The sequence below is a fragment of the Chloroflexota bacterium genome (assembly GCA_026706485.1).
GTDB lineage: Bacteria > Chloroflexota > UBA11872 > UBA11872 > UBA11872 > JAJECS01.
The window spans coordinates 115,343-173,013 of the sequence record JAPOYR010000008.1; the positions used below are offsets into that span (position 1 = coordinate 115,343).

Annotated in this window: 42 protein-coding genes (2 of these 42 running past the window's edge); 23 read left to right on the plus strand and 19 right to left on the minus strand. The window is 67.8% G+C overall.

What is annotated here, in order from left to right; all coding sequences use genetic code 11:
• The 6 genes from truB to OXG79_06575 form a co-directional block, all read left to right on the plus strand.
• Positions 1-599 carry the 3' portion of a tRNA pseudouridine(55) synthase TruB gene (gene truB / locus OXG79_06550; protein MCY3783429.1) on the plus strand. Its footprint begins 358 nt before the window's first position, so 599 of the gene's 957 nt are visible here — the last part of the coding sequence; its start codon lies beyond the left edge, outside the window; it ends in the stop codon at positions 597-599.
• Positions 596-1,600 carry a bifunctional riboflavin kinase/FMN adenylyltransferase gene (locus tag OXG79_06555; protein MCY3783430.1) on the plus strand — a complete coding sequence of 335 codons (1,005 nt, stop codon included), beginning with the start codon at positions 596-598 and terminating at the stop codon, positions 1,598-1,600. The genes truB and OXG79_06555 overlap by 4 nt, the downstream gene beginning before the upstream one ends.
• Before the next feature lie 145 nt (positions 1,601-1,745).
• The gene (locus tag OXG79_06560) at positions 1,746-2,012 is read left to right on the plus strand and encodes a hypothetical protein (GenBank protein MCY3783431.1); all 267 of its coding nucleotides are present in this window, start codon (positions 1,746-1,748) and stop codon (positions 2,010-2,012) included.
• On the plus strand, positions 2,002-2,733 hold the full coding sequence (locus OXG79_06565; GenBank protein MCY3783432.1) for a Crp/Fnr family transcriptional regulator: 732 nt from the start codon (positions 2,002-2,004) through the stop codon (positions 2,731-2,733). The genes OXG79_06560 and OXG79_06565 overlap by 11 nt, the downstream gene beginning before the upstream one ends.
• Positions 2,734-3,285: 552 nt before the next feature.
• Positions 3,286-4,875, plus strand: coding sequence for a gamma-glutamyltransferase (locus tag OXG79_06570; protein MCY3783433.1), 1,590 nt, complete (start codon positions 3,286-3,288; stop codon positions 4,873-4,875).
• A 283-nt stretch (positions 4,876-5,158) separates the two neighbouring features.
• Positions 5,159-5,926: a hypothetical protein gene (locus OXG79_06575; GenBank protein MCY3783434.1), complete on the plus strand. Its 768-nt coding sequence runs from the start codon at positions 5,159-5,161 to the stop codon at positions 5,924-5,926.
• A 27-nt stretch (positions 5,927-5,953) separates the two neighbouring features.
• Here OXG79_06575 and OXG79_06580 read toward each other — a convergent pair whose 3' ends face one another.
• Positions 5,954-6,865, minus strand: a complete 912-nt coding sequence (locus OXG79_06580; GenBank protein MCY3783435.1) for a homocysteine S-methyltransferase family protein — start codon at positions 6,863-6,865, stop codon at positions 5,954-5,956.
• Between the two features lie 510 nt (positions 6,866-7,375).
• Between OXG79_06580 and OXG79_06585 the strand changes: the two genes are divergently transcribed.
• On the plus strand, positions 7,376-7,969 hold the full coding sequence (locus tag OXG79_06585; protein MCY3783436.1) for a hypothetical protein: 594 nt from the start codon (positions 7,376-7,378) through the stop codon (positions 7,967-7,969).
• A gap of 53 nt (positions 7,970-8,022) precedes the next feature.
• Here the strand turns inward: OXG79_06585 and OXG79_06590 are convergent, their stop codons facing one another.
• Complete coding sequence (locus tag OXG79_06590; GenBank protein ID MCY3783437.1) at positions 8,023-9,264, minus strand: MFS transporter; 1,242 nt, start codon at positions 9,262-9,264, stop codon at positions 8,023-8,025.
• 48 nt (positions 9,265-9,312) lie between these two features.
• On the minus strand, positions 9,313-10,467 hold the full coding sequence (locus OXG79_06595; protein ID MCY3783438.1) for a KamA family radical SAM protein: 1,155 nt from the start codon (positions 10,465-10,467) through the stop codon (positions 9,313-9,315).
• Positions 10,468-10,948: 481 nt separating this feature from the next.
• Here OXG79_06595 and sufC point away from each other — a divergent pair, with 481 nt between their 5' ends.
• The 8 genes from sufC (at position 10,949) to OXG79_06635 (ending at position 19,786) form a co-directional block, all read left to right on the plus strand.
• Positions 10,949-11,713, plus strand: a complete 765-nt coding sequence (gene sufC, locus OXG79_06600) for a Fe-S cluster assembly ATPase SufC (protein MCY3783439.1) — start codon at positions 10,949-10,951, stop codon at positions 11,711-11,713.
• 3 nt (positions 11,714-11,716) lie between these two features.
• A complete protein-coding gene (gene sufB, locus OXG79_06605; GenBank protein MCY3783440.1) occupies positions 11,717-13,120 on the plus strand; it encodes a Fe-S cluster assembly protein SufB in 1,404 nt (467 codons plus the stop codon).
• Between the two features lie 60 nt (positions 13,121-13,180).
• Positions 13,181-14,506, plus strand: coding sequence for a Fe-S cluster assembly protein SufD (gene sufD, locus OXG79_06610; protein MCY3783441.1), 1,326 nt, complete (start codon positions 13,181-13,183; stop codon positions 14,504-14,506).
• A 3-nt stretch (positions 14,507-14,509) separates the two neighbouring features.
• Positions 14,510-14,851: a non-heme iron oxygenase ferredoxin subunit gene (locus tag OXG79_06615; GenBank protein ID MCY3783442.1), complete on the plus strand. Its 342-nt coding sequence runs from the start codon at positions 14,510-14,512 to the stop codon at positions 14,849-14,851.
• Between the two features lie 3 nt (positions 14,852-14,854).
• Positions 14,855-16,132 (plus strand): cysteine desulfurase, encoded by a 1,278-nt coding sequence (locus tag OXG79_06620; GenBank protein MCY3783443.1) that lies wholly within the window; start codon positions 14,855-14,857, stop codon positions 16,130-16,132.
• 1 nt (position 16,133) lies between these two features.
• The gene (locus OXG79_06625) at positions 16,134-16,598 is read left to right on the plus strand and encodes an SUF system NifU family Fe-S cluster assembly protein (protein ID MCY3783444.1); all 465 of its coding nucleotides are present in this window, start codon (positions 16,134-16,136) and stop codon (positions 16,596-16,598) included.
• A 191-nt stretch (positions 16,599-16,789) separates the two neighbouring features.
• On the plus strand, positions 16,790-17,776 hold the full coding sequence (gene glpX / locus OXG79_06630; protein ID MCY3783445.1) for a class II fructose-bisphosphatase: 987 nt from the start codon (positions 16,790-16,792) through the stop codon (positions 17,774-17,776).
• 237 nt (positions 17,777-18,013) lie between these two features.
• Positions 18,014-19,786 carry a family 10 glycosylhydrolase gene (locus tag OXG79_06635; protein ID MCY3783446.1) on the plus strand — a complete coding sequence of 591 codons (1,773 nt, stop codon included), beginning with the start codon at positions 18,014-18,016 and terminating at the stop codon, positions 19,784-19,786.
• Positions 19,787-20,261: 475 nt separating this feature from the next.
• On the opposite strand, the gene OXG79_06640 is transcribed toward OXG79_06635, so the two are convergent.
• Positions 20,262-20,612: a cupin domain-containing protein gene (locus OXG79_06640; protein MCY3783447.1), complete on the minus strand. Its 351-nt coding sequence runs from the start codon at positions 20,610-20,612 to the stop codon at positions 20,262-20,264.
• 260 nt (positions 20,613-20,872) lie between these two features.
• On the opposite strand from OXG79_06640, the gene OXG79_06645 reads away from it, so the two are divergent.
• A complete protein-coding gene (locus tag OXG79_06645; protein ID MCY3783448.1) occupies positions 20,873-22,147 on the plus strand; it encodes a hypothetical protein in 1,275 nt (424 codons plus the stop codon).
• A gap of 303 nt (positions 22,148-22,450) precedes the next feature.
• On the opposite strand, the gene OXG79_06650 is transcribed toward OXG79_06645, so the two are convergent.
• The gene (locus tag OXG79_06650; GenBank protein ID MCY3783449.1) at positions 22,451-23,152 is read right to left on the minus strand and encodes a bifunctional precorrin-2 dehydrogenase/sirohydrochlorin ferrochelatase; all 702 of its coding nucleotides are present in this window, start codon (positions 23,150-23,152) and stop codon (positions 22,451-22,453) included.
• Between the two features lie 266 nt (positions 23,153-23,418).
• Here OXG79_06650 and OXG79_06655 point away from each other — a divergent pair, with 266 nt between their 5' ends.
• Entirely contained in the window at positions 23,419-24,627 is a 1,209-nt protein-coding gene (locus OXG79_06655; GenBank protein ID MCY3783450.1) for an MFS transporter, read from the plus strand.
• Between the two features lie 106 nt (positions 24,628-24,733).
• On the opposite strand, the gene OXG79_06660 is transcribed toward OXG79_06655, so the two are convergent.
• On the minus strand, positions 24,734-26,395 hold the full coding sequence (locus OXG79_06660; protein ID MCY3783451.1) for a hypothetical protein: 1,662 nt from the start codon (positions 26,393-26,395) through the stop codon (positions 24,734-24,736).
• 164 nt (positions 26,396-26,559) lie between these two features.
• On the opposite strand from OXG79_06660, the gene OXG79_06665 reads away from it, so the two are divergent.
• Positions 26,560-26,733: a hypothetical protein gene (locus OXG79_06665; GenBank protein MCY3783452.1), complete on the plus strand. Its 174-nt coding sequence runs from the start codon at positions 26,560-26,562 to the stop codon at positions 26,731-26,733.
• A 583-nt stretch (positions 26,734-27,316) separates the two neighbouring features.
• Here OXG79_06665 and OXG79_06670 read toward each other — a convergent pair.
• The 6 genes from OXG79_06670 to OXG79_06695 all read right to left on the minus strand — a co-directional run bounded on the left by OXG79_06670 (position 27,317) and on the right by OXG79_06695 (position 36,529).
• Complete coding sequence (locus OXG79_06670) at positions 27,317-27,946, minus strand: hypothetical protein (GenBank protein ID MCY3783453.1); 630 nt, start codon at positions 27,944-27,946, stop codon at positions 27,317-27,319.
• 317 nt (positions 27,947-28,263) lie between these two features.
• Positions 28,264-29,094 (minus strand): glucose 1-dehydrogenase, encoded by an 831-nt coding sequence (locus tag OXG79_06675; GenBank protein ID MCY3783454.1) that lies wholly within the window; start codon positions 29,092-29,094, stop codon positions 28,264-28,266.
• A 490-nt stretch (positions 29,095-29,584) separates the two neighbouring features.
• On the minus strand, positions 29,585-32,479 hold the full coding sequence (gene uvrA / locus OXG79_06680; GenBank protein MCY3783455.1) for an excinuclease ABC subunit UvrA: 2,895 nt from the start codon (positions 32,477-32,479) through the stop codon (positions 29,585-29,587).
• Positions 32,480-32,810: 331 nt separating this feature from the next.
• On the minus strand, positions 32,811-33,707 hold the full coding sequence (locus tag OXG79_06685; GenBank protein MCY3783456.1) for an AAC(3) family N-acetyltransferase: 897 nt from the start codon (positions 33,705-33,707) through the stop codon (positions 32,811-32,813).
• A gap of 7 nt (positions 33,708-33,714) precedes the next feature.
• On the minus strand, positions 33,715-34,560 hold the full coding sequence (locus tag OXG79_06690) for a sugar phosphate isomerase/epimerase (protein ID MCY3783457.1): 846 nt from the start codon (positions 34,558-34,560) through the stop codon (positions 33,715-33,717).
• A 193-nt stretch (positions 34,561-34,753) separates the two neighbouring features.
• A complete protein-coding gene (locus OXG79_06695; protein MCY3783458.1) occupies positions 34,754-36,529 on the minus strand; it encodes a thiamine pyrophosphate-binding protein in 1,776 nt (591 codons plus the stop codon).
• Positions 36,530-36,756: 227 nt separating this feature from the next.
• Here OXG79_06695 and OXG79_06700 point away from each other — a divergent pair, with 227 nt between their 5' ends.
• On the plus strand, positions 36,757-38,004 hold the full coding sequence (locus OXG79_06700; protein MCY3783459.1) for a DNA repair exonuclease: 1,248 nt from the start codon (positions 36,757-36,759) through the stop codon (positions 38,002-38,004).
• Entirely contained in the window at positions 38,001-41,003 is a 3,003-nt protein-coding gene (locus OXG79_06705) for an AAA family ATPase (protein MCY3783460.1), read from the plus strand. Before OXG79_06700 ends, OXG79_06705 begins: the two co-directional genes overlap by 4 nt.
• A gap of 73 nt (positions 41,004-41,076) precedes the next feature.
• Here the strand turns inward: OXG79_06705 and OXG79_06710 are convergent, their stop codons facing one another.
• Together OXG79_06710 and OXG79_06715 are read right to left on the minus strand one after the other, a co-directional pair.
• Positions 41,077-41,463, minus strand: coding sequence for a type II toxin-antitoxin system VapC family toxin (locus OXG79_06710; GenBank protein MCY3783461.1), 387 nt, complete (start codon positions 41,461-41,463; stop codon positions 41,077-41,079).
• A complete protein-coding gene (locus OXG79_06715) occupies positions 41,464-41,709 on the minus strand; it encodes a type II toxin-antitoxin system prevent-host-death family antitoxin (GenBank protein ID MCY3783462.1) in 246 nt (81 codons plus the stop codon).
• Positions 41,710-42,242: 533 nt separating this feature from the next.
• Here OXG79_06715 and OXG79_06720 point away from each other — a divergent pair.
• Positions 42,243-43,343: an ABC transporter ATP-binding protein gene (locus OXG79_06720; GenBank protein MCY3783463.1), complete on the plus strand. Its 1,101-nt coding sequence runs from the start codon at positions 42,243-42,245 to the stop codon at positions 43,341-43,343.
• Between the two features lie 163 nt (positions 43,344-43,506).
• Here OXG79_06720 and OXG79_06725 read toward each other — a convergent pair whose 3' ends face one another.
• From OXG79_06725 to OXG79_06735, 3 genes are all read right to left on the minus strand, one after another.
• Positions 43,507-45,834: a hypothetical protein gene (locus OXG79_06725; protein MCY3783464.1), complete on the minus strand. Its 2,328-nt coding sequence runs from the start codon at positions 45,832-45,834 to the stop codon at positions 43,507-43,509.
• A 94-nt stretch (positions 45,835-45,928) separates the two neighbouring features.
• Positions 45,929-49,480: a leucine-rich repeat domain-containing protein gene (locus OXG79_06730; protein MCY3783465.1), complete on the minus strand. Its 3,552-nt coding sequence runs from the start codon at positions 49,478-49,480 to the stop codon at positions 45,929-45,931.
• Between the two features lie 590 nt (positions 49,481-50,070).
• Positions 50,071-53,010: a hypothetical protein gene (locus tag OXG79_06735; protein MCY3783466.1), complete on the minus strand. Its 2,940-nt coding sequence runs from the start codon at positions 53,008-53,010 to the stop codon at positions 50,071-50,073.
• Positions 53,011-53,137: 127 nt separating this feature from the next.
• On the opposite strand from OXG79_06735, the gene OXG79_06740 reads away from it, so the two are divergent.
• A complete protein-coding gene (locus tag OXG79_06740) occupies positions 53,138-54,661 on the plus strand; it encodes a hypothetical protein (protein MCY3783467.1) in 1,524 nt (507 codons plus the stop codon).
• A gap of 94 nt (positions 54,662-54,755) precedes the next feature.
• The gene (locus OXG79_06745) at positions 54,756-55,697 is read left to right on the plus strand and encodes an aldo/keto reductase (protein MCY3783468.1); all 942 of its coding nucleotides are present in this window, start codon (positions 54,756-54,758) and stop codon (positions 55,695-55,697) included.
• A gap of 120 nt (positions 55,698-55,817) precedes the next feature.
• Here OXG79_06745 and OXG79_06750 read toward each other — a convergent pair whose 3' ends face one another.
• Together OXG79_06750 and OXG79_06755 are read right to left on the minus strand one after the other, a co-directional pair.
• On the minus strand, positions 55,818-56,648 hold the full coding sequence (locus OXG79_06750) for a PmoA family protein (GenBank protein MCY3783469.1): 831 nt from the start codon (positions 56,646-56,648) through the stop codon (positions 55,818-55,820).
• 36 nt (positions 56,649-56,684) lie between these two features.
• Positions 56,685-57,671: the 3' portion of a phosphotransferase gene (locus tag OXG79_06755; GenBank protein MCY3783470.1), read on the minus strand. 126 nt of this gene lie beyond the right edge of the window; 987 of the gene's 1,113 nt are visible here — the last part of the coding sequence; its start codon lies off the right edge, out of view; the stop codon is at positions 56,685-56,687.

Consider the following 57,671-nt stretch of genomic DNA (forward strand, 5'->3'; position numbering starts at 1 on the left):
CGCCGGCAGCGTCGGCAGTGCAGGTTGACGGTCGGCGGGCCTATGCGCGCGCTCGAGCGGGAGAGGAATTCACGCTCCCCGAGCGGGAGGTCGAGGTGCACGCGATCACAGCCGTGGCGCAGGCCACGGTCACGACCGCGGTGTGCGGCGACCGGCTGCTGCTGGACGGCGGTGGGCCCGGCCAACCGGCGCTGGTCGTGGCCCTCGACGTGCGGTGCGGCCGCGGGACGTTCATCCGCAGCCTGGCCCGCGATATCGGCGAGGCGCTGGGCTGTGGGGCGTCGTTGCTGGCGCTGGTGCGCACCGCGGTCGGCCCGTTTCGCCTGGCCGACGCCATTGGCCTGGCGGACTTGCGGCGGGCGTCGCCGGCGGAGGTCGCGGAACTGGTGCACGCGCCGGACGCGGTACTGGACGACGTGCCCGCATGCCTGGTCGAGGCGGACGAACGGGACGATTTCGTGAACGGACGCCGCCTCGGCTCCCGGTCCGAGCAGACGGGTCTGCATCGCTTCTACGATGCCGACGGCGCGTTTCTGGGAGTGGCGGAGCATACGGGCGGCGAGTGGCGAAAGCTCCGCGTGATGGTGGCGGCCGCATGAACCTGCCCGCACGGATCGGCGGCTGTCCGGTGCACACGGACCTTGGCGCTCTCGGGGCGGACGAGCCGACGGCGCTCACGCTGGGCCGCTTCGACGGCGTGCACGAGGGTCACCGCGCCCTGCTGCGCGCCACGCTGGACGCGGCGCGAGAGAGGCCGGAAACCCGCGCGGTGGCGGTCACGCTTTGGCCGCCGCCGGAGTGGATGCTGCGCCCGGCGGAACCGCGCGCGTTGCTCACGACGTTGCATGACCGGCTGGCGCTGCTGGCAGCCTCCGGCGTCGACGCCATCGTCGTGCTCACATTCGATCGCGAATTCGCCCAACAGAGCCCGCGCGAGTTCTTGACCCGGCTGCGGGACGAGGCGGGCATGCGTGACCTGGTCTCGGGGCCGAATGCCCGGATCGGCAAGGGCGGCGCCGGCACGCCCCCGGTGCTGCGGTCGCTGAGCCGCGAGCTGGGCTTTCACTTCCGCGAGATTGCGTGGCATGGCCCCGCCGGAACCAATCGCAGCTCGACCATTCGGGCCGCGCTGGCTCGCGGCGACATTGCCGCCGCGAACGGCGGATTGGGCCGGACCTACAGTCTCGAGGGTGTGGTGGTGCGCGGCGCGGGCGAGGGTCGGAAGCTGGGCTTCGCCACGGCGAATGTCTCGCATGACGACTGGCTGTGCGTGCCCGGGGACGGGGTGTATGCGGGCCTGAGCGTGGCCGATGGATCCGAGCCGCTGCGCGCCGCCATCAGCATCGGCACGCGCCCCACGTATGGCGAGCACCCGCGAGTCGTGGAGGCTCACGTGCTGGACGCCGACGGCGACTTCTACGACCGGCCGATGCGGCTGTTCTTCGTCTCGCGGCTGCGCCCGCAGCGCACATTCAGCGACACCGGGGAATTGACGGTGGCAATCTCCGAGGACATTGCGGCGGTGCGCGCCGCTCCGCTGCCCTCAGCGGAGACCCTGGCGCCATTCGTTCGCGACGCGCATGCCAGGAGTGTGGGCTAACTCACTGCCTCCGGACGGGTCTGTCAATCACGCTGCCGCTAGGAAAGGTCTGACTACCTCCACCTGGAACGCCAGCCGTTGACCCCCATCCCAGCCTTCCCCCTTCCAGGGGGAAGGGGTTGAATCGGAGGCCCCTGAGAGTCCAATGCGAACCCTGGATGTCTTCGTAGCCGCCGACTGCGCCGCGAGCGCGACCGCGCGGCGCATCGCCGCCGACGTGGCGCGCGCCGCGCCGGACCTGGCCGTGCAGGTGGTTGACGTGCACGCCGAGTCCGCGTGCGTGCCGGCGGCGGTGGTGGCTGTGCCAACATACGTGCTGGACGGTCGATTGATTCACCTGGGCAATCCGAGCCCGGCGTGGCGCAGCGACCTTCTGTCGCGTCTGGAGAAAGGGGCAGCGCATGGGTCTTGAATCCCAGCCGGCCACCAGTCGCTCGCGCGGGCGGGCGGTAGCTCGAAGCGTCGCCGAACGGAAGCGCCAATACCTCTCGGCAGTCGACATCTTTCGTGACCTGTCGGAGCAGCAGATCAACGATGTCCACCAGGTCTTTCGCATGACGACCGTCCCCAAGGGCCGCATCGTGTTTCAGCCGGACGAAACCGGCGAAGGACTGTTCATCCTCAAGTCCGGCGGGGTGCAGGTCTACCGCATCTCTCCCGAGGGCAAGCGGTTCGTGGTGTCCACCGTCGAGCCGGGGGCGTTCTTCGGCGAGATGGCGTTCCTGGGTCAGTCGATGTACGGGTCGTTTGCCGAAACGACGGAAGCGTCCGTGCTTTGCGCGATGAGCCGCTACGACATCGAGCAGCTCATGCAGCGGTATCCGACGGTGGCGGTGCGCATGATGCAGGCGCTGTCGCAGCGGCTGAGCGAAGCGGAGACGCAACTCGAGGACCTGGCGCTCAAGTCGCTGTCCGCCCGCTTGGCCACGTTCGTCTTGCGCCACACCGGGGATGACGCCCGGCAGATGCTGGGGCTGACGCACAACGACCTGGCCGAGCGCGTGGGCACGTCGCGAGAAACGGCCACCCAGGCGCTGAATGAACTGAAGGCGGACGGGCTGATCGCCATTGGGCGGAAGCGCATCGAGATCCTGGACCGGGAAGGCCTGGAGGCGATCGCGGAGTCGTATTGAGCGGCGAGCGGGGAAAGACTCCCGCGTTCGGAGTCGTTTGGATGACCTCGAACGGGCGGGTCTGAGACCCGCCCCTACCGGAGGGTTCGAGGACGCTTCCGGGGTCGATCGGAGTGGATTTCGGCCGTCGCGGCAATGACGGAGGGGCACGGGCCGCGAGGGGTTGACCGGCGTTGTGCCCGATCTTCCGCCCCTTAGGAAAGCTCTGAAATAGGCCGTGGGCTAGACCCCAATCCGTTCGATTACCCCTTCGACAAGCTCAGGGCGAACGGATTGGGGTCCGTGCATGCCATGGTCTTTGCTGTATTCAGGGGTTCCTTAGATTCCTCGCTGCGCTCGGAAGGACACTGGTGGGGGAAATGGCGACGGGCGCGGGTCCCCTCGCGTCATCTCTCTCCGTGGGAGAGGGAGCCGGACTGGATTCCGGCTCCCCGCCTTCGCGGGGACAGGCTCCGCCGGAATGACGGACGGGCGGCGATGACTGGAGGCTGCATGGCGGCCTGAAATCCGGCGTGTGACACAATGCGCCGCCCGATGGCCGCAGGGGATCGCATGCACGGACCGCGCCCGCTGATCGCTTCGATTCGGGGCGTGGTGTCGAGCGCCCATCCCCTGGCCACGCAAGCCGGTCTGCGGCTGCTGCTGGCGGGCGGCAATGCCGTTGACGCGGCGGTTGCCACGGCGGCCGCGCTCAACGTGGTGGAGCCCTACATGTCGGGCGTGGCCGGCATGGGCGTGGCCACGCTGTTCGCGGCGAGCGAGGGCCGGATTCGCACGCTGGATTTCATTCCGCCGATTCCGGGCACCTACGACGCCACGACCAAGACTCGCGCGGACTTGATGCGCGGACCGCATAGCGTCGGGACTCCCGGAAACCTGGCCGGGTGGTGCGAACTGCTGACGGCCTACGGCCTGCGTCCGAGGCGCGAGGTCTTCGCGCCGGCGATCGACCTGGCGCGGAACGGGTATCCGATCACCGATTTCAACGCGTATGTCATCGACGAGTCGATGGAGGTGTGCGCCGGCGACGAGGTCTGGTCGGCGATTTATACCGACAACGGCGAGTCGCCGGCGCCGGGCTGGGTGCTGCGGCAGGAGGATCTGGCACGCACGCTGGAGATGGCGGCGGCCGACGGATCGAACGCCCTGCACCAGGGTCCGGCGGCGCGCAAGCTGGTGGAACGATTGGGGGCCCTTGGCGGCAGCGTCTCGCTGGACGACCTGGCGGCGGTGCAGCCGCGCTGGGACGACCCGGTGGCGACAAGCTATCGAGGACTGCGGGTGCACACGCCGCCGCCGCAGTCCGAGGGGTTCCAGATGTTGCAGTCGCTGCGGCTCATCGCGGGCACCGATATCGCCGCGCTGCCGCGCAACGGCATCGAGCAACTCGACGTGGTGTTGCGCGCGATTCGCCTCGCCGCCGAGCAGCGGATTCTGAACGCGAACGCCTCGCGCGACAGGATCGACGAGATGCTGGGCGAGGCCGAGGTGGCGGCGCTGCGCGAGCGGCTGGAGTCGGGCGAGCCGATCCGCGCCCGGACGCAGCTCTTCGGCGAGCCGACGTCCGGTATCGCCGGGTCGCGCGAGCACACGACGTCGCTCTCGGTGGGCGACGCGGAAGGCAACCTGATTTGCGTGACGCAGAGCCTGGGATCGCCGTTCGGCGCGGGAATCGCCGTGCCCGGCACGGGCGTGGTGCTCAACAACTTCCTGAATTGGGGCGAGCTGCACCCGGACAGCCCCAACTACATGACTCCGGGCGCGCCTTTGTCGCTGCCGATCGCCCCGAGCGTGACGACCCGCGACGGCGAGCCGGTGCTGGCGCTGGGCACGCCGGGCGGGCACGGCATCTGCCAGACGCAGACCCAAGTGATGGTGAAGTGGGCCGACTATGGGCTGGGCGTACAGCAGGCCATTGAGGATCCTCGGGGTGTTCTGGACGATGGAACGGCGCTGCGCATCGAGTCGCGGATCAGTCCGGAGACGATCGACGAGCTGGGACGGCGTGGGCACGACGTGAAGGTGCTGGATGCGTTCACGAATTACGTCGGCGGCATGCAGGGCGTGGCGCGCGATCCCGCGACCGGCGTGATGACCGGCGGGGCCGATCCGCGGCGGGACGGGTACGCCGCCGGACTGTAGGCGCGCTGCGCATAGGGAACCTCTGCAGAAATCAAAGACCCGTGGCATGCACGACCCCCAATCCGTTCGATTACCCCTTCGACAAGCTCAGGGCGAACGGATTGGGGGCCTAGCTCACGGCCTATTTCAGAGCTTTCCTCGACTTTCGGCGCGCTCAATCCGCCGAAATGAGCCGCGGGTCGCGTGGCGCCAATGTCGATATCCTGATAGCCGGCGCTAATTCGGCACCGTTGAACATGCTCGATCGCTGCGACGGCGGCACCAAGGGTTCGGACTGGGCGACGTGAGCGGGCGTTGGCGGATTCTCAGCTTTGGCGCGCTGGCCGTGGCCCTCGCGGCGGTGGCGGCAGTGGTGGCGCTGACGTTCGTGGCCGGACGGGGTAGCGAGACCACGAAGGCGGCTGCCCTGGCTGCCACGCCGTCGCCGACCGAGGGGATCTCCAATGAAGCCGCCGACGGGACCGCGCCGGATGCCTACGGCTCGCCGCCGGTTACCGCCGAGATCCTGGAAGCTCCGGTGGAAAGCCGATCCTCCGTGGGATTCCCGATCGTCGATGCAAAGCCTATGCGGCTCTCACGCACGTGTCCCTTCGTTGGACACCACGCGGCCTCGCATCAGCTGCTGCGGTTCCTGACGAGCGTCGACAACGCGATATTCGCGCTCGATCCCGCGATCGGACACTTGGCCTTGCTGGCGGACGGCGCGCGGCGGGGGCAAGTGGAGCCGGTGCGCCTGATGGCGGCGAGCGGCGCGGTGACCGACGCGCTGCGCCTGTCGCCCGCGTTGGAGCCTCGCAGCTACGGGGGCCCAGCGTTGTTTGCGCACCAGTTCAGGCTCCTGCGCGGTTTGGCGCTGCTTGCCGGGGAAACACAGTTCAGGCTGATCGATGCATTTACCGCGGGGTACACGAACGATCGCTTCAGGGACACGCCCGGCGAAGCGGTGTACGCCGTCCTGGGACTGGTAAACGGGCTGGAGATTTCGGTGGAGTTTCGCGACAACCTGATCCGGCGCCTGATCCCGTTTGACGAGCGCCCGAGAGGCTGCTGAGCGGCGACGCCTTCGGCCGGCGTGCGATCAGTCCAGGCGCGGGGCTCCGCCGTTTCGCCCGTCGATCATCTCGCGCAGGAGGTTGGTGGTGTGGTCGGTGCTGCCGCAGCACGACCCGATGACGCCGACGCCCAGGTCGATCCACCGCGCGGCGAACTCGACCATGCGCTCGGGCGGGTAGGTGTAGCAGACCTTGCCGGCGATGAGCTCGGGAACGCCGGCGTTTGACTGCGCCATGAGCGGGCGTGTCGGCCCGGCGTCCACCATCTGCTGCAGGACCTGCGTCATCTCTTCAGGACCGTTGCCGCAATTGCAGCCGACCACGTCGGCGCCCGCTTCCTCGCAGGCCCGGAGGCCATCGGCCGGCGCCACGCCCATCATGGTGTGCAGGTTGATGTCGTAGGTCATGGTGGCGAAGACGGGCAGGCCCGTTTCCTTGGCGGCCCTGATGGCGATCTGCACTTCCTGGATGTCGCTGAAGGTTTCGCACAGGATGAGATCGGCGCCGCCGGCCTTGAGGTGCTCGGCCTGGACGGCGAAGGCCTCATACATCTCGTCGGGCGTGATTTCGCCCAAGGGTTCGAGGAAATCTCCGCTCTGGCCAATGTCGCCCGCCACCCAAGCGTTGTCGCCGGCCGCCTCACGCGCCATCTCGGCGGCGCGGCGATTGAGTGATTCGGCCTGATCGAGCAGCCCGGCCCGCTTGAGCCGGATCAGGTTGCCGCCGAAGGTGTTAGTCGAGATGACGTCGGCGCCGGCGGCCACATAGCCGGCATAGACCTTGGCGACGTGGTCGGGGTAGCGCAGCGTGTCCTCTTCAGGCGCTTCCCGATCGAGGTTCTCGTAGTCGTTGAGATTCGAGCCCATGGCGCCGTCGAACAGGAGCACGCCGTCGTCGAGGCGGCGCACGGGCGCCAAGGGATCCGAGCGATCGACCATGGGCATCCCTTCTCAGTTGGACCGGCGCGGCTCGGCGGAGTCCGCGTCCTTCCGTCCGGCAGCATACCGCTGCGGCGTGGCGCCGACGTCTGTCACTCGCGGCCATTCGGCCCGGCGCGCCTGGCTTCCGCCACCAATGCTTACGATAGTGGCGGCGCAACTTCCAGCCGAAGTGCGAGATTGATGCGGCAGGGCCGACGAGGATCGCGATTCCGGGCGACGGGCGTCGGGGCGTCGACCTGTCGGTACGGGGCTGGATCGACCCTCCAGCGGCAACCAGTGGATCCGAGGTCGATATTCCCGGCCCGAGCCTCGAAAGACCCCCACCGCGCTATCAAATACCGGGCTGGTTCTATCTCTCTCCCCTTAAGGGATCCTTGCAAGGCTTGGCCATGCTTGAGGATGACCGGGCGAACCCAATCCGCTCCCAGGTTCAATGAAGGGTGGATTCCCGCCTTCGCGGGAATGACGAAGCGATACGCAAGAGATTCCCATTGGGGCGACGTCTAGATGCGCCGGCTGATGGTGTTCATTTTGTGGCTGATCGTGGCCCTCTTCGCCCTGGTGATCGTGATCGGATTCTTTGCGGCCATTGGCCGGGTGGACCGCGGCGACCTGACGGAGATCGTCGAATCGCCCGAGGTCGCCGATTCGGCGATGGACAAGGTGGCGCAGTTCGGCGTGGTGAGCGCGCGAGCCCGCGCCAGCGGGGCGTCCCAGCCGGTGCAGATCATCTTTTCGGACGACGAGATCAGTGCGTTGATCTCGGATTGGGGGCGACAGTCGGATTGGTGGGGATCGATTGAGCGCCTGCAAGTGTCGTTTGGCCCGGACGTGATCGTGCTCACGGGCGAACTGATGTCCGTGGGGCTGAACTTCGACTTCCGGGTCGACCTGGAGGTGGCGATCGAGCAGAGCGAGCGGCGCGTCGCGATCCGGCGCATGCAGGTGGGCGACATTCACGCGCCGGGATTCATTACCACCGCCCTGCTGGAGTTGATCACGCGGACCGTTGACGCCGGGCTGCCGCGCGTTCCCATGCGGATCGAGTCGCTGATTCTCGGCGACGGGGAATTGATCGTGTCGGGAGCGGCGATTCCTTAGGACGGCGGGCGCCCACAAGGGGCGCCCCTACAAGATCGGCCGCGGGCGGAGGGTCAGGCCACCGGTGGCGAAGCGGGATCGGCGGCGGGGACGGTGGTGTCGGGTTCCGCTTCCGGCGGTCGCCGCGGATTGGCGGCGATGACGCGCGCGCCGATGATCGCGGCGGCCGCGAACGCGACGATGAAGAAAATGCCCACGGCGCCGAAGCCGCTCACGTCCAGCAGCGCGCCGAGCGCCAACGGCAGCGTCAGATTCACGATATCCGTGAGGAATTGGACGATCCCCATGGAGCGTCCGACATGCGCGGGCGGGGACCGGTCGGCGACGAGGACGGGTATCAAGGGCATCGAAAAGCCAATGCCGGCTTTCGTGAGGCCGAACAGGACGAACGGCACCAGGCCGATGGGCAGAAGCAGGACGAAGCCGCCGAGCAAACCGGGAATCGCGGCGAGCAGCAGCACCGTCAGACGTCCGAGCCGGTCGAGAATGTTGCCGCTGACGAGCATCAAGCCGAACGTGACGGCGGCAAAGACACTGAGCCAGGCGCCGATGAGCGCCGGGGTCAGCTGCGCGCCTTCGCTGCCGTAGAGGGGCAGCACCAGGCGCATGATCGCGCTGCCGCTGCCCCAAATGAGCGCGCTCACGACCACAACGGGAACCAGACGCCGGGTCAGGCCCAGCGCCCAGCGACGCTGCGGTTCGGACGGCGAAAGCTCCGGCGGACGGGGCAGGGCGCCGCGAATGCTCAATCCGAGCGGGATCACCACCACGCTGAGCACGGCGGCCAAGAGGAAGACCGAGCGCCAACCGAAGGCGCTGGCGAGGGCCCCGGCCGCGAGCGGGGCGAGCAGCGACCCCAGCCCCCACCCGGCCATGGCGCGGCCCATCGTGCGCCCGCGTTCCTCGGTCGGCGCGCTGCGGATCAGGTGAGCCATGCCGGCGGTGAAGATCAACGCCATGGAGACGCCGATCACGGCCGTGCCGAACACCAGGATCGGATAGACCGGCGCGGCCGCCGACGCCAGGGAGCCGATGACCATGAGCACTCCGCCGAGGCTCACCAGCAGGCGCGGCGGGTAGCGGTCGGCCACGCGGCCGGCCGGGATCATGGCCACCCCGCGGCCGAGCGCCTGCATGCCGGCGATCAATCCCAAGGATGCGTAGCTGACCCCGAACTCGTCGTCGAGCTGGCCGAGCACCGGTCCGATGACGGCCGTGCTGAACGAGACGAAGGCAAACGCGGCGAACAGGGCGACCACCGACCAGCCGGTGTCGCCGAGTCGGGTTAGGCGCATGGGACTCATTCGCCGGATGGCGTCGTCACGCCCGCGACGGCAGGTCGCCTAGTCGTAGATCGGGTACGCGCGCGAGACCTCGGGGTCGCCGTTGCCGCCGGCCGCGTCGCCGTCCGCGTGGTCCCGCGAGTAGCCGTGCGCGGGGTACTCGTAGACGTCGCCCTCGAAGTTGCGCAGCGTGATGGCGTCGTCGGTGAGCCGCACGATGCGATCGGGAGTGACGGGAATCTTGCCGCCGCCGCCAGGAGCGTCGATGACGTAGGTGGGCACGCCGAAACCGGTGGTGTGCCCCTGCAGCGACTCGATGATCTCGAGCCCCTTCTGCACCGAGGTCCGAAAGTAGTCGGTGCCCTTCACGAGATCGGCCTGGTAGATGTAGTAGGGCTTGACGCGGGCCTTGAGCAGCGCGTGCATGAGCTCCTTCATCACCTCGGGATCGTCGTTGACGCCGCGCAGCAGCACCGTCTGGCAACCCACGGGAATGCCGTGATCGACCAGCAAGCCGCAGGCGCGCACGGCCTCGGGCGTGAGCTCACGCGGGTGATTGAAGTGCGTGTTGAGGTAGAACGGGTGGTACTTGGCCAGCATCTCGCAGAGTTCGGGCGTGATGCGCTCGGGATTCACGCACGGGATCTTGCTGCCGATGCGGATGAGCTCCACGTGTGGAATCGCGCGCAAACGGCTGACGATCCATTCGAGCGCCGAGTCGGTGAGGGTGAGGGGATCACCGCCGCTGAGCAGGACGTCGCGGATCTCCTGGTGCTCGGCGATGTAGTCGATGGCGCGCTGCAGCTCCTCGGGCCGGGGCACCGGGTTCTTGCCCACCTTGCGCTTGCGGGTGCAGAAGCGGCAGTACATGGCGCAGGTGTGCGTGACGACGAATAGGACGCGGTCGGGATAGCGGTGCGTGAGGTGAGGCACCGGCATGTCGTCTTCCTCGTCGAGCGGGTCGTCCTCCAGGAAGTTGGGGTTCTCGAACTCCCGCGCGTCCGGCATTTGCTGCAGGAAGATGGGGTCGCTGGCGTCCCACTTCTCGATCAGGCTGAGGTAATAGGGCGTGGTGAAGAAGGGGTATTCCTCATCGATGGCCTCGAGCTGCTGGTACTGCTCTTCGGTGAGGCCCGGAATCTCACGGACGTCCCGCACGCCCTTGGCCAGCTGCTCCTGCCACTCGGCGCGGGGTCGGGTTCGCTGGTGTGCCATGGCTCCTCTGGGCGCGCGCGCCGCGCCGGCCACCTGCGGCCGCCGTCGCCGTTCGCGTACCGGCCCAAGCCTACGAAACCACGGTGGAGGGTGGGTAGTGGGCCCATGGCAGGGGCTCAACGCGGGCGGGTTTGAAACTCGCCCCTACGCCGACCATGCAGCACGCGACCGGCTTCGACTCGACTGGATTCCGGCTGTCACCGGAATGACGGAGGGCGACGGGTCTGAGGAGGCTACGGGCGCTGTAGTCGATGGCTAGCCCCTTAGATTCCTCGCTCCGCTCGGAATGACAATTCGCGAGGGAAGGCATTCAGTCGTCAGTTGCCTGGGCTTTTTCGCAGAGTTTCCTGTCAATATTTGCGGGCGAACGGTACGCGGTGATAGCTTCGATTAGGTGGCTCCGGGTGTTGTGCGCCCTGATTTAGCCGACGCCCCGGAGCCGGAGAGGATCTCTTCACGCTGAGACGACCGAGGCTGCAACATGCATAACGGCAGCGGCGCGGACGCGCTTGTCATCCAAGACTTGCACGTCAGCGTGGACGGCATGCCGATTCTCAAGGGCATCGACTTGCACGTACCCAAGGGCGAGGTGCATGCGCTTATGGGGCCGAACGGCTCGGGCAAGAGCACCCTGGCGAACACGCTGATGGGCCACCCCGCCTTCGAGGTGACGGGCGGCAGCGTGACGTTCAAGGGCCAGGACATCCTGGAACTGGCCACCGACGAGCGCGCGCGCCTGGGCATGTTCATGGCCTTCCAATACCCGTCCGAGATCACCGGCGTGCGCGTGTCCAACTTCCTGCGCATGGCGCTCAACGCGCAGCGCGAGGAAGAAATATCGGCCATGGAGTTTCGCCGGCTGATGATGGAGAAGATGCGGCTGCTGCGCATGGACATGAAGTTCGCCAGCCGCTACCTGAACGAGGGCTTCTCCGGCGGCGAGAAAAAGCGCAACGAGATTCTGCAAATGGCGGTCTTGCAGCCGGATCTCGCGATTCTCGACGAGACGGACTCGGGCCTGGACATCGACGCCCTGCGCATCGTGGCCGATGGGGTCAACACGCTGCGCAGCGCGGACATGGCCACCCTGGTCATCACGCACTACCAGCGGCTGCTGAACTACATCGTGCCGGACGTGGTGCACGTGCTGATCGACGGGCGCATCGCGCGCACCGGCGACAAGCAGCTCGCGCTGAAGCTTGACGAGAGCGGCTACGAGGCCATGACGGCGGCACAGGAGGCATAGCGAATGGCGGTGAAGTCGGCGGACATTGGACTCGATAGCTACAAGTTCGGGTTCCACGACGACATCAAGCCGGTATACAAGTCGCCCAAGGGGCTCAGCGCCGACATCGTGCGCGAGATCTCCCGCCAGAAGGACGAGCCGGAGTGGATGCTCGAGTTCCGGCTGGAGTCACTGCGGCAGTTCGAGCGCAAGCCCGTGCCGACCTGGGGCGCCGACCTGTCACGCATCGACTTCGACGACATCTACTACTACATCCGCCCCCAAGACCGGCAGGCGCGCAGCTGGGACGACGTGCCGGACGACATCAAGAACACGTTCGACCGCCTGGGCATTCCCGAGGCGGAGCGCAAGTTCCTGGCCGGCGTGGGCGCGCAGTACGACTCGGAAGTCGTCTACCACAGCATCCGCGAGGACCTGGAGCGCGAGGGCGTGGTGTTCCTCGACATGGACTCCGGGCTGCGCGAGCACCCGGACATCGTGCGCGAGTATTTCGGCACGATCATCCCCAACGGCGACAACAAGTTCGCCGCGCTCAACAGCGCGGTGTGGAGCGGCGGGAGCTTCGTCTACGTCCCCGAGGGCGTGAAGGTCGAGGTGCCGCTGCAGGCCTATTTCCGCATCAACGCGGAGAACATGGGGCAGTTCGAGCGCACGCTGATCGTCGTGGAGCCCGGGGCCTACGTGCATTACGTGGAGGGCTGCACGGCGCCGATCTACGCCACGGACTCGCTGCACTCGGCAGTGGTGGAGATCGTTGTCAAGGAAGGGGCGCGCTGCCGCTATACGACGATCCAGAACTGGTCGACCGACGTCTTCAACCTGGTGACGAAGCGCGCGGTGGCCTACCGCGACGCCACGATGGAGTGGATCGACGGCAACCTGGGCAGCAAGGTCACTATGAAGTATCCGGCGGTCTACCTGATGGAGCCGGGCGCGCATGGCGAGGTGCTGTCCATCGCCTTCGCGAGCGAGGGGCAGCACCAGGACGCCGGGGCGAAGATGGTGCACGCCGCGCCGGATACCTCGTCGATCATCACGTCCAAGTCGATCAGTCGGGCCGGCGGCCGCGCCGGCTATCGCGGGCACGTGAGCGTGCTGCCGGGCGCGGAGCGCTCGAAGTCAAACGTGGTCTGCGACGCGCTGCTGTTCGACGACGAGTCGCGGTCGGACACCTATCCCTACATGGACATCGAGGAAAGCAACACCGCCGTGCAGCACGAGGCCACGGTGAGCAAGATCGGCGAGCAGCAGCTCTTCTACCTGATGAGCCGCGGGCTGACCGAAGAGCAGGCCATGGCGATGGTGGTGAGCGGCTTCATCGAGCCCATCGTGCGCGAGCTGCCGATGGAATACGCCGTGGAGATGAACCGCCTGATCGAGCTGCAAATGGAAGGCTCGATCGGATAGCCCGACTGGACCCGAGCAGGCTCAGTATCCGGGCCGGTGCCCAACGAAGGACGCTCGCGCATGGCGATTGACGCGCGGGCGCCCGGTCTGTCCCGTCAAGCGATCGACGAGGTTGCCGACGCAGGACAGGAGCCGGACTGGCTGCGGGCGCACCGCCGAGCCGCGTGGGACGTCTACGAGGCGACGCCGAACCCCGAACGCACCGACGAGGAGTGGCGGCGCACCGATTTGCGGTGGCTGCAATGGGAGTCGCTGACGCCGGCGCCGTCGCTGGACAGTCTTGACCGAGTGCCTGCAACGGTGCCCGCGGCAGCGCTGTCGCCGAGCGTCACCATGCTGGTGAGCGCCGCCGGCGCGCGCGTGATCGACATCAGCCCGGAGGCCCGTGAGGCGGGCGTGGTGGCGCTGGACCTGGCGGAGGCCGCGCGCACCCGGCCGGAGCTGGTGCGCGATCGGCTGAGCACCACCGCCGTCACGCCGGGGCAGGGCAAGTTCCAGGCCCTCAACGCCGCGCTGTGGCAGGGCGGCACCCTGGTGCACGTGCCGCGGGGCGCCGTGCTGGCGCAACCGATCCTGGTGGTTGTCTGCGACGACGCGGCGCTGCGGCAGCCGCACCTGCTGGCCTCGCTCGGCGAGGGCGCGCAGGCGGCGATCGTGGAGTGGTGGGCGGACGCCGCGAGCGACTCTCAGGCGCTCGTCAATGGGGCGACGGAGCTGTTCGCCGACGCCGGCTCACACCTCACCTACACGCACGTTCAGGGCCTGTCGTCCGGCACGCGGTCGATCCTGTCGCAGCGCGCCATGGTGCGCCGGGACGCCACGTTCACCGGCACCAACGTGACGGTCGGAGGACGGTTTCACAAGGCCCGAGTCGAGGCGAGCTTGACCGAGCCCGGCGCCAGTGTGGTGATGAACGGCGCGTTCAGACTTGGCGGCCGGCAATTCGTGGATCACCACACCACGCAGGGTCACCTGGCCACGGACGGCACCAGCGACCTGCTGTTCGCCGGCGTGCTCGACGGCCGGGCGCGCTCGGTGTACGCCGGCACCATCGTGGTGGACCCGAAGGCGCAACGCACCAACGCCTATCAGAACAATCGCAACCTGTTGCTGAACAGCGGCACGCGCGCGGACTCGATTCCACGGCTGGAAATCATGGCGGACGACGTGCGCTGCACCCACGGCGCGACCACGTCGACGCTGGAGCCGAGCCACCTGTACTACCTGTGCTCGCGCGGCCTCACCGAGGCGCATGCGCGAGAGCTGATCGTGGAGGGCTATTTCGAGGCAGTGCTGGACCGCGTGCCCCACGAGGGCGTACGCGACGTGCTGCGCGGGGTCCTGACCGCGCCCGCACCGACCCGTGACGGCGCGACGGGAATCTGAGGCGTGACCCAACCACCGGGCGCAGCGGGCGGCTACGTGGACGTCGGTCCGATCGACTCGATTCCCGCGGGCGCAAAGGGGGCGGTGGAGATCGACGGCGAGCCGGTGGGCCTGTACAACGTCGACGGCCAAATTTTCGCCATGGACGACCTGTGCACGCATGACGAGGCCTACTTGTCGGAGGGCGATTTCAATCCGTCGGCGGGCACGGTCCGTTGCCCGCGCCACAGCTCCCACTTCGACGTGCGCACCGGCCGGCCGCGCACCCTGCCGGCGATCCTGCCGGTGCAGGTGTACGAGACGAAAGTCGAGCAGGGCCGAATCCTGGTGTTGTTCGATACTTAGGACATGAGCACCTCGACCCGCGGCGCCGTCGCGCCAGCCGACCGGGCCGCCCCGCTCGACACCGTGACGCTGAGACGCGATTTCCCCATCCTGGCCCAAGCAGTGCGCGGCAAGCCGCTGGTCTACCTGGACAACGCCGCGACCTCGCAGAAGCCGCAGGTCGTGATCGAGGCCGTCCACGACTACTACACGACCACGAACGCGAACATCCACCGCGGCATCCACTACCTGAGCGAGAAGGGCACGGCGGCCTACGAGGACGCGCGGGTACGGATATCCACGTTCATCAATGCCCGGCGCCCGCACGAGGTGGTCTTCACGCGCGGCACGACGGACGGCATCAACATGGTGGCCCGCGCGTGGGGCGACGAGAACATCGCATCCGGCGACGAGATCCTGCTCACCGAGGTCGAGCACCACAGCAACCTGGTGCCCTGGCAGGCGCTGGCGAAGCGGCGCGGCGCGCGCCTGCGCTTCATCCCCACGGATGGCGCGGGCGTGATCGACCTGGACGCCTACGGCGGCATGCTGGGTCCGCAGACCAAGCTGGTGGCCGTGCACCACGTCTCCAACGTGCTCGGCGTGATTGCGCCGGTGGCCGAGATGGCCCGCCTGGCCCACGAGCACGGCGCGGTGATCGCCGTCGACGGGGCGCAGTCGGCGCCGCACATGCCAGTGGACGTGCAGGCGCTGGACGTGGACTTTCTGACGTTTTCCGGCCACAAGATGGCCGGCCCGACGGGCATCGGAATCCTGTACGGCAAGGAGGCCCTGCTGGACGCGATGGAGCCCGCGCACTTCGGCGGCAGCATGATCCGCATGGTGGAGCTGGAGTCGTCCACCTGGGCGGATCTGCCGGACAAGTTCGAGGGCGGCACCCCCAACATTGCCGGCGCGATCGGCCTGGGCGTTGCGGTGGACTACCTCAAACACGTGGGCATGGATGCGATCAACGCGCACTCGCGCCAGCTCGGGTCCTATGCGGTCAACGTGCTCAGCGACATGCCCGGCGTGACCGTCCATGGGCCGGACGCGGACGGGGAACGGGGCGGGGTCGTGTCGTTCACGGTGAATGACCTGCACCCGCATGACGTGGGGACGGTGCTCGACGGCGAAGGCATTGCCATCCGCGCCGGGCACCACTGCGCGCAGCCGCTGATGCGCAAGCTGGGCGTTCACGCCACCGCGCGCGCCAGCGTCTATCTCTACAACACAACGGACGAGATCGACCGGCTGGTCGAGGGCGTGGACAAGGCGCAGCGCTTCTTCGGCACGATCTGAGATGGCGCTGGACGACCTCTATCGCGAAGTGATCATGGATCACTACAAGCGCCCGCGGAACCGCGGCACGCTGGACGACGCGGACGTGGTGGTCGAAGGGGCCAATCCGCTCTGCGGCGACGAGGTCACGCTCTGGCTCGACATCGCGGACGGGACGGTGACCGACGTGCGCTTTGCCGGCCACGGGTGCTCCATCAGCCAGGCGTCGGCGTCGATCATGACGGAGGCGATCGAGGGTCGTCCGATTGGGGAGATTGGCGAAATCGTCCAGGCGCTGCGCGGCATGATGCTGGAGGGCGAGGAACCGGACGAGGACCTGCTGGGCGACGGCATCGCGCTGGAAGGCGTGCGGCAGTTTCCGGTGCGGATCAAGTGCGCGGTGCTGGGGTGGAACACGCTGCAGCTGGGGCTGAAGCAGTTCGTCGACTCCGGCGGCAAACCGGTCGAGGCGCACCATCGCGAGTAGCACAAGTGGCCGGGCTTGGGGATGACCGAGCGTATCCTCTCCGCCCCCAGGTTCAATGAGGGGTGGATTCCCGCCTTCGCGGGAATGACGGACTCACATTGGGCCTCTGCGGTGCATGGCATGAGGTGGAGAGTGACCATTCGCGTGGGCACAATTGGCCGCGCGAGCGCGCGGGGAGCAGCTGATTCGTGATCGCCGCTAATCGTCCGGCCGCCTCGGCCCTGGCCCGGGTGACGGAGGCCGGCGCGGTGGCCGCGGCCCGCGCCATGGGGCACGGCGACGGCAAACACGCCGACTCGCTGGCGGTGGACGCCATGCGCACGGCGCTCGACCAGGTCGGTCTGGCGGGACGCATCGTCATCGGCGAGGGCGAGCGCGATGAGGCGCCGATGCTCTTCATCGGCGAAACCGTCGGTCCCGAGACCGGCACACCGTTCGACATTGCGGTCGATCCGCTCGAAGGCACGAACCTGGTGGCCGGCGGCCTGCCGAACGCGGTCGCCACCATGGCCATCGCGGAGCGCGGCGGGCTGCTGAACGCGCCCGATACGTATATGGACAAGCTGATCGTCGGTCCGCCGGCGGCCGGCCGCGTGAGCCTGGACTACTCGGTTCACGAAAACTTGCAAATCATCGCCGATGTGCTGCGACGAGGAATCGCCGATCTGACCGTGGTGGTGCTGGATCGGCCGCGGCATGAGTCGCTGATCGAGGAAATTCGCACGGCCGGCGCGCGCATCAAGCTCATCAGCGACGGCGACCTCACGGCGGCGGTGTCGGTGGCCGTGGCGGGTACCGCCGACCACGCCGTGATGGGCATCGGCGGCGCGCCCGAAGGCGTGCTGGCCGCGGCGGCCCTGCGCTGCCTGGGCGGGGAAATTCAGGCGCGGTTCAAACCGCGGGACGAGGCGGACCGGGAGCGATTGGCGGGGATGGGAGTGGCCGACGCGGAGGAACGCATCTTCCTCACCGAGGACCTGGCAAGCGGCAAGCAAATCGCCGTGGCGATCACCGGCGTGACCGACGGCGACCTGCTGCGCGGCGTGCGCTTCTTCGGCGGCGGCGCGCGCACGCATTCACTGGTGATGGACTTGCCGACGTCGGTGATCCGCTTCGTGGACAGCATTCAGATTCTCGACCGCGCGAACCTCGGCCCGGTGCGTTTGGGTCCGACGTAGGTGCTGGGCATTCACCCTCGCCCCGCATCGCGATACGGAGGCGAGGGTGACGACATTCGCGTCGGCTGTGGCGTCCCCTCATCCCACCCTTCTCCCCAGGGGAGAAGGAGCCGGACCGGCGCTGGGACGGCCCTCGCCCGATATCCTCTCCCTTGACGAGGCGATTGCGCGAACGCGAATGGGCGGGTCTGAGACCCGCCCCTACATCGAGAATGCAGCGCCCGGAAGGAGTCCTCGATGTCTGAAGTGCCCAGGGACGGATTCATGGACCGGTGGCTGCGGGCGCCGGCGGACTATCGCTGCGACCTGGACCGCTGCCAGCCCTCCGATGCGATCGGCGCCAGCGCCGCACGGGGCCGCTGGCGGACGGTGTCGTACACGGCGGGCGACCTCGCCGGCACGCTGCTGATTGCGGGTCCGGAAACCGCCGCGCCGCCGATCAGCTATCCGCTCAACGCGCGGGGCTGGCACGCCATCTCCATCGGTTCGTACACGTTTCCGGACGCCACCATCCGGCTGGCGGTGCGGCTGAGCGGCGACTCGGCATTTTCAATTCTGCAGGTGCCGGAGCTGGAGCCCGGCTGGACCACGCACTCGGCCGACAACGAGGAGTTCACGGAGCTGTTTTGGACGGTCGCGGACCTGACGGACCAGCAGCTCGAGATTCGCCAGATCAACTGGCGGGTGACGCCGGGGGATGCGCCAGGGTCGGTGCAGGGATCGGACGCGACGATTGCTTATGTCAAGCTGGTGCCGCTGGCCGACGACGAGGTGCGCGCGCTGCAACTGGACCGCGACGACTCGATCCGCCGGCGCCTCTTCGCCCACAACGACGCCCACGGGCCGCACTGGTCCTATCGTCTGACGGAAGCCGACGAAATTCGGCGTGAGCTGGAGCCCTACCGGGACTCTGATTTCGGCCGCATCTACTGGGAATTCGCGGCGGGCGACCGCACCAACTACCTGAGCGCCATCGGCAAACCGGCGACGTGCGACACGGCGCAGGACTTTGGACGGCAGGGCGACCGCTTCGTGGCAGAAAGCTGGCGCATCTTCCGCGAGAAGGGCATCGATCCGCTGCGCATCGCTGTGGACCACGCGCACGACGTGGGACTGGAGCTGCACGCCAGTTATCGCGTCGCGGGGTTCCACGAGCCGCCGCCGCTGCCGGACCTGCACGACGCCTCGTACATCGCCGACCATCCCGAGCAGCGCGGCATGGACCGGCACGGCCGACCGACGCCGCGCATCTCCTACAGCCATCCCGCGGCGCGCCAGTACGTCCTGAGCCTGTTTCGGGAAGTCGCCGCCTACGGCGTCGATGGCGTGTGCGTGTTCTACAACCGGCGCATGCCGGTGCTGGAATATGAGACGCCGCTGGTGGACGGGTTCCTGGAACGCCATGGACAGGACCCGCGCCGGCTCGATCCGCGCGATCCCTGCTGGCTGGCCTTTCGCGCCGAGACGCTGACGCTCTTCATGCGCGAGCTGCGGGCAACGCTGGACGAGGAGGCGGCGCGGCTGGGTCGCACGACCCGAATCGCCGTGTCGGCCATCGTGACGGGCTTCGAAGACGAGAACCTGTTCTATGGCATCGACGCGCCGGCCTGGGTGCGCGAAGGCCTGGTGGACACGCTGATTCCCTACTCGTCGCACCCGGCGTGGGGCAGCACGCAGCAGTCGTGGACGGATCCGGCGGACATCCAGCCGTGGGTGCGCCTGACGCAAGACACGGGCACGCGGCTGGCGCCGAACGTGATGCCGCGCGGGCTGGCCTCGGCCGACTACCGGCGGCGCGCCAGCGGGCTGTACGACGCCGGCGTGGAGAACCTGTACTTCTGGGACACGAGTCCCTACAAGCCGGGCTCGTGGGAAGGGCTGCGTCGCCTGGGGCACGTGGACGAGATTCGCGCCTGGCGCGCGGCCGGCGAGCCCGAATTGGCGCCGACCACCATCCGCATCCGCGAGTTGGACGGCTGGAGCTTCGAGACGTACGGGACGGGAGAGTAGGTGGCGGAGGTCAGGTTCTGCCCAACGACCGAATCCGGTCTGGTCCTTGGGTCGGACTTCCGTTTCTGGGGTTCGATGCCTGACAAGCGCTGCGGCTCGGCTGCTGGATTCCCGCTCTCGCAAACCTTGACAAGACCTGGCCAAGATTGGGGATGGTCGGGCGCATCCCTTCCGCCCCCAGTTTCAATGATGGGTGGATTCCCGCCTTCGCGGGAATGACGAACTTGCCTCGCCCGGTGGCCCATGCTGTGCGCAGCATGGGAGATTCACCTGGGAGCAGTCCCACGCTGCACGCAGCGCGGGCCACCGAAGCGCCCTGATTGTCCTTTCGTGCGGAGCGAGAAACCTAGGGGGTGGGGAATCAGCGCGGCGGCCTTGGACTCCTCACTGCGTCCGGAATGACAGGGAGGGGCGTTCTAGGTGACAGGTTCGGGGTGACGGGATTCACGTCACCCGCTTGACGGCCCGGACGTGTCTACAGCATCTCCGTCCAGGGGTCGAGCGCGGGGTACATGTAGACGCAGTGCAGCGTCTCGCCGTCGCCGGTGCGGAAGCCGTGGGGGGTCCATGCCGGCGCCAGGAGGAAGTCACCGGCCGCCACCGTGTGCTCCTCGTCCCGAATCAGCAGCGTGCCGGTCCCTTCGACGACGTAGAAGCCTTCCTCGATGCGGTGGCGGTGCACCGGCAACTCGCTGTTTGGGCGCAGGAGGAAGGCGCCGGCGGTGAGCGCGCCGGACTCGGCTTCGGCGTTGAGCGCCTCGCAGGCCTCGAGCCCGGGCATGTCGGTCGGTGCGAGTGGCTTGGATTCCGCGCGGATGATGGTCATGAGTGTCTCCGTGGGCTGCTGTCCGGATACGATAACCGGCCTGCCGGAGGCCCTTTGCTAGACTCCCCGCGGCTGCCGCGGAACGCTGGCCGCACGGCGCAACGGCGCCAACGCGTGAGACGCACCTGCTGAACACTCACACGCCCTCTCTCCAAGAACGAGCGCTCTATCTCGGCAGCGACGTGCCGAGCGTCCGACCCGATGCGCCAGGCGTCCCGTGGCGCGTCACGCCTGAGCCTTTCCCGCTGCGGCCGGAAACCGTGGCGCGGCTGCGCGTGCTGGGTCACGACCTGCTGGCGTTCTACCAGGCGGTCAACCGCCTGTATCTGAGCGCGGCGCGAGGCCGGCAGCCGCCGTGGGTGCTGCGCTTGCTCAACCAGGGCAAGCCGGAGCGTGTGCGAGAGTTGGGCCAGCTGCGGCGGATGCGGTCGCAGTTGCCGCGAATCATCCGGCCCGACCTGATGGCGGGCGACGACGGCACGCTGCGGGCGACGGAGCTGGACTCGGTGCCGGGGGGATTCGGCACGCTGGCGGCCCTGACCCGGCGCTATGCCGACCTGGGATTCGATCCGGTGGGCGGCGCCGAGGGCATTCCGCACGCGCTGGCGGCCATGTTCCGCGAGGTGGCCGAGGGCGACGACCCGACGGTGGCCATCGTGGTAGCGGACGAGTCCGAGGACTACCGCAGCGAGATGATCTCGATTGCGGGCGACCTGCAGGACCTCGGGCTCGATGCGCATGCGGTGCATCCGCGCGACCTCTCGCTGCAAGGCGACGCGCTGTGCTTCGGCGACGACGCGCGGCGCGTGGACGTGGTGTACCGCTTCCTGGAGCTCCACGACTTGCCCAACATCCCGAAAATCGATCTGCTGATCTACGCCATGAAGCAGCGGCTGGCCGTGGTCACGCCGCCGTTCAAGGCCTACCTGGAGGAGAAGCTGCTGCTGGCGCTGTTCCGGCATGCGGCCTTGCAGGACTTTTGGCGGGGTGAGCTGGGCCGGGACGTGATGGATCGCCTGGGCGTGGCGCTGGCGCCGACCTGGGTGCTCGATCCGGCGCCGCTGCCGCCGTTTGCCGCGATCGATCCGGCGCTGGAGACCGCGGGGCGGCAGGTGCGGACCTGGGACGAGCTGCCGGGGCTGACCCAGCGGCAACGACGGCTGGTGATCAAGCCTTCCGGGTTCTCGGAGCTGGCCTGGGGCGCGCGCGGGGTCACGGTGGGACACGACGTGTCGGCCGACGACTGGGAACAGGCCGTCCGGCAGGCGCTGGAGAGCTTCCCGACCAGCCTCTATGTCATCCAGCCCTACCACGAGAGCCGCCGGGTGCGGGTGCCGTATTTCGATCCTGAGACGGATGAAGTGCGCGAGATGAACGGGCGCACGCGAATTTCGCCGTTCTACATCGTGGCGAACGACGACGTGACGCTGGCGGGCGTGCTGGTGACGGTGGTGCCGGCGGCGAACAAGGTCATCCACGGCACGCCGGAGTCGGTGCTGGCGCCGGCGGTGGTGTCGGATGAGGCGGTGGTCTGAAGGGCCTGTCAGGCAGGCCATAGGCGGGTGGGGGCGGTTCGTGAACCGCCTCTACAGTGGCGGCGATGGTCGTCCGGCGGTAAGGGCGGGTTTGAAACCCGCACCTACGCGGCGGCCGTGAGCGCCGGCACATCGGGAGGTGGGCGGAACCCCTCACCCGACCCTCTCCCCGTGGGAGAGGGGGCCGGACCGCGGTCGGGAAGGCCGCTAGCCGCAAGGCGAAGGGCGCCCGCAAGGGGCGTCCCTACAGGGCAGGGAGAGGGGGTCGCCCCCCGGCGGAAAATCGACGCCGGGCGGCGCCGACTAGCTAGCCGAGTCGTCGGCCTGGTGGCGGGCGATGGCGGCGTCGACGAGTTGGCCGGCGGCTTCGGGGCCGTCGCGTCGCAGGACCTTGTAGAGCCCCGCCGCGCGGAGCTCGCGCCAGAGTCGTTCGCGCGACCCGAAGCCGGATACCGCGCGGCGCACGCGCTCGCGCCAACGTACGTAGTGGTCCAGGTGGTCCTCGATATCCGAGCCCAGCACGTCGTCCAGGTGCTCGCGCAGGGTGGCGGTGAAGGCCGGGCTGCGTCCGCCGGTGCTGACGGACACCGCCACCGGGCCTCGGCGCACATAGCCGACGGCGAAGACATCGCAGGCTTCGGGGTCGTCGACGACGTTGACGATAGCTCCGCGGCTGCGCGCGTCATCGGCGACGGTTCGATCGTGGGCACGGTCGCCGGTGGCGATGATGACGAGCGCCTGACCGTCGAGGTGGGCTGGGTCGTAGGGCGTGCGCCGCAGTTCGGCCTGCCCTTCGTCGGCGAGGGCCTGGAGACCCTCATCGACTGCTTCTTCCGGCTCGATCAGCACGGTGGGATGGATGCCGAAGTCGGCGAGGTAGGCCGCCTTGTCAGCCGCCGCCGGGCCGCCGCCCACGACGAGCGCGGTGCGTCCTTGCATGTTGAGCACCATGGGCAGGTAGGCGCGTTGGCTCACCGGCAGCAACCGGCACGGAGACTTGGGCATAGCTCGGTCAGCAGAAGAGTTCGCGGCGAAATCCTGGATGCTTCGAGGTTGGATGTGGGGTGGATTCCCGCCTTCGCGGGAATGACGGAGGGGAAAGCGGAAATGACGGAGGGGAGCGAGGGGAAGACAGCCGACGTAGCACGGGTGCGCTTGGGCCGGAATGACGGAGAGGGACGCAGGCGTTGCCCGTGGGCTGCGACGGCCGCTGACTCGCTACGAACCATGTGTTGATCCTTCGGTTGCCGGGGCCTTGCTACCGTCACGCGATGCCAGCCAGCGAGCGCGTCGCGCCCGAGCCCGCCAGTCTACGCACTCGCGGCTTCGCGACCTTCGCGCTTGTGGCGGCGCTGGGCGTGGCGGGGTGGCTGCCGACGTCGTATTTCATGTCGCTGCTGGTGCGCGAACAGCTTGGCGGCGGCATCGCGGGGGCGGCGCTGGTGATCGGCACGATGCACCTGTCGCGGTCGATCGGCGCCACGGTCACGGGCCGCTGGGTGACGCGGCTCGAGAGCCGCGGGGTGCACGCGCTGGGTCTCGCCGGCATGACGGCGCTGATGGTGGTGCTGGTCGTCACGCCCGACGTTGGCTGGGTGATCGTAGCCGCCCCCGTAGCGGGCCTGGCCATGGCCTATTTCTGGACGGGACTGCAGACCTACGTCATCGAGATTGCGCCGGAGTCCCGGCGCGGGGCCGCCGTCGGCGCCATTGGGTTCGTGGTGGTCCTGGTCCCAGGCATCGCCGGCGTGGCGCAGGGCTTCGTGGCGGATGCCTTCGGCTTTCGCGTGTTTGCCATCGGGGCGGGAACGGCGCTTGCCGCCGCGCTGGCGCTGACGCTCGGGGCGTTGCCGCGGCCGACGCCGGTTCCGGCGCGGCAGTTGGCGCAAGGCATCAGCTTTGTGCGCCTGGTGCGCTTTCGGGGCGTTGCCGCGGTCATGGTCGTACGGCTCGCGTCGACGGTTGCCTATGCAGCCATGGTCTTGTTGGCCGGACCGCGAGTGGTGGAGGTCGGCGGCGACCTGCGGGCCGTGGGCGCCATGACACTGGTCGCGTCCGTCGGCGGCGCCGTGGCGCAACTGGCGATCGGACGGCTGTCGGACCGGCTGGGCCGGCGCGCCGTACTGGCCGGCACGCTGCTGTTGGCGGTTCCAGCGACGGCAGCGTTTGGGTTCGTGGGAAGCGTGCCCGGACTGCTGGTCGTCGCCACGGTCTGGGCGGTGGCGATGTGGGGTATCAACACCATGGCGGTGAGCCTGTGCGGCGACGTGGCGCCGGCGGGCTCGCTGAGCCGGGTGATGGTGCTGGACGGCACGGCGTTTTCGGCGGGCGCCGTCATTGGGGCGTCCGTGGTCTTTGCCACCGCGGCGGCGTCGCTTGCTGCCGCGCTATACGTGGGCGCGGCGGCCATGGTGGCGGGGCTGGCGGCGCTGCCGCTGGCGGCTCAGGGGCGAGAGGTTGGAGCTGCCGGGCGACGCTAGGCATTCCCACTTTTCGAATTCGCCGGAGCCGCCTCCCTCGCCGGAGCGGCCCGACCATTCAGACTGGTACACGCCATTCCGGGCGCACTCGACGACTCCGCGTCCGTTACGACCCGGGCGTCGGAGCCGGCGTCGGGATGGGGTCGCCGGGTGCCACGAACGTCACCGTCCACTCGGCGATCGGCGCCACATCGAGGGCGAGGTGAAGCGTCCCCATGGGGTGGTACGCCGATCCATCGTTCGCGACTCGTAGCTGGAAGCTCTCCGAAAAGTGGCGTGTGGCCTCGAAGAATGCCTGGAGGGGTCCGCCGGCGCCCTGCAAGACAATCAGGAGGAGCTTGACGGTGCATTGATCGTCGGGCTCTTCGCAGTTGAGGACGTTGTTCGAAACCTCCATGAGCATTGTCCAGGTGCCTTCGGCGAGTCTGAGCTCGCGCCTCCCCGGACCGGTCCCCGAGACAGTGAAGGTCTCACCACGCGCACCCGCAGGATCCACATGCGGGGTTGGGCCAGCGAAATCCTCGAAGGTCAGCGTCCACTGGGTCGTCGGCTCCGCCGAGACGACGATGCTCTGCGACCCGGCCGGAATGTCGCCCAGGTATCCGACCCACAAATACTCCTCGCCCATGAGCGAGGAGTCCTCGCCCACGCGACGCAGACTGGTCTCCTCCTCCAGGTCGATCGGAATCAGGGTGTCCTCGCTAAGTGGATCGTCGTCGTAGACCCGAACCCTCAAGTACCCGCTGGGACAAGGCTCGTCCCCGCACTCGGTTTCGATCAGCGCCTCGGCGCGCATTGTCCAGCGCCCCTCAGCGAGCGAGACATCGTGCCTCTCCCGGCCGGTGCCGGTCAGCGTGAACGACTCGCCGGCGGCGCCAGGCCCGGCGTCGGCCGCAGGCGGTGGGAGTTCGCCGGGCGCCACGAAGGACACCGTCCACTCGGCCTGCGCCGCCACGTCGATATGTATCACCAGCGGTCCGGTCGGGAAGTACCACTCCAGCCCGTCCGCGACGCGGAGATTGTCGTGGGTCCCCCTCCAGTCGCTCGCCGTATCGAAGAATTGGGCTCCGATAACACCGCTGAGGGGCCGCACGCTCACAAAAAAGTCCCGGGGAACACATGTGGCTGGGTCTTCACAGCGTTCGTTCCACGGGCGCCGCTCCGGGCCAGTGCCGGAACGGACAACGATCTCTCGGGGGGCAGCGGCGGGATCCGGCAACCGGAAGAGCGTGGGGCAGGGAAAGTCGCAGACGGTGTTGCTCGAAATGTCCAGGATCATGGTCCATGTGCCTTCGGCGAGCCACACCTCTCGCCTTGCCGGGCCGGTCCCGGAGAGGGCGAAGGACTCGCCGTCGGCGCCGGCGGGATCCGGGGGCGGGAAGGCTTCGTAGTCCTCGAAGGTCAGCGTCCAATGGACCGATGGCTCCACCGTGACGACAAGTCGCTGCGGGCCGGACTTCACCTGGCCGAGGCGCCCGACCCAGAGCAGCGTCGGATCCAGGTACCAAGCCTCGATATGCTCCCGACTCGACTTCGCCGACTCGTGGCGAAGCATCCAATGATCGATCGGGACGTAGGGGTCCCGGCGGTCAGGGTCGGTGTGTTCCATTTGAATGCTGACCTGCTCCAACGAACAGGGATCGGGCAGACAGTTCCGCTGATGCGATAGCTCCGCGGTGACCGACCAGCGCCCCTCGGCGAGCGAGATCTCGGGCGTCTCCGTTCCGGTCCCGGTGAGCGTGAAGGACTCGCCGTCGACGCCGGGCAAATCGGTCGAAATCGCAGTTGGCTCAGGGGTCGGTGAGGCGGTCGGCGTTGGCGTCGGAGCGGGCGTTGGGGTCGGCGTCGGCGCAGGCGTGGGGGTCGGCGTCGGGGCGGGCGTAGGAGTCGGCGTCGGGGCGGGCGTGGGAGTCGGCGTCGGAGCGGGCGTTGGTGTCGGCGTCGGGGCAGGTGTTGGGGTCGGCGTCGGGGCGGGCGTGGGAGTCGGCGTCGGGGCAGGTGTTGGGGTCGGCGTCGGTGTTGGGGCAAGCGTGGGAGTCGGGGTCGGGACGGGTGATGGCGTCGGGGCAGCCGTTGGCGTCGGTGTCGGAGCTGGTGTGGGAGTGAGCGACGGGGCAGGCGTTGGAGTCGGGGTCGCGGTCGGCTCTGGGGTGGGTGAGGCGGTCGGACTCGGCGTCGGGGAGGGCGTGGCGGTCGGGGAGGGAGCAGGGGTGATCGTCTCCCGAGGCACGTCCCCGCAGGCCGCGCCCGCGATAATGAGCGCCCCGAGGAACAGCCCGACGGGCAATGTCGTCCAGGGCTTGCGGGACGTCATGGCGCAGAGCCGAACTTGACGACGAACTGGGCTAGCGCTTCAGGCATGCTTGCCCCACAGCCCTCGAATCCGCTCTCCGATTGTCCCACCATCACCGCGGTTGCCTCGCCCGTTCCTTGCCGTCATCCCGTCGTGCCAGCCCTTAGCCGGCATCCAGGTCCGGGCTGTTGGTGGTTCATCCCTTGACGCGAGGACGAGCGCTCTAGATTTCTCGCTGCGCTCGAAATGACATGTGGCGACCGCGAAGTGACAGCTGAGGGCCGCCCATAGCTCCAGGGCCGAACAAGCCCCGGCTGGCGCGACTATTGGCCATGGTCTTGCCGGAACAGCAGCAGCGGAATTTGCAGACGTGCTGGGCTGGACGGTCAGCGCACATCAATCGCAGAACCCATCGATCCCGTCGAGCACCAGCGCCAAGTCAAATTCAAGGCTCTCCAGCATGTACACACCCTGTTCAAATTCGCCGATGTCTAGCCTGTCGAAGCCGTCCAAGAAGTGCTTCATGCTGTAGATCGTCCCGCGGGCCAGGCTCGTGGCCGAGTCATGAATCCCCGAGGAGCTTGGGATCGACTTCGGTGGGCTGAGGTCCAGGATCTTCTCTGCCTCGCCCTTGGCAACCGCCGCCACGGCAGCGAATTCGCGCATAAAACGGTCGGTGAAGACAATCTGCGGGTCATTCTCAAGGCGAATGAAAAGCCGTTGGAGATTGAATGTCGCCTCGTCGATGCCCGACACCGCATCGCCCAAGCCCCGCAGATAAACCGCCTCCACAGGTGTCGGGCAAGGCGCGGACGTTGGGTTCGGCGTCGGGGACCGTGTCAGGGGCGCTGCGGTGGTGGTCGGGGTCGCAGCCGGCTCTGGGGTCGGTGAGGCAGTCAGCGTCAGTGCCGTCGCCGTCGGGGCGGCTACGCGGGGCGGGGAAAGCTCCGGCTCCGCGGTCGCGTCCCCACAGGTCGCGCCGCCAGAGCCGAGAAGGACCGCGCCGAGGATCAGGCCGACGAGCACCGCCGCCGGGGGCTTGCGTAACCTCACGACGCGGAGCGGGGTGTGGCGAGGTCTTGGGCCAGCGCTTCAGGCATCCCCGCACCACGGCCCTCGAGCCCAACTCGGAATTGTCGCACCACCGCTGATCCCTCACCCTCGCCCGTGCCTCGCCGACACTCCATTGGATCGGACGCAAGCCAGTGTGCGGGTTGGGGCTACCGGTGCTTCATCCCTGGACGCGAGGTCGAGCGTCTTAGATTTCTCGCTGCGCTCGAAATGACAGGGAGGTGGCCGCCAATTGACACTTAGGCGGCGCGGTCTGCAGCGATCGGACGAACCTAGTAGGGCGGTTGCGTCTCCGGGTGGCGGCGCATGTAGTTGGCCTGCTGGACGCCGATGTTTTCCTGGAGCTGGATGGAGAGGCCGCCGTCGACGACGAGGGCGTGGCCGGTGACGAACGAGGCGTCGTCGGAGCAAAGGAAGGACACAGCCGAGCCGATTTCCTCGGGCTTGCCGGTGCGGCGAAGCGGGTACTGATCGGCGAACAGCTTCAGCCCGTCAGGATTGTCATCCCACATCACTCGCTGGATGTTTTCGGTGACCATGTGCCCGGGGCAGATGCTGTTGACCCGGATGTTGTCCGGGCCGTGCTGGATGGCCATCTGCTTGGTGACGCCGATGGCGGCGGACTTGCCGGCTTCGTAGACCAGGTAGTCCTTGGCCATGAGGAGGCCGTGGACCGAGGCGATGTTGACGATGTTGCCGCCGCCGACGCGGCGCATCTCGGGCACGGCGTACTTGGCGCCAAGGAAGAGGGCCTTGACCAGGAGCGACATGCCGAAGTCCCATTGCTCCTCGGTGACTTCCTCCACGCCGCCGGGCAGCGCCTCCATGGCGGGAAAGGCGTTGTTGACCAGGATGTCGAGACGGCCCCAGCGCTCGACGGCGTCCTGGACCATCTTCCGAATGTCGTCGTGGCGGGACACGTCGGAGTGGATCGCGGCGGCCGTGCCGCCCGCGGCCTCGATTTGCGCCACGTTGGACGCCGACAGCTCGTCGGCGATGTCCGCGATGAGCACGCGCTCGCCGTCGGCGGCCAGGCGGCGGGCAATGGCGCCGCCGATGCCGGTGGCGCCGCCGGTGACGATCGCTACACGGGGTTCAGCCATGGTCATGCTCCTGACTGTTGTTCCCGCGACCAGTGCCGAGTGCGCCGACGCGGGCGAATTGGCTTCGTTCGTGGTGAGCCCCTCGACTGGCTCGGGACAGGCTCTGTCGAACCACGTTCCCTCCGCGAACTCGACAGATGCCCTTCGACAAGCTCAGGGCGAACGGAGGGGCACCATCCCCGGCCGCGCCGTGGTCGGCCGGATTGACCCCCATCCTAACCTTCCCCCTTTCAGAGGGAAGGGACTGGACCCATTTCAGAGGGAAGGGACTGGACCCATTCCAGGGGGAAGGGACCGGACCGGCGGTCGAGCCTTCCTCCTTCGCTCAGGCTTTTGCCTAGCTCTGAACGGGCGGGTCTGAGACCCGCCCCTACCCCAATGACCCGGAACCGCTGGACGTGGCCGGACTGGATTCCGGCTTGCGCCGGAATGACGGAGGGGTTGCGCGAAGGCCTCACTCCAGGCGGAAGGGACCGGACCTGGACGCTTCCTAGCCTACGGCAGCCGGCTGCTTGGGGCGCGCGCGGTCGGCGCCATTCGACTGCGCGTCGTCGGATGCGATTCCGAGCACCCGCGCCAGGAATATGCCCGTGTAGCTGTCGGGGTCGGCGGCGACCTCTTCCGGGGTGCCGGCCACGACGAGCTCCCCGCCGCCGTCGCCGCCTTCCGGTCCCAGGTCGATGATCCAGTCGGCGCTCTTGACGACGTCCAGGTTGTGCTCGATGACGATGATGGTGTTGCCGGCGTCGACCAGCCGCTGCAGCACGGCAATCAGCCGCCGCGTGTCGGCGAAGTGCAGGCCGGTGGTGGGCTCGTCGAGGATGTAGAGCGTGCGTCCGGTGGCGCGCTTGGCCAGCTCGGATGAGAGCTTGACGCGCTGGGCCTCGCCGCCGGAGAGGGTGGTCGCGGGCTGGCCCAGGCGGATGTATCCCAGCCCCACGTCTACCAGCGTGCCCAGCTTGCGCTCGATGGCAGGGATGTTGGCGAAGAAGGCGTGGGCGTCCTGCACGGTCATGTCCAGGACCTCGGCGATGTTCTTGCCCTTGTAGTGGATCTCCAGCGCCTCGCGGTTGTAGCGCGCGCCGTGGCAAACCTCGCAGGTGACGTAGACGTCGGGCAGAAACTGCATTTCGATCTTGTTGAGACCCTGGCCCTGGCAGGCCTCGCAGCGCCCGCCCTTGACGTTGAAGGAGAAGCGCCCCGGCTTGTAGCCGCGCGCCCGCGCCTCGGGCACGGCGGCGAACAGCTCGCGGATCGGCGTGAAGGCGGCGGTGTAGGTGGCCGGATTGGAGCGCGGCGTGCGGCCGATGGGCGACTGGTCGATCTCGATGACCTTGTCCAGCGCCTCGGCGTTGCGGATGCGGCGGTGGGGCCCGGGCAGGTCGCGACTGCCCCAGATGCGCTGCGCCAGGGCGCGGTAGAGCACGTCGGTGATCAGGGTGCTCTTGCCGGAACCGGACACGCCGGTGACGCAGACGAAGGCGCCGAGCGGAATGCCGACGGTGAGGTCCTTGAGATTGTTGGCGCCGGCGCCCTCGACGTGGATGGTTTGGCCATTGCCGGAACGCCGACCGCGCGGGACCGGGATCGACTCGCGCCCGGCGAGATAGGCGCCGGTGAGCGACTGCTCCGAGCGCTCGATGCGTTCCACCGGGCCGTCGGCGACGACCTCGCCGCCGTGCTCCCCGGCGCCCGGTCCGAAGTCGATGACCCAGTCCGCCGACCGGATGGTCTCTTCGTCGTGCTCGACCACGAGCACGGTGTTGCCCAGGTCGCGCAGACCCAGCAGCGTCTGCACGAGGCGGCGGTTGTCGCGCTGGTGCAGGCCGATGCTCGGCTCGTCGAGGATGTAAAGCACGCCGACGAGGCTGGAGCCGATCTGGGTGGCCAGCCGAATGCGCTGGGCCTCGCCGCCGGAGAGCGTGTCCGCGGCGCGATCGAGGGTGAGGTATTCGAGGCCCACGGACTCCAGGAATCCCAGGCGCGCCCGCACCTCCTTGAGCACCTGGACGGCGATGGCGGCTTCGCGGGCGCTGAGCTCGAGGCCCTCGAAGAACCTGGCGGCGGCCTCCACGGTCTTTTCCGTGGCGTCGTGGATCGAGAGCCCGCCCACGGTCACGGCCAGGCTCTCGCGCTTGAGCCGCGCGCCCTGACAGGCGGGACACGTGCGGCGCGTCATGTAGCGCTCGATCTCGCCGCGTACATAGTCGGACTCGGTCTGCTGGTAGCGGCGACGCAGATTTGGCACCACGCCCTCGAACTCGAAGGTGTAGACCCGACGCCGGCCACGGCTGCCGACGTGCTCGACGGTCAGGGGCGTGAGGCTGCCGTAGAGCAGCACGTCGACGGCCTCGGAGCTGAGCTGCTCAATGGGCGTCGTCGCGGTGAAGCCGTATTTGGCGGCCAGGGCGTCCAGCACGGCGCGCGTCATGGACGGTCCGGTGCCGGAGGCGCGCGCCCAGGGGGCGATGGCGCCGCCGTCGATGGAGAGCTTGCGATTGGGGATCACCAGGCTCGGGTCGATTTCCAGCTTGGCGCCCAGGCCGTCGCACTCGGGACAGGCCCCATGCGGGGTGTTGAACGAAAACGACCGCGGCTCGAGCGTGGGAAAGCTCAGCCCATCGTCCACACAGGCCAGCGACTCGCTGAGCGTGAAGGCGTCGCCGTCCACCACTTGCAGCACGACCACGCCCTCGGCCAGCTTGAGGGCCGTCTCCAGCGAGTCGGCCAGCCGGGCCTGCACGTCGCGCCGCACGGCGAGGCGGTCGACCACGATCTCAATGTCGTGCCAGAGGTTGCGGTCCAGCGCCGGCACGTCGTCCAGGGCGTGAACCTCGCCGTTGACCCGCACGCGAGCGAAGCCGGCCTGCCGCGCGTCGTCGAACACGCCCTTGTGCTCGCCCTTGCGGTGCTTGACCACCGGCGCCAGGACGAGGAAGCGGGTGCCGTCGTCCCAGTCGAGGACGAAGTCCACCATCTCCTGGATCGTCTGCCGCGAAAGGACCTTTCCGCATTCGGGGCAGTGGGGCTGGCCCACGCGGGCATACAGCAGCCGCAGGTAGTCGTAGATCTCGGTGACCGTGCCCACCGTGGAGCGGGGATTGTGCGAGCGGGCCTTCTGGTCGATGGAGATGGCCGGCGAGAGACCCTCGATCTGGTCGACGTCGGGCTTTTCAAGCTGCCCCAGGAACTGCCGGGCATAGGCCGAGAGCGACTCCACGTAGCGCCGCTGGCCTTCGGCATAGAGGGTGTCGAAGGCGAGGCTGGACTTGCCGGAGCCGGAGATGCCCGAGATGACGACGAGCTTGTCGCGCGGGATCTCGACATCGATGTTCTTGAGGTTGTGCTCGCGCGCGCCGCGGACGACGATGGCGTTCTCGGGCATAACGGTCCAGCTTAAGCGATTTGGGGTTCGGCCGGTGGCGCTTGTCGCGCGCGGCCGGGGAAGCTCACCCGCGGCCGGCCCCACGCTGCACGCCGGGCTGGCCGCCGGAGATTCTCCATTTCTGTCATGTCGAGCTCAACAGTTGTCATTGCGAGCCTCCCCTTTGTCATTTCGAGCGAAGCGAGAAATCCAAGGGGCAGGGAGAAGGCACAACGTCCTTAGATTCCTCACTGCGTTCGGAATGACATTTGCTGCGTTCGGAGTGAAATTTGCAAGACGCAGGCGAGGAATCTGAGGGCCTGCGGACAGCGCATACCCGAACCCCTGGCCCCTACTTGGTGTGAGGCTGGTACACCCCCGCCGGATCGACCACGCAGAGCTGGGCGCCGGTGTGGCGGCCCTCGGGAATGGTCCAGGTCACGCCGTATTGGAGCGGCGTCAACCGGCCGTCGGCGATGAAGAACAGCTCCGGGTCGGCGGCGAACATCTCCCGTGCGGTCCGCTCCAGGTCGCGGGCGCGGAAGAGGCGGGCAATGGCGTTGCCCACGGCGCCGCGCTTCACCAAGCCGCGCTGTTCCAGGCCTTCGCCCAATCGGTTGAAGTCGTAGCTGCGCTCGGGCATGCCGGGAAAGCTTGGGTCGGGTCCCCACGCCTCGCTGTGCAGCGGAACCACGCGCCCGTCCGACAGGCGCTGGAGTCCTTCCACGGCGCGCGGGCGGCGGTGGGACCCGATCTCCTGCTCCATGAAGTGACCGGCGGTGAGGTTTTGATAGGGCACGCCCAGCAGCAGGAACCACCCGTCGAGGTCGAATATCGCGCGCATGGACGGCTGTGCGTCCCAGCCGTCATCGCCGCCGGCGTCGATGATCGTGTCGCGCAGCGGCCCGATGGCGGCCACGGTCTGCACGATGTGGATTGTGCGGCGGGCCTCCGGGCGGCGGAAGACGTGGTTGGGAATGGCGCCGGTCGTCACCGGCGTCTCCGCCGGGTCGAACACAAAGCCCGGCTCGTGGTATTGGCCCGTGAAGGTGGGCGCGACGAGCGTTCCCTCGGGGCCAATCGCCGCCAGCAACGCGTCGACCACCCTATCCGCCCCACCCTCGACCGTGCCGATGCTGCGCAATGAGCTGTGAAACATCACCAGGCCGCCGCGCGGCACTCCCAGCCGTTCGAGGCCGGAGGTCAACTCCGGGCCGGTGCGAATCACGCGGCCGGAAGGCGCGCTCACCGGAAGCTCAGTCGGCGCCGAGTTCGTCTTCGAGCCGACGCATGTGAGTGATGGCGTCGTGGGTGTAGCGGTCGAAGAAGTCGGCGTGGCCGCCGGCGCGGAAGACGGTGAAGGGGTCGGCGGTGTCGGGGAGCAGCTCGAACGCCAGCCAGCCGGTGTAGTCCACCTCGTCAAGCGCCCGCAGCACCTCGCGGAAGTCGGCGTGTCCGTAGCCGGGCGGCAGGCGATTCGAGTCCGCCAGGTGCATGTGGGCCAGGTGCGGTCCGGCGTGGCGGATGGCGTCGCCCAGGGACGATTCCTCGATGTTCATGTGAAACGTGTCGCCCATGACGCCGCCGTTGGTCAGGCCGATGGCCTCCCACAGCTCGACGGCCTGCTCCAGGCGGTTGAGGAAGTAGGTCTCAAAGCGCGTCCAGCACTCCAGCGCGACGCTCACCCCGCGCTCGGCGGCGTACTCGCCGGCGGCGCGCAGGCCGTCCACTGCCCAGCGCCACTCGTCCTCGGGGTCGGCCAGCGGCAGCAGCTTCATGGAGGCGCTGGGGCGTCCCACGATCACCGGCGCGCCGACGTCAACCGCCAGATCGGTGAGCGAATTGAGGTAGGCCAGCGCGTTCGCCCGGATCTCCGGGTCGGGGTGGGCGAAGTCGCGGTCGGCGCTGATGACCGAGCTGATCGAGCTGACGGCAATGCCCGCGTCGGCGACCCGGCGTCGCACGGCGGGGGCGTCGTAGGTCTCGGGCTGGCCCAAGAGCTCGATGCCGTCGTAGCCGAAGCGCGCCACGCGGTCGATGGACGCGCCGATGTCCTCGCCGTAGTAGACCAGGGCGCTGTAGGCGTACTTGAATGGCCGCATCAGGCTTGAGCCCCTAACACACTGTCAACGGCTGGGTGCGTGAGCGCCAGCCAACTCCGTTCGTGGTTAGCCGGTCGAACTACGTTCCCTCGACAGGCTCGGGACGGGCCCTTCGACAAGCTCAGGACGAACGGATCTTTCGTCACCTGCGGTGTTCGTGGGCTGCGGGTCAGGGACTTCATGGGAAGTGCGCCTACGCCGAGTCCTCGGGCTGGGGCGCCGAGTATCGCACCTCGGAGCCGCGCGGCATGGGGGCCGGCTCTCCCCGGCCGGGCTCGAACCAGGCGCCGGCGATGGGCGGGCGCACGGCGTCGGCGGCGACCACCAGGTCCACCACGCACGGTTTGCCGCAATCGAGCGCCCAGCGAATGGCGTCCTCGACCTCGTCGTGGCGGGTCACCCGCACCCCTTCGCCGCCCAGGGCGCGTCCCAGCTCGGCGTAGTCCACCTCGACGCTGTATTCGGTGCCGATGATGCGCCCGCCGAAGTCGGCCATCTGGCCGTCGCGGATGGCGGCCAGCGACGAGTTGTTGAACACCAGCCAGATCACCGGCAGGCCCCACTCGACGGCCGTGGACACCTCCTGGTTGACCATGAGGAAGCCGCCGTCGCCGGTGACCGCCACGCAGGCCTTGTCGGGCTGCGCCAGCTTGGCGCCGATGATGGCGGTGGGACCCCAGCCCATCGGCGTCCAGCCGCCCGGATTCAGAAAGCGCCCGCCGGCTCGAATGGGATAGAAGGCGGCGAAGTAGTGGGCGTGGTTGCCGGTGTCGACGGAGATGATCGAGTCGTCGGGCAGCACGCGGCGCACCTGCTCGGCCACGCGCAGCGGCTCCATGGGCGTGGCGTCGGGCGGGGTGAGATCCAATTCGTAGGCGCGCTTGGCGCGGCGGATCAGCGCGGCGTCGGCCTCGGCGGATGGCCGCCCGCCGAGGCGCTCGACGGCCTCGCGCAGATCGTTGACCACCGCGAGCGCGTCGCCTTCCAGCCCCAGCTCGATGGGTCCGGCACGGCCCATTTCGCGGGCTTCGATGTCGATCTGGATGATGCGGTTCTGCGGCACGAACGGCTTGCCCTCGGTCCACCAGCTGGTGGACTCGTCGGCGAAGCGATAGCCCACGGCCAGGATCAGGTCGGCGCGTTCGCGGATCAGCTCGTGCGCCACGGGATGCCCCAGCCAGCCGACCATGCCGACCGCCAGCGGGTGGTCCTCGGGCACCACGCCCTTGGAGACGAAGGACGAGGCGATGGCCGCGCCCAGGCTCTCGGCCAGCGCGGTGACTGACTCGCCCGCGCTGGAGATGAGCGCGCCGTTGCCCGCAATGATGACCGGGAACTCGGCGTCGACGAGCAGCTGCGCCGCCCGAGTGGTCAGCTCGGCGTCGGCCCGCGGCCGCGCCCGGGCCGGAAACGGGTCGGGGTCCTCGGGCCGCGTCTCGACCTCGGACGCTTGCAGGTCCCAGGGAATCTCCAGTCCAACCGGTCCCGGCCGCCCCACCTGCGCCGCCGTGAAGGCCTTGCGCACGGCGGTCGGGATCGTGCGCGGGTCGGCGATGGACCAGACGCGCTTGGTGATGGGCTGCAGCATCTGCATGAACGCCTGGTCCGCCGGCGCGGTGTCGGGGCGCGAGGTCTCCTGCAGCTGCCCGCGGCCGTACCAGCGCTGGATGGGCGCGCCCACGATAGCCAGCACGGGGCTGGAGGTGGACATGGCGGTGGCGATGCCCATGATCATGTTGGCCGCGCCCGGCCCCACCGACGAGCAGCACACGCCGACCTGGCCGCTGACGCGGGCGTAGCCGTCGGCGATGTGCGCCGCCGCCTGCTCGTGGCGCACGAGCATGAAGTCGATCTGGTCGGAGCCGTGGATCGCGTCCAGGATGTTGGTGTTGCCGTGGCCGGGAATGCCGAAGACGTAGCGCACGCCGTGGCGTTCGAGCGCGTCGACCAGGACTTCGGCGGCGTTCACGGCGTGGCTCGGGATAGTTTGCGGATGACGAATAGATTCCCGCCTCTAAGGGAATCTGACAACCGTTGAGTGATTGATCGGGCGAGTTGGGCGGGTTTGAAACCCGCCCCTACGTTTGGAGGGTCTAGCTGCGGGCGGCCGCAAGGGCCGCCCCTACAGGGACTGGACCTTGGCGCAGCCCGGATATCCTGGGGCGCGACGCGATACCTGGTTGAGCGACCCGCCGCATGCTGCGCATCGTCCATGCCGCCGATATCCATCTGGACACGCCCTATCGGCGTCACGACGAGGCGGTGCGCGCGCGGCTGCGGGACGCGGGGCGCGAGGCGTTCGTCCGCTTGATCGACCTGGCGCTGGGGCGGCAGGCGGACGCGCTGCTGATCGCCGGGGACCTCTTCGACAACGACTTGCTGACGCTGGCGACGGAGCGCGTGCTGGTCGACGAGCTGACGCGCGCGACGAGCGCCGGGCTGACCGTGGTCTACGCCACGGGCAACCACGATCCGGGGCGGGCCAACTACCGGGCCATGGGGATCGACTGGCCGGAGGAGCGCTTTCACCTAGTCGCGTCGCGACAGCCGCGGCAGATCGCCATCGAGCGTGAGGACGAAGTGGTGGGCTGGGTGGTGGCGGCGGGGCACCAGACGCCCCGCGAGGACCGCGACCTGGCCGCGGCCTTTCCGCCCGCGCCCGGGCCGGAGCCAGCTGTGGGGCTGCTGCACGCGCACGTTGTGGGCGCAGCCGCAGTCGAGCAGCACGACAGCTACGCCCCGACCTCTCTCGACAGCCTGGATCCTAGCTACGCCTACTGGGCGCTGGGCCACATCCACCAGTGCCAGAAGGTTCGGCCCGATCCACCGGTTCACTATTCGGGCAACTTGCAGGGGCGACAGTTCGGCGAGGAGGGCGCCAAGGGCGCGCTGGTGGTGACGCTGGAGCGCGGCGCCGCGCCGGAAATCGAGTTCAACGCGCTGGCGCCGGTGCGTTGGGAGTCGCTGGCGCCCGACGGACTTGACGCGACACGCAACCTGACCGACGTGCACGCGGCTGTACGCGCGGCTTTCGACGCGCGACGGGGCGGTGCGCTGCCGGACCAGGAGTGGATCCTGCGAGTAGACCTGCGCGGCGCCTGCGAGTTGGCGTCGTTGCTCGCCAGCGCCGACGAGCGCGCCGAGCTGGCGGCGCAGCTGCGCGAGGACCTGGGCGTGCTGGATGTCGAGGTGCGCGACCGCGGTTTGCACCGGCCGGTGGACATCGAGTCCCACCGCGATCAGCCGCATCTGCTCGGTCAGACTCTGGCGCTTCTCGAGCGGGCCAAGGCCGACGACGCGGCGCTGGACGGCATCACGCCGGTCCAGGTGGCCGGCGGCGACGGCACCGAGTCGGCTGAGCGCCGCGCGTATCTCCGCGAGCTGCTCCACGACCTAGACGCCGAGGCGGCCGTGCGGCTGCTGCGTGAGTCGGAGTCCGCATGAGAATCGACGGCTGGGAGATCGACGCCTTCGGACCGATCAGCGGTTGGACGCGGCACGGCCTGGCCGAGCACGGCGTGGTGGTGATCGCCGGAGACAACGAGACCGGCAAGTCGGCGCTGTTCGAGTTTCTGACCACCGCGTTGTTCGGATTCGCGCCGGCCACGGCCGGGAATCACCCCTACAGTCCCTGGGGCGGAGGCTTCCCCGGCGGGGCGCTGCTCGCAAGCCTGGGCGACGGGCGCAGCGTGCGCCTCGCGCGGCGATTGACATCACGTCCCCAGGGGACGATCGAGATCGACGGCCAGCCGCGCGATCTGGCGAACCGCCCTGTGGTCTGGGTCGGCGGGCTGGCACGCGCGATCTTCACCAACCTCCACGCCGTGACCCAGGAAGACGCGCTGGGCATGGACCCGCGCACCTGGCAGAGCGTCGAGGATCGCATGCTCGGCGGGGCGTCATTCGACTTCCTTCGACCGGCGCGCGAGGTCGTGGCGCAGCTCGACCAGGACCGTCAGGCACTTTGGCGTCCGGACCGGCGGGGCCGCCCGCGGGCGGTCGAGATTCGCGAGCGCACTCGTGCGCTGGGTGAGGAGCTGCGGCCGGCGAGCGGACGCCGATCGGAGATCGAAGCGAAGCAGGCTCGTCTGGCGGAGATCGTCGAGATCTTGGAGGCGATCGAGCGCGGGCCACAGGGTCTGCAAGCCATCGAGGTCATGCTGGAGCGCGACGCCACGCTGTCGCCCATCGTGCGCCGCGCGCGCCGGGCGGAGTCCCTGAATGCCCAAGCCGCATCGCTCGTGGCGAACGACGACTACGGCCCGGACCCGCGAGCCATGCGTACCGAGCTGCGGGATGCCGTCACGTCGGGGGAGCGGCGCATCGATGAGATCGATGCCGAGATCGAGCAATTGGCCGAGGCCCGCGAAATCGATTCGGTCCACCAGACGGCGCTCGCTCACCGAGACCTGATCCTGGAATTGCAGGCCGAGATTCCGCTGCACGTCGAGGACGACCGGCGCATCGAGCAAATGTCCGGTGCGCTGCACGAAGAGAGCGGCGGCTTCGGGCAGATCGGCGAGCGAGTGCTGGACCGGGATCTGGACGCCGGCGCCCTGGAGACGCTGCGGGACTTGCGAGTCGCCGAGTCGCGCGGACGCTTCGAGGCCTGGACCGTGGCCGTCGCCGATGCCGACTATCGAGCCGTGGAGCGGCGGCACGCGGCCGAAACGGCGGAGCGCACGCAGCGCGAGCGCGAGGTGCTGGGCGATGTCCCGGACTTGGCGCAGGCCCACGGGCGCGTGCAAAGCCTGCTCGAGCTCGGCCGGGCCGAGGCCCTAACGGCCGCCGGCGGTGGCGCACCGTCACGTGCCTGGCGAGTTGCGATTCCGGTGCTGGTGGCGCTCGCCGGGGCGGCGGCCATCGTTGTCGGCATCTTCTTGGGCGGCACGGTCCTTGCCATTCTGGCGAGCGTGGGCGCGTCGTTGGCCGCGGCCGCGGCAGTGGATCTCTCGCGCATCGTGACGGCGCGCCGCCGCGCCGGCGCGGGTCCGGCCGCCGCGGCGGCACTGCGCAAACGTGCGGATATAGCCCCGGACACGAGCGCCGCCGACGCCCTGGACGACGCCATGCGCCAGCGCGACGCGGCGCGACGCGCCGCCGACATCGACCAGCGGCTCGCGACCGCGAAGGTGGCGATCGAGGATGCGGCGCGTCGTGAGGACGAGGCCGCGCTGGCCGCCACTGCGGCGCGAAACGCCTGGCTGGAGCTGATTCCCAACGTCCCGATTGCGCCGGTCCAGCTAAAGCGTCCCCGCGAGACGCTGCTGCGCGACGTGGAGGAGCTGCGTGACTCGCTGGCGCGCACGCATGCCCTGATAGAGGACCGCCGGACGGTGCAGGAGCGCATCGACCATCGCCTTCGGCGTCTGCAAGCCCTCCGTGACGAGTTGGACCTCGACCCGGCGGCCGACGTCGTACCCGCGGTGGCGGAACTGGGCCGGAAGCTGACTGCGGCGGAGGCGGCCAAGGGCGAGGCCGAGGCTGCCGCCGGGGCGATTGCCAAGTTGCGCGACGAACGGCGGCAGGTCGGTGACGCGCGGGATGTCGCCGACACCGAGTTGGGGCTGCTTGAGACTCAGTTGGCACGGCTTGATCCAGTTGAGGCTGATCCCGACGCGGGCCTGGATCGCTTGGAGCGGGCGCGGGCCGCGCGCGACGAGGCCACGCGAGCACGGGCCGACCTCGACCGCGAGACGCCGAATTGGCGGGAGCGCGTGGCCGAGGCCGACCGTTTAGAGGCCCAGGGCGAGGCCATCGAGCTCACGGACGACCGCCGCGTCGAGCTGCGGCGCCGTGGGGCGGAGCTGCAGGAGGAGGCGAACGGTCTGCGCGATGAGCGCGGTGGTTTGACCCGGGACGTGCAGGAGATGGAAGCGCTGCCCGGCCCGGCGCACGTGCAGGGCGCCATCGAGGAGGCGCTGGCGGAGCTGGAAGAGGTTCAACGCGCGCACGACCGGCTGGCGCTGCTGGCGGCGGCGATTTCCGCCGCCGAGCGGGCCTATCGCGACGCGCATCAATCGCCCCTGCTGGAGGCCGCGAGCGCCCACCTCGCCAGCATCACCGGCGGGCGCTATGACCGGCTAATCGCCGACGACTCGACGGGCGACGGGGTGCGCCTGCACGTGCGGCGTCGGGGCGAGGACTTTCCCGTGGTCGTGGGGCATCCCCTCAGCCGCGGCACGCTGCAGCAGATCTACCTGGCGCTACGCCTCGCGATGGTGGACCAGGTCGAGGGTGAGGACGCCGAGCGGCTGCCGCTGTTCATGGACGAAATGTTCGTGAACTGGGACCCGTCCCGCACCGGCCGCGGCATGGCCGTGCTGCGCGAGATCGGCCGGTCGCGGCAGGTGTTCCTCTTCACCGCCGATCCCGCCTGGGCGGAGCGCACCAGCGCCCAAGCCGAGGCCATGGTCGTCGCCACGCCGGGGCTCGGCGGGTGACGTTGGCTTGGATCGCCGTGGGGGCGGATCACCACGGTTAGCGTGCGGACAGGCTGGTGGGGCGGGTCGCGCCTCACCAAAGGCGGCGAATGGCGTAGCGGTCGAAGGTGGATTCGTTGGAGATGAGCACGAGGTCGCGTGAGATCGCCTGGGCGATGAGCATGCGGTCGAAGGGGTCGTTGAGCGGCCCCGAAAGGGCGCCGGCGCGGGCGGCTTCCGCGACAGTTATCGGCAGTTCTTCAAAGCCCTGGTCGGCGATGGCGCCGGCAACGTCAGGCGCCATCGCCACGGCCTCATCCAGTCTGCCCCGGTGATATTTGGTGGTTATTTCCCAAGCGGAGATCGCGCTGACGAATACGACGTTTGCATCGTCGCCGATGCGGCGACGGGCCCGCCGCGGCAATCGTTCGCTCCCGTTCACCCACCAGATGAGGGCATGGGTGTCAAGCAGCAACCGCAACTACGGGCCACCCTCCCATAGGGCCAACTCCTCCGGCGGCAGCGGCTGCAAGACGAGGTCGCTTAACTCCTCCCATTCCTTATTTCCCTTCATCGCGCCAAACTGCCGCTTGCCGCGACTCTTGCAGCGCACAAGCTGGGCGACTGGCTTGCCGTTGCGGGCGATAGTGACTTCTTCGCCCGCCTCGACCTGCGCCAGCAGGCGGGACAGGTGGGTCTTGGCTTCGTGGACGTTCACCGTTGTCATGGCCGACTCCTCGGGCGGCTCAGCCTTGTAGTTGACTAAGAATATGACTAATGCCGGAGCGCAGCAAGAATCGGGTAGTGGGTAACTCTGCCTGAAGGTATCCCACAGTGAGCTGTCGGCCAGGGAATGGCGGACGGGGTCGGCGATTGGGTCTCAAGTGACGCGAGGCATGAATTCCCGCCTCCGGAGACTCTTGCAGAATCCAGCCGTGCTTGGGCATGACCTGGCACATCCTTTCCGCACCCAGGTTCAATGACGGGTGGATTCCCGCCTTCGCGGGAATGACGGAGGGGTTACGCAAAGGTCTCCCTTCGCGGGAATGACGAATGGCTAGGCCAAGGTCTCCCTCCGCGTGAATGACGGACTCAGAGTGGGCCACTGCCGACGCTTTGACGCGGTGGATGCGGTTGGGTAGCGTGCGGGCAAGCTGGTTGGGCGGACCGGCGGGGTGAGGAACGGCTTTTGCCGAACAGTTCTGTCCTTGCCCGACGCCGTGGCGCCGCCGCGGCATCGGCAGGGCGGGGAGCATGCCGATGGCCAGCGTCACGCTTGATAACGTCACGAAACGGTTTGGCGACGTTGTCGCCGTCGACGACGTGTCCATCGAGGTCCAGGACCGAGAGTTTCTCGTGCTCGTGGGGCCGTCGGGCTGTGGCAAGTCCACCACGCTGCGCATGGTCGCGGGGCTTGAGGAGCTGACGGGCGGCAACATCTACATCGGCGACCGCCTGGTGAACGACGTGCCGCCCAAGGACCGCGACATCGCCATGGTGTTTCAGAGCTACGCCCTCTATCCCCACATGAGCGTCTACGACAACCTGGCGTTTGGCTTGAAGCTGCGAAAGACGCCCAAGGCCGAGATTCAGCGGCGCGTGGCCGAGGCCGCCGACATGCTGAACATCAGCGAGTTGATGGAGCGAAAGCCGCGTGCGCTTTCCGGTGGCCAGCGGCAGCGCGTGGCGGTTGGGCGGGCCATCGTGCGCGACCCGGCCGTGTTCCTGATGGACGAACCGCTGTCCAACCTGGACGCCAAGCTGCGCGTGCAGACGCGGGCCGAGCTGATTCGCCTGCACGAGCGTTTGCAGGCCACGGTGATCTACGTGACGCACGACCAGATGGAAGCCATGACCATGGGCACGCGCATCGCGGTGCTGCGGGACGGCGTCTTGCAGCAGTTGGGACCGCCGCAGGAGGTCTATGCGGCGCCGAGCAACGTGTTCGTAGGCGGATTCATCGGCAGCCCGGCGATGAACTTTTTCGACGCGCGCATCTCGGGCGAGGACGGCTTGTGGGTGGAAACGGAAACGCTGCGCGTTCCCGTACCGCCCGACCGGCGAGATGCCGTGGCGCCCCATGCCGGCAAGGACGTGATCTTCGGCATCCGTCCGGAAAACATCGTCGACCCGCAGTTCGCGGCCGGCGGCGTGACGCACGAGGCGACCATCACGGCGACCGTGGACGTGATGGAGCCGCTAGGCAGCGAGGTCATTCTCTACATGCTGGCGGGCTCGGACTCATTCGTCGCCCGCGTCGACCCGCGGACCACGGCGCAGGCCAATCAGCCCTTCGAGCTGGCCTTCGAGATGGACCGCATGCACCTGTTCGACCGCGCGACGCAGGAGGCGATTGCGTAGGAGCGTTCCGGTCACGGACCGCTCAGCATTCGGCGGCGGCCGCGGACATCGGGCAGCGCGCATGGCCTGCCAGGGCGGCCTTCGCGCTCCTCCGTGGTCGAACCGACGCCCGCGCTCCGAGATGCGCCGACCGCCGATGTTCAATGCCAACGCGCGGACCGTCCTATGGGGCGCCCTGGGTCACCGTGCGTCCCTCGCCGAAATACAGGTCGCCGATGAAACGATCCGCCAAGTCGGCGGCGGCGGGAGCATCGGTCATGAAGGCAAAGATGAGGTGACATAGCCCAATTTCCATCCCCTCACAGTTGCCGGGAGACACCTTTCCCTGGCCGCTGTCATGAAGTCTCCAGAAGCCTCTGAGGAATAGATCCTCGCCCAAACCGAAGTAGAGGTTGTGAAACATCAGCGCACCGTTGAAGTAGTGACATTCATGCCAGTCGGAAGAAAGGTCGAGAATCCTCGTGTCTTCGCATCGGTCTTGAAGGGGCCTGATCCTTCCCGACCCCATGACGCCGGTTCGCATTTCGAGAAACACCGCGGCCCCTTCACAAATCCAGCTGGGGCATGCGTGCCAATAGTAGTGCGCGACCTCATGATGAATCGTAGGTTTCAGACTGTTATGGAAATAGTGATTCCGATCGTCATATCCCTCACGTATTGCGATATGCGACCCAACGAACAATCCACCCCACGGATCAACGACTTCTGATACGTGCAAGGCAATATATCTGGTTGGGAATGGCCGTTTCATGGCCGCTTCGACGGAGCGCACGGCTCCTTCCAAGTAGGTCATGGTGACTTCTTCGCCAAGTCTGGTTCGAATGACGGCCAGGATCGTTGGCCCAGTGTGCGGAAGCACTATGTGCCGCTCCTCGATCCATACCCTGCTTGGATCAAGCATGGCATCCAGGAGTTCCGGTTGGTCGACCACGACATACCAAAGAACGGTGACAATCTTGGCATGGTGATCGGTAATCCCGCCCTGACCCACGAGGTGCGAGACAATCCGATGCAGATAGTTTCGATCATGGGCGCCTATTCGATGCAAGCTCTCGACGGCTAGCGCGTCAAATGGTTCGATCGAATCGAGAAATGGCATTTGCGTCAGATAGAAGGCAATGGTGGGTTCGGTGGTTCCCGGCTGGATCTGATTGAGGGCTTGTCGTTCGTCCCTCGCGATGATGATCAAATCGTCGACAAGGCCGACTTCTTCGTCCGTCAAGCCGTCTGCCACCCACGGTTTTCGAAGAAGCGATCCAACTAGATTGGGGTCGTCCCGGGCGACGTCGGTCACACCGTTGATAAAGTCGACGTCTTCATCCGTCACACTGTCCATGACCCACGGGAATTGAATCAGCGAATCTACGAGATCAGGAAAATGGGCCGCGTGACGAATGAGTTCTTTCAGCAAGTCACGTTCGATCTGGCTTAATCCGTCTTGAGCCCATGGCAGCTCCGCGATATCGGCCAGGGTCTTGAATTCGAGGACGGTTTCTTGGCTCGGTTGATTGCGTATGGATCCATCCAAGGGATCTTCAATCAGGCTTCGCAGCAACGGCTCTGATGCGGCGAAGACTCGTTGCAGTTGGCTGATGGCGGATTGCTCCAAGGGTGTGATTCCATCGGCGACCCAGTCGAGCGTGGCGATGATGGCTGGGAGCCCGGGATCGGATTCGTACCGGAGCACCTTGGCCGCTTCCGGAATGATCACGTTGCTGAGCTTCTTGACCTTGTCGGGCACGTTCTGGAGATTCACGCGGCCAACGGTGGTGCCGGGCGCGGGCACGTTCCAGATCACGAACACCGTGCGCTGCGCGCGGAGCATCTGCAGCCCCTGCGGCTGTCCGTTGACCTCTCGCTCTTCGTAGCGGATCGGCAGGCCGTAGAGGTTGAGCCAGTCCGGCTCGCTCAAGAACCGTGCCTTGATCGCCTCGTTTTGGTCCAAGAGCGCCAGGTGGTTCCGGATGATGGTGGCGAAGTCGGCGCCGCGGTCTGCCTCCAGCACCTGGTGGGGCGGGACGTTGGGTAGCTCGATCTCGGGATAGCGGTTCGCCAGGACGTCCAGGGTGTTGTAGTAGTTCATGCGCTGCTTACCGGGGTCCCACTGCAGGATCACCTTCTGAAAGGCCTGGAAGGTGAAAGGGCCGTTGGTCCAGCGCTGGCTGATGGGGTAGCCAATGGCGTTCAGGTCGCGTTCCCGAACGAAGTCGTAGAGCGGCACGCCGTCGGCGTTGGTGACGGCGTAGCCATCATCGGGATCCGGAGTGTCGCCGCCGGTGATGGTGAACAGGCAGCCGTCGTCGAGGGCGATGCCCTCACACTCGAGCGCCGCCGCTGACGGCCAGACCGCGAGCGTGGCCGCGACCGCGACGGCAGTCGCGACGAGCGCCGTGCGCGGCACACACCACCAATGGCGCTGGCAAATTTGCCGCATGACGCCCTTCAGGTTGCGGCAGGCCGACCGGGATTCCCGAAATCCGCCGACCGGCAAGGTGCCGTGGATGCTACTTCACGCGCGGCGCGCGGTCGCCGGTGGACGGCCGAGCCCAGGGCGTCAAGACCGGCGTCGTTGCAACGTCTGCACGTCAGCTGGCTCCGCAGAACGGCAGCCCAAGCGTGCCGAGGTCGTTGTCGTCCACGCCGCGCAGTCCATCGGGGATGCAGCCGCTGAATTGGTTGCCGCCAAGGCCCAGCCACTGCAGGTCGTCGAGATCGCCGAGAGTGGCCGGCACCTCGCCGACGAGCTGGTTGTTCCTGAGATCCAGGGTTTGCAGCCGGCTGAGGTCACCCAACTCCGGCGGGATTTCGCCCTGCAGCCGGTTCTCCGCGAGCAGCAGCGCTCGCAGATTGTCGAGGCTGCCGAAGTCGCGAGGAATCGTCCCGTGCAACTGGTTTCGCGTGAGCACCAGGTCTTGCAGGTTGGTGAGGAAGCTCAGCTCGCGGGGAAGTGCTCCGCTCAGGGCGTTGTCGCTGAGCCAGAGCTCCCGCAGCCTGGCCAGGTCTCCCAGCTCCGGCGGGATCGACCCCGTCAACTGGTTGGACTCAAGCCGCAACAACTCCAGTCTCGACAACTCGCCCAACTCGGGTGGAATCGGGCCCTCCAGCCGGTTGCCCCCCAGGGAGAGGTGGACGAGGCTGTTCATGCGGCGCAGCTCAGGCGGAATCGATCCACTCAATTGGTTCTCATGCAGATACAGCACCTCCAGGTCGAGAAGGCTGCCCAACTCCGGCGGAATCTCGCCCTGCAACCGGTTGACCCCGAGCTCGAGGATTCGGAGACCGAAGATGTTGCCAAGCTCGGCGGGAATCTCTCCCTCCAATTCGTTTTTCCAAAGGTGCAGCTCCTTGAGGTACCCGATGTCGCCCAGCTCCGGCGGGATCGGACCGGTGAGGCGGTTCTCCTGGAGCCACAGTTCCTCGAGGACGTAGATGCGACCCAGCTCGGGCGGAATCCACCCCTCCAACTGGTTCGTCCCGAGCGCCAAGATCTTCAGACTCGAGAGGCTGCCCAAGTCGGCGGGAATCGCCCCATGCAACGCGTTGTCGGAGAGGCGCAGCTCGATGAGTTCGGTCAGACGGCCCAACCCGCGTGGAATCTGGCCGCGTAACCCATTCTGGCTGAGGTCAAGGCTGGTGACCCGCCCCCGGCGGTCGGTGACAACGCCGTGCCATCGGTTGAGCGGCTCGTTGCTCAGCCATTGTGCGTTGTTGGTCCAGTTCGGACCGTCGGTCGAGTGGTAGAACGCGACCAACACGGTCCGATCGGCGCCGGATTGTGGCGATGGCGCCACCGTCGGTGCGGGGTTGGCGGCGCTGCAATCCGGTAGCCCCAGGTTGTCCAGATCGTTGTATTGAATCTTCTGCATCCACTCCGGAATACATCCCGTCAGCTGGTTGCCGCCGCCGAGGTAGAGCACTTGCAGCCTGGTGAGGTCGTCGAGCTCGGGCGGTATGGCCCCAACCAGCATGTTCTCGCGGAGCGACAGCGTGTGCAGGTTGGTGAGATTGCCCAGCTCGGGCGGTATCGACCCCGTCAGCTGATTGTCCGCGAGGCTCAGCGTTTGCAGGCGGTACAGCAGGCCCAGCACGGGCGGAATCTCGCCGGTGAGGTGGTTCCCACGGAGGCTCAACTCCTGCAGGCTGAAGAGGAAGCCCAGCTCAGCCGGAATCGCGCCCGTCAGCTCGTTGTTATCCAGCCGAAACGCCGCGAGGGTTCCGAGGTTGCCCAGCTCCGGTGGGATTTCCCCGGTGAGCCGGTTGCCGTCGAGGAACAGCGCGCCGAGGCTGAACATGCCCTCCAACGCCGGCGGAATGGCGCCGGTGAGCTGGTTGCTGGTGAGCAGCAGCTGCTTCAGGTTGGCCAGGCGGCCCAGCTCGGGCGGGATCGATCCGGTGAGCTGGTTGCCCTGGAGCAGCAGATATTCCAGCTTGGCGAGGCGCCCCAACTCCGGCGGAATCGAGCCCGTGAGCTGGTTGTCGTGGAGCGCCAGGAATTTGAGGTTCGCCAGGCGGCCCAGCTCGGGTGGAATTGAGCCGGAGAGCTGGTTGTCCTCAATCGCCACAAATTCCAGGTTGGTGAGGCGGCCGAGCTCGGTGGGGATGACTCCAATGAGCTGATTCACCCCCAGCCCGAGCCCCTTCAGGCGGGTGAGATTGCCCAGGGCGGCCGGAATCTCGCCACTCAGCTCGTTCTCGCGCACGGAAATTCCCTCGAGGTGTGCCAGGTGTCCCAACTCCGACGGCAGCTCCCCGCGTAGCCGGTTGCCGTGGAGCACCAACTCCGTCACCCGGCCGCTGTCGTCCGTGGTGACGCCGTGCCATTCGCCGAGGGGCGCCTCGCCGAGCCAGTTGGCGTTGTTCGTCCAATTCGGTCCGTCGGTGGCGTGGTAGAACGCGACCAGCACCTCGCGGTCCGAGATTGGTTGGGCCGTGGGCGCCGCGGGCGTCGACTGGACGGGCGCGCGCTCGGGGGCCGTGCAAAATGACAGACCGGTTTCGCGAAAGTCATTGACGCGTACCTTCCCCAGTTCGAGCGGGATGCACCCGGTGAACTGGTTGTCGCCGGCGAGGTGAAGCGTGACCAGATTCGCAAGCCTGCCGAGCTCGAATGGGAATTCCCCGCCAAGCTGGTTGTAGCCGAGATTCAGCCATTGCAGGTTCGCAAGGCGGCCCAGCGCGGCCGGGATCGCACCTTGCAACTGGTTGAAGCCGAGCGACAGCCACTGCAGATTTGCGAGCTGGCCCAACTCAGGTGGGATTTCCCCGCTCAGCTCGTTGTCCGTGAGATCGAGGAGCTGAAGGCTGCTGAGACGGCCCAGCTCGGACGGGATGGTCCCACTGAGCTGGTTTTGGCTGGCTTCGAGCACCGTGAGGGCTGCCAGATCTCCCAACTCCGGCGGAATTCGCCCTCCGAGCTGGTTTTTGCCGAGCGTCAGGTGCCTCAACGTTTGGAGGCGGCTCAACTCAACCGGGATGGTCCCGCTGAACTGGTTCTGGCGGAGGTCGAGCAGCACGAGAGCCGCGAGATCGCCAAGCTCCGGCGGAATCTCCCCGCCTACCTGGTTACTTGCGAGCGACAGCACCTGAAGCCTGGCAAGGCGTGCCAACTCGACCGGAATCTCGCCGCTCAGCTGGTTCTCATCAAGCACCAGCCCTTCGAGATTGGCAAGTCGGCTCAGCTCCGGCGGAATCGTCCCGGTCAACTGGTTGTCGCTGAGCACCAACTCTTCGAGATTGGCCAGGCGGCCCAGCTCGGGCGGAATCGCCCCTCGCAGGTGGTTGCCATGCAGGTGCAGTTGCTTCAGCTTGGTCAGCGCGCCCAAGTCGGGCGGAATCGTCCCGCTCAATTGGTTCTCATGGAGCAGCAGCACTTCGAGGCTGGCCAGCCCACGCAGCTCAGGTGGGATTGGCCCGCTGAGCTGGTTGGTGCTCAGCCCGAGGAATAAGAGGCCGGAAAGGCTACCCAGCACGGGTGGGAGCTCCCCTTGCAGCTGGTTGTCGACCAGCCAGACTTCCGTGACCCGGCCGGCGGCGTTCGCGGTGACGCCGTGCCACTCGTTGAGCGGGGCGTCGCTCAGCCAGTTGGTGGTGTTGGTCCAGTTGGGGCCGTCGGTCGCGTGGTAGAGCGCGACGAGCACCGCGCGGTCGGCGTCGGGAGTGTCGGCTGGGACCGGCGCCGCGTCGGGGGCAGGACTGGGAGCGGGTGTCGGCGTGGCGGCCGGCGTTGGGGTCGGGTCGGGCGCAGGCGTCGGCGCCGCCGTGGGGGTAGGGGTTGGCTGAGGCGTCGGTGTGGGCGAAGGCGCGACCGTCGATGCAGCCGTTGGGTCCGGCGCAGGCGAAGGCGCGACGGTGGCCGTGAGCGTAGCCACGACCGCTGGCGCCGGTGTTGGCGTTGGGGTGGGCGAGGGCGCCTCCGCCGCAACTGGCGTTGGCGCCGGATCCGCCGGCTCGGACTGGTCGGCGGGGACGTCGCCGCAAGCTGCCGCGGCCAGCGCAAGGCCAACCAGGAGTGACAGCGCGGCCGTGCGAACGGTCGCGGGCAATCCCTTAACGGCGCCGCGCGCGCCGTCAGGCACTCGCCGACCCAGGACCATGGCGACAGGTTGACACAGGCTGGCGTGGTTGAAGTCCTTCCGCGGGCCACGCCAGAGCATCGAGCGGCGTCAACCGTGCGCGATCAACCCTGGCTCCAGCAACCCGCCGACGCGCCTGACCATGCGCACGAAATTCAATTGGTTCGGCAGAACGGCAGGCCCAGCCCAGTGAGATCGCCAAAGACGAGATCAAGCAAACCGTCGGGAATGCACCCGGTGAATCGGTTACCGGCGAGTTGCACCCAGTCGAGATGGGCAAGGTCTCCCAATCCAGGTGGAATCTCGCCGCTGAGCTGATTTCCCTCGAGCAACAGACTCTTCAGGTTGGCGAGGTTCCCGAGCTCGGCGGGGATCGGCCCCTGCAATTCGTTGAACGACAGGCTCAGCTTGGTCAGATTGCTGAGTCGGCCCAACGCCGGCGGAATCATTCCGCTGAACTCGTTCGCCAACAGCACGAGCTGCTCGAGATTGACGAGATCACCTAATTCCGGCGGGATCGCACCGCTCAGGCGGTTATTCGCCAGATCCAGCACGGTGAGATTGGCGAGGCCGCCCAACGCGGGTGGGAGGTGACCACTTAAGGCGTTGTTGCCGAGCCGCAGCTCTTTCAACTTGGCGAGGTTGCCGAGCTCGGGCGGGATTCCGCCGCGCAGCTGGTTGTCGCCGAGGTCCAGCACGGTGAGACCGGCGAGGCCGCCCAGCGCAGGAAGGATGTAGCCACGCAGCTGGTTATCTTCGAGTTGCAGTTTTGAGACCCGGCCGCCGTTGGTGTCGACGCCGTGCCAGTCGCTGAGCGGCGCGTCGCTGAGCCAGCTGGTGCTGGTCGTCCAGTTGGGGCCGTCGGCGGCGTGGTAGAAGGCGACCAGCACGTCGCGGTCGGTGGCGGGCTGGCGGTTGGCGGTTTCACCGCGCGCCGATTCGGTCGTCCCGCAAAACGGCAGGCCAAGCGTGACAAGGTCGCTGTCCTCGACCTGCCGCAATGCCTCGGGGATGCACCCGGTCAGTTGATTGCCACCGCTGAGCCTGAGCCACTGCAGGTTGGCCAGGCGGCCCAACTCGGGAGGAATTTCGCCGCTGAGATGGTTTCGAGCGAGTCCCAGCTCTTGCAGCTTGGAGAGGTTGCCCAACTCGGGGGGGATCGCCCCTTGCAGCTGGTTGTCCCAGAGCGCCAGCACCCGGAGTTGGGAGAGGTCGCCCAACTCGGGCGGAATCGTCCCTTGGAGCTGGTTGTCTAAGAGCCCCAGCACTCGCAGATTGTCGAGGCTGCCCAGCGCGGGAGGAATGGTCCCACCCAACCGGTTGTGCATGAGGAGCAGTTCTCTGAGGTGCGTGAGAAAGCTCAATTCGCGGGGAATCGCCCCACTCAACGCGTTGTAGTAGAGCCACAAATGCCGCAGCTTGGCGAGGTGGCCCAGCTCAGGCGGGATCTCCCCAGTCAACTGGTTGGACTCGAGGCTCAATATCTCCAGTTGTGACAGCTCGCCCAACTGCGACGGAAGCTCCCCCCGCAGCCCGTTCTGCCCGAGTCGCAGCTCGGTTACTCGACCGCTGTCGTTCGTGACAACGCCGTGCCACGCGCGGAGCGGCGCGTCGCTCAGCCAGTTGGCGTTGTTGGTCCAGTTAGGACCGCCGGTCGCGTGGTAGAGCGCAACCAGAACGTCTCGGTCCGAACTGGGCTGGGGCGTGGGCGTGGGTGTAGGCGTCGGCGTCGGTGTAGGCGTGGGCGTTGCGGTCGGCCGAGGCACCGGGGTAGGCGTGGGTGTTGGGGCCGGCGAGGGGGTTGGCTGGGTCGCTGCCGCCGGGGTCGTGTTTTGGCGACTTTGGTTTCCGCCAGATTCGCAGAATGGCAGCCCGAGCGACTCGAGATCGCCCTCGACGTTTCGCACTTCTTCCGGGACGCAGCCCGTGAATTGGTTGCCGCCACTCAGGCTCACGTATGCCCGACCGGCAAGATTGCCCATCTCCGGCGGGATGGCGCCTGTCAACGAGTTGCGATGGAGCAGCAGCCGTACCAGCCGCGGGAGGCTGCCAAGCTCGGGCGGAATTAGTCCAGTCAAGTTGTTGTCATTGAGAAACAGCCTGCTCACGCTGGCGAGCCCGCCGAGCTCGGGCGGAATGGGTCCGGAAAGCTCGTTGTGATTGAGCGCCAACTCCAGCAGGTTGGAGAGACGCCCCAACTCGGCTGGAATGGGGCCGCTCAGCTTGTTCGCGTTGAGACGCAACTGCCTGAGTCCGGACAGGTTGCCCAGCTCGGGCGGAATCTCGCCGCTGAGCCAGTTGCTCTCGAGCGCCAGAAAGGTCAGCTTTTCGAGGTTACCCAGTTCGGGCGGTATCGGGCCGGTGAGCTGGTTGCCTCTGAGCACCAGGTGCAAAAGGCTGGCGAGGCCGCCCAGTTCGGGCGGTATCGTGCCGCTGAGCTGGTTGTTTTCGAGCAAGAGCGATTCCAGGTGGGCCAGGCGGCCAAGCTCGGGCGGTATGCCTCCGCTCAACTCGTTGCCCCCGAGAACCAGCCCCTCCAAGCCGGCAAGATTGCCCAGCTCGGCTGGTATGGCCCCCTGCAAGAAGTTGCCCCAGAGCGCAAGCCACTCAAGTTTGGACAGCTGGCCCAGTTCGGCCGGAATCGCACCTCGCAGCCGGTTCTCCCCGAGCAGCAGCTTGGTGACCCGCCCGTCGTCGTCGTCCGTCGTTACGCCGTGCCAGGTGAAGAGCGGCGCGTCGCTGAGCCAGTTGGTGTTGTTCGCCCAGTTGGGTCCGTCGGTCGCGTGGTAGAAGGCAATCAGCGCGTTGCGGTCGGAGGCGGGTGAATCGACCGAGGCTGGCGCCGCCTCCCTCACCGGACTCGGCGCGGGCGCGGCGGTTGGGGTCGGACTCGGCGTCGGCGTCGCTTCGGGCGTGGGCGTGGGGCTCGGGACTAGAGGACTGGGCGCGGGCGTCGCTTCCGGCGCGTCGGTCGCATCGCCGCAGGCCGCCAGGGCCAGCGCAAGGACGAATGCGAGCGCAGCCGCGCGAATGGTCAGCGGCAATCCCGCCGCGGCGCCGCGCGCGTCGTGAAATCCTCGGCGACGTAGGACCATGGCGACAGACTGACACAGACGCGTTGCGCCGCGATCTTGCGCGCGCCACGCCAATGCACCCCAGCTGAACCGGACCCCGCGGCCGAACGCTACGCTGGGGCGTCGCACGCACCCTTTCCGAGGCGCCATGTTTCTCGCCTATGCCCCTGATCGGATCGCCAAGGACATTGGCGACGATCGCCAGCTCTTCCTCGACGACGACGTGGTCGCGGTGGTCAAGAACGTCACCCGCCGCTTCCACCACCCGGTCAAGCATCCCGCCAACCCGGTGATCGAGAACGACCAGCCGTGGGAAGTGGTGCCTTACTTCCGCAGCTGCTCGTTCAATGTCCTGCAGGATCCGGAGGATGGGCTTTTCAAGTGCTGGTACGAGGATTATCCGAACTACTGGGGCAGCAAGGGCGTGCCGCGGCTCGGGAGCCGCATCTACTACGCCCAGTCGACGGACGGGATCACCTGGGAGAAGCCGCTGCTGGGGCGCCACACGATCGACGGCCAGGACACGAACACGCTCATCGTGTCGCCGGACGCCAACGACGAGTCCACCCTGTTCCCGTCGATCATGCTGGACCCGATCGAGACGGACCACAGCCGCCGGTTCAAGAAGGTCCACGTCTATCGCGTCGGCAGGCGCGGGATGGGGCTGGGCCTGGCGATGTCGGGCAACGGCCTCGATTGGACCCGGCATCCCGCCAACCCGATCATCCCGGAGTGGGCAGCGGACTGCCAGGTGCTGACGTACGACTCGATCGACGAGAAGTATGTGCTCTGGGGACGCTACGGCGACTCCGCGGGCGAGGCCTGGCACCCCGAGTTCGACCACTGGTTCGCCCCGGTGTGGCCGAGCCAGCCCGAGGGTGTGTGGGGCACGCGCCGCCGGGTCTGGCGGCAGGAAAGCCAGGACCTGGTCAACTGGTCGACAGCGGAGCTGATCTTCGAACCGGGTCCGGCGGACAACCTGGACGATGGGCACTACAGCTTCGTGCCCTGGCGCGCGGGCGAAATGCACCTGGGCATCCTCAACATGCTGCACACGGTGGACGACACGCTGGACATGTACCTGCACTACAGCCGCGACGGACACCAGTGGCATCGGTTTAACGATCACCGGCCGTTCATTCCCCGCGGTCCCGAAGGGTCCTACGACGCGCTGGACAACGAGACGACGGTGCAGCCGCTCGTGGTGGGGGATGAGCTGTGGTTCTACTACGGCGGCAACAACATTCATCACGACTGGTGGATCATCGGCAGCGGACAGGGTCTGGACGTGCCGGAGGTCCACGACCCGAGTATCGCGGCCAATGGCCACCACCTGTGCCTGGCCACGCTGCGCTACGACGGCTACGTGTCGCTGGACGCCACGGTGCGCGAGGGCTACGTGGAGACCAAGCCGGTGCGGCCGACGGGCGGTCAGCTCTTCATCAACGCCCGCTGCGAGCCCGGCGGCTACATCGAAGCCGAGGTGATGGACCCGTACAACGGCGTGTGGCCGGGCTTCGAGCGCTCCACCTGCCGGCGGTTCGAGGGCGACAGCATCCGCCACAACCTCACCTGGACGGGCGGCGCGCCCGGCGACCTGCGGGGGGGCCTCAAGCTGCGCTTCCACCTGCGAGGGGCCGAGCTGTATAGCTTCCGGTTTGGGAGCGAGTGACTAGAGTGGTTATCTCGGGTGCAATCGAACCGTGCGCCCCGGGCTTGAACCTGGATTCCGGCTTCCGCCGGAATGACGAGGACTGGAGAACGGCATGACGGAACGAGAGCTCGGGACCACGGGCGCACGCGTGAGCAGCCTCTGCATGGGGTGCTGGGAAATCGGCGGCTTGTCGTGGGGACCGATGGCGTCGCTGGACGCGGTGGCATTGGTCCGCGCGGCGTTCGACGCGGGGATTACGACTTTCGATACCGCCGAGCAGTACGGCGGCGGGCGCAGCGAAACCGTGCTGGGCAAGGCGCTGGAAGGCGTGCGCGGCGAGACGGTCCTCGTGACGAAGGTCGGCTATCTGCCCGGCAGCGACGGCGCGCAGGATCTGCATCTCGACTTTGAGCCCCAGGACTTCTCCCCAGCACGGATTCAGCAGGCGTGCGAGCTGTCCCTGCGGCGTTTGCGCACGTCGTACATCGACGCGCTGCTGCTGCACGACCCGCCGTTGCAGATCGTGCGGCAACCGGAACCGTTCGAGGCGCTGCGGCGTTTGCAGCAGGCGGGCAAGATTCGCTGGTGGGGCGTGTCGGCGTCACCGTTGGCGGCGGCGGAGGCTATCCGGCTCTGGGACGCCCCGGTCGTCGAGTCCCCGTTCCATCTCGCGGACGACAGCGTGGCCCGTCACGTGCTGCCGCTGGCCGCCGAGCGCGGCACCGGCGTTCTGGCAAGGTCGCCGTTCGGCAGCGGCATCCTCATGCTCGACGAGGCGGGCATCGACCGCCTGCCGGTCACCGACTGGCGCCGCCGCCAGACCTTCCGCGATCGAGTCCGAGAATTGACCGGTCTGCGCGCACGCTTGAACGCGATGGCGGACTCACGCGACGAGCCCGCGCACGAGACGGCCATTCGCTACGTGCTCGGTCACGAGGCGGTGTCGTGCTCCATCGTGGGCATTTCGAGCGAGCAGGACATCCAACGCAACGCGCCCGCCGGCGACCCGCCGCACCTGAGCGCCAAGGAGATCGCGGAGCTCAAGGGTGGCTAGTTAGAAGTCCGTTCGCCCCTTCGGTGGACTCAGGGCAGGCTCTGAGCTTGTCGAAGGGCGCCGTTCATGGTTCGACGGGCTCACCACGAACGGCTTGCTGGCGCTTCGGACGGAGCCTGTCTATCGGCCGTGCTCGGCCCGGAACCGGCGGAATAGCCCGTCGATGTCCACGTCGTCCGGGCCGCCGTCGTGGGCCACGAACCGCGCGCCCAAGGTGAAGGACTCGCCCGGGTCCAGCGTCATGGCCGCGTGCCGCCACGGTCCCACGTAGACCGGGCCGTAGTCGCGGGTGAACCAGGGCGTGTCCGCGACCTCGGGATAGGGAAAGATGGCGACGCCGGCGACATGGTCGTGCGTCACCGCACCGGAGTAGTCCACCCAGTCCGCGTGGGTGTCGAACGTCGCGGCCTCGTTGCGGGCGCCCGTGGCGCTGCGGATTTCGCCGCCGTCGAGCACGTCGATCTGGTCGGCGATGCGCAGCGCCAACCCCGCGTCCTTGTCCTGCCCGAACTCCACTGGGGCGTCCGGCGCGGAGAGGGTGGAGGTCACATCCACGGCCACATGCCCGGCCCAAAGACGCACGCCGGTGCGACGCCGCTCATGCAGCACCAGGCCGTCGCCGCCTTCGACCCACTCGATGCGCTGGTCGAAGGTGACGCCGTCCGCACAGATGTCGGTGCGCATGTCCCGAACCAGGATCCGGGGCGGCGGAAAGATGCCCAGCGTCTCGGGGGCCCAGAAGTTGAGGCCGTTGACATCCGTGTGCCCGATCCAAAGCGACAGATGGTGCGGGTGGTCCGCCGGCCCGGCCTGCGTGACCACGTGGCCCTGCACGGTGCGCACCGGAAAGACGTAGGGCCGGTAGAGCCCCTGCTGCACCGCCGCCAGGTAGCGCCCGTCGGCGAACACCTTCAGCTGGCGCTGGCGCTCGAATACCTCGTATCTGGGCATGGCCGTCCTGATTGCGTCGGTCGATTGCGAGGCAGTCTACGCAAGTGGGCGCGACCGGTCTGACAACGACGCCACCAGTCCCACGCAGTCCAGATCGACCACCGCGTCGGCGATGCGTTCCGCCAGGACGTCGAAGACCGACCAGCCGGCCGCGCCTTCGGGCAGGACCCGCGTGGTGAGCACGACGATGCGCGAGAGCACGTCTGCCATTGCGAGGCGGTAGTCGGTCAGGCACTGCTCGGCGGTGTAGCCGGTCACGCCGCCACGCGTCAGCGCCTGACGATAGGCGCGCAACGTGTCCATTTCCAGACTGCGCCGCGTGTCGCGGTCCGTTGCCGACACCAGGAAATAGGCCACGTCCATCAGGCCCGGGCCGCGGAGCATCACCTGCCAGTCGACAAATGCCGCCGGAGCGCCGGCGCCATCCGTCTCAAACATCACGTTGTCGGGGCGGAAGTCGCCGTGCAGCAGGGTCGGGGGCGCCTGGGACAAGGCGCGGCGCACGATGTCGAGGCCATCGAGCAGCGGCGGACCGATGCTGGTGCACAGGTTGGGCAAGCGGCCCTGGTATCGCTCCACGAACTCCGGCCAGGCCTCACGGCAGATGGAATGGCGCGTGGCGGTCAGCTCGTCGAAGACTGGAATCCAGTCGAGGGAGGAAAGCGCCGGGCTGTCCCACCAGGCGGCGTGCATTCCGGCCACGCAGGCGACGGCCGACTGGACCTGCTCCGGCGAGCACCCCGCGGCCGGATCGCCGGCGCGGGCCGGGGCGAGGTCTTCCAGCAGCAGCACGTAGCGCTCGCCGTCGTGGGCCGCGACGTGCAGCGTGGCGGTGGGCACGCCGGCGCGATCGGATAGCTCGCGGTAGAAGCGGATTTCGCGGGAGGCCGCGCCGATGCGCCGGATCAGCTCGCGGGTGATGGCGTTGGGGCTGTGCAGCTTGACGATGAAGCTGGGCGGCGCGCCGTGCGCCTCGCCGTCGTAGGTCGCGCGCAGACGCCGCAGCTGCCCGGCGAAGCCCTG

Coding starts and splice junctions, on each gene's coding strand:
- OXG79_06720 (MCY3783463.1), top strand. CDS start 42,243: ATGGCCAGCGTCACGCTTGATAACGTCACGAAACGGTTTGGCGACGTT.
- OXG79_06570 (MCY3783433.1), top strand. CDS start 3,286: ATGCACGGACCGCGCCCGCTGATCGCTTCGATTCGGGGCGTGGTGTCG.
- OXG79_06740 (MCY3783467.1), top strand. CDS start 53,138: ATGTTTCTCGCCTATGCCCCTGATCGGATCGCCAAGGACATTGGCGAC.
- OXG79_06705 (MCY3783460.1), top strand. CDS start 38,001: ATGAGAATCGACGGCTGGGAGATCGACGCCTTCGGACCGATCAGCGGT.
- OXG79_06590 (MCY3783437.1), bottom strand. CDS start 9,264: ATGCGCCTAACCCGACTCGGCGACACCGGCTGGTCGGTGGTCGCCCTG.
- OXG79_06690 (MCY3783457.1), bottom strand. CDS start 34,560: ATGCGGCCATTCAAGTACGCCTACAGCGCCCTGGTCTACTACGGCGAG.
- OXG79_06595 (MCY3783438.1), bottom strand. CDS start 10,467: ATGGCACACCAGCGAACCCGACCCCGCGCCGAGTGGCAGGAGCAGCTG.
- OXG79_06750 (MCY3783469.1), bottom strand. CDS start 56,648: ATGCCCAGATACGAGGTATTCGAGCGCCAGCGCCAGCTGAAGGTGTTC.
- OXG79_06715 (MCY3783462.1), bottom strand. CDS start 41,709: ATGACAACGGTGAACGTCCACGAAGCCAAGACCCACCTGTCCCGCCTG.
- uvrA (MCY3783455.1), bottom strand. CDS start 32,479: ATGCCCGAGAACGCCATCGTCGTCCGCGGCGCGCGCGAGCACAACCTC.
- OXG79_06625 (MCY3783444.1), top strand. CDS start 16,134: ATGGCGCTGGACGACCTCTATCGCGAAGTGATCATGGATCACTACAAG.
- OXG79_06620 (MCY3783443.1), top strand. CDS start 14,855: ATGAGCACCTCGACCCGCGGCGCCGTCGCGCCAGCCGACCGGGCCGCC.
- OXG79_06745 (MCY3783468.1), top strand. CDS start 54,756: ATGACGGAACGAGAGCTCGGGACCACGGGCGCACGCGTGAGCAGCCTC.
- OXG79_06560 (MCY3783431.1), top strand. CDS start 1,746: ATGCGAACCCTGGATGTCTTCGTAGCCGCCGACTGCGCCGCGAGCGCG.
- OXG79_06655 (MCY3783450.1), top strand. CDS start 23,419: ATGCCAGCCAGCGAGCGCGTCGCGCCCGAGCCCGCCAGTCTACGCACT.
- OXG79_06650 (MCY3783449.1), bottom strand. CDS start 23,152: ATGCCCAAGTCTCCGTGCCGGTTGCTGCCGGTGAGCCAACGCGCCTAC.
- OXG79_06700 (MCY3783459.1), top strand. CDS start 36,757: ATGCTGCGCATCGTCCATGCCGCCGATATCCATCTGGACACGCCCTAT.
- OXG79_06580 (MCY3783435.1), bottom strand. CDS start 6,865: ATGGTCGATCGCTCGGATCCCTTGGCGCCCGTGCGCCGCCTCGACGAC.
- OXG79_06640 (MCY3783447.1), bottom strand. CDS start 20,612: ATGACCATCATCCGCGCGGAATCCAAGCCACTCGCACCGACCGACATG.
- OXG79_06675 (MCY3783454.1), bottom strand. CDS start 29,094: ATGGCTGAACCCCGTGTAGCGATCGTCACCGGCGGCGCCACCGGCATC.
- OXG79_06735 (MCY3783466.1), bottom strand. CDS start 53,010: ATGGTCCTACGTCGCCGAGGATTTCACGACGCGCGCGGCGCCGCGGCG.
- OXG79_06635 (MCY3783446.1), top strand. CDS start 18,014: ATGTCTGAAGTGCCCAGGGACGGATTCATGGACCGGTGGCTGCGGGCG.
- OXG79_06565 (MCY3783432.1), top strand. CDS start 2,002: ATGGGTCTTGAATCCCAGCCGGCCACCAGTCGCTCGCGCGGGCGGGCG.
- sufB (MCY3783440.1), top strand. CDS start 11,717: ATGGCGGTGAAGTCGGCGGACATTGGACTCGATAGCTACAAGTTCGGG.
- sufD (MCY3783441.1), top strand. CDS start 13,181: ATGGCGATTGACGCGCGGGCGCCCGGTCTGTCCCGTCAAGCGATCGAC.
- OXG79_06555 (MCY3783430.1), top strand. CDS start 596: ATGAACCTGCCCGCACGGATCGGCGGCTGTCCGGTGCACACGGACCTT.
- OXG79_06585 (MCY3783436.1), top strand. CDS start 7,376: ATGCGCCGGCTGATGGTGTTCATTTTGTGGCTGATCGTGGCCCTCTTC.
- sufC (MCY3783439.1), top strand. CDS start 10,949: ATGCATAACGGCAGCGGCGCGGACGCGCTTGTCATCCAAGACTTGCAC.